59 protein-coding genes and 1 pseudogene (1 of these 60 running past the window's edge) are annotated in these 57,317 nt (G+C 51.4%); 10 read left to right on the plus strand and 50 right to left on the minus strand.

The features are described 5' to 3' along the window. The 10 genes from HMPREF9412_RS27315 to leuC all read right to left on the minus strand — a co-directional run. On the minus strand, positions 1-1,595 hold a 1,595-nt coding region (locus HMPREF9412_RS27315), incomplete at its 3' end, for a dynamin family protein (protein ID WP_009595163.1). 202 nt (positions 1,596-1,797) lie between these two features. Beyond that, positions 1,798-2,079, minus strand: coding sequence for a hypothetical protein (locus HMPREF9412_RS27320; RefSeq protein WP_006209564.1), 282 nt, complete (start codon positions 2,077-2,079; stop codon positions 1,798-1,800). A 258-nt stretch (positions 2,080-2,337) separates the two neighbouring features. Beyond that, a complete protein-coding gene (gene nth / locus HMPREF9412_RS27325; protein WP_009595169.1) occupies positions 2,338-3,009 on the minus strand; it encodes an endonuclease III in 672 nt (223 codons plus the stop codon). A gap of 85 nt (positions 3,010-3,094) precedes the next feature. Further along, positions 3,095-5,824: an S-layer homology domain-containing protein gene (locus HMPREF9412_RS27330; RefSeq protein ID WP_009595113.1), complete on the minus strand. Its 2,730-nt coding sequence runs from the start codon at positions 5,822-5,824 to the stop codon at positions 3,095-3,097. Between the two features lie 78 nt (positions 5,825-5,902). Next, positions 5,903-6,505, minus strand: coding sequence for a GerMN domain-containing protein (locus HMPREF9412_RS27335; RefSeq protein WP_009595167.1), 603 nt, complete (start codon positions 6,503-6,505; stop codon positions 5,903-5,905). A 38-nt stretch (positions 6,506-6,543) separates the two neighbouring features. Beyond that, the gene (locus HMPREF9412_RS27340) at positions 6,544-7,929 is read right to left on the minus strand and encodes an N-acetylmuramoyl-L-alanine amidase family protein (protein WP_009595265.1); all 1,386 of its coding nucleotides are present in this window, start codon (positions 7,927-7,929) and stop codon (positions 6,544-6,546) included. Between the two features lie 201 nt (positions 7,930-8,130). Further along, on the minus strand, positions 8,131-8,826 hold the full coding sequence (locus HMPREF9412_RS27345; RefSeq protein ID WP_009595172.1) for a GerMN domain-containing protein: 696 nt from the start codon (positions 8,824-8,826) through the stop codon (positions 8,131-8,133). Between the two features lie 41 nt (positions 8,827-8,867). Beyond that, complete coding sequence (locus HMPREF9412_RS27350; protein ID WP_009595258.1) at positions 8,868-10,304, minus strand: N-acetylmuramoyl-L-alanine amidase family protein; 1,437 nt, start codon at positions 10,302-10,304, stop codon at positions 8,868-8,870. 235 nt (positions 10,305-10,539) lie between these two features. Then, entirely contained in the window at positions 10,540-11,142 is a 603-nt protein-coding gene (gene leuD, locus HMPREF9412_RS27355; RefSeq protein WP_009595248.1) for a 3-isopropylmalate dehydratase small subunit, read from the minus strand. Between the two features lie 20 nt (positions 11,143-11,162). Next, entirely contained in the window at positions 11,163-12,587 is a 1,425-nt protein-coding gene (gene leuC, locus HMPREF9412_RS27360) for a 3-isopropylmalate dehydratase large subunit (protein WP_036673780.1), read from the minus strand. 186 nt (positions 12,588-12,773) lie between these two features. On the opposite strand from leuC, the gene HMPREF9412_RS27365 reads away from it, so the two are divergent. After that, positions 12,774-13,706 carry a LysR family transcriptional regulator gene (locus HMPREF9412_RS27365; RefSeq protein WP_009595130.1) on the plus strand — a complete coding sequence of 311 codons (933 nt, stop codon included), beginning with the start codon at positions 12,774-12,776 and terminating at the stop codon, positions 13,704-13,706. Positions 13,707-13,832: 126 nt separating this feature from the next. Here HMPREF9412_RS27365 and HMPREF9412_RS27370 read toward each other — a convergent pair whose 3' ends face one another. Together HMPREF9412_RS27370 and HMPREF9412_RS27375 are read right to left on the minus strand one after the other, a co-directional pair. Next, complete coding sequence (locus tag HMPREF9412_RS27370; protein ID WP_009595149.1) at positions 13,833-14,018, minus strand: hypothetical protein; 186 nt, start codon at positions 14,016-14,018, stop codon at positions 13,833-13,835. Positions 14,019-14,110: 92 nt separating this feature from the next. Then, positions 14,111-14,923, minus strand: a complete 813-nt coding sequence (locus HMPREF9412_RS27375; RefSeq protein ID WP_009595107.1) for a carbon-nitrogen family hydrolase — start codon at positions 14,921-14,923, stop codon at positions 14,111-14,113. A 256-nt stretch (positions 14,924-15,179) separates the two neighbouring features. On the opposite strand from HMPREF9412_RS27375, the gene HMPREF9412_RS27380 reads away from it, so the two are divergent. The 8 genes from HMPREF9412_RS27380 (at position 15,180) to HMPREF9412_RS27415 (ending at position 23,023) form a co-directional block, all read left to right on the plus strand. Then, complete coding sequence (locus tag HMPREF9412_RS27380) at positions 15,180-16,373, plus strand: pyridoxal phosphate-dependent aminotransferase (protein ID WP_009595145.1); 1,194 nt, start codon at positions 15,180-15,182, stop codon at positions 16,371-16,373. Positions 16,374-16,744: 371 nt separating this feature from the next. Beyond that, positions 16,745-17,848, plus strand: coding sequence for a glutamate 5-kinase (proB, locus tag HMPREF9412_RS27385; RefSeq protein WP_036673782.1), 1,104 nt, complete (start codon positions 16,745-16,747; stop codon positions 17,846-17,848). 57 nt (positions 17,849-17,905) lie between these two features. After that, on the plus strand, positions 17,906-19,153 hold the full coding sequence (locus HMPREF9412_RS27390) for a glutamate-5-semialdehyde dehydrogenase (protein WP_009595203.1): 1,248 nt from the start codon (positions 17,906-17,908) through the stop codon (positions 19,151-19,153). Between the two features lie 37 nt (positions 19,154-19,190). After that, complete coding sequence (proC, locus tag HMPREF9412_RS27395; protein WP_009595094.1) at positions 19,191-20,060, plus strand: pyrroline-5-carboxylate reductase; 870 nt, start codon at positions 19,191-19,193, stop codon at positions 20,058-20,060. After that, positions 20,057-21,271, plus strand: coding sequence for a 2,3-diketo-5-methylthiopentyl-1-phosphate enolase (locus tag HMPREF9412_RS27400; RefSeq protein ID WP_009595157.1), 1,215 nt, complete (start codon positions 20,057-20,059; stop codon positions 21,269-21,271). Before proC ends, HMPREF9412_RS27400 begins: the two co-directional genes overlap by 4 nt. Next, positions 21,268-21,948, plus strand: a complete 681-nt coding sequence (locus HMPREF9412_RS27405) for a 2-hydroxy-3-keto-5-methylthiopentenyl-1-phosphate phosphatase (RefSeq protein WP_009595240.1) — start codon at positions 21,268-21,270, stop codon at positions 21,946-21,948. The genes HMPREF9412_RS27400 and HMPREF9412_RS27405 overlap by 4 nt, the downstream gene beginning before the upstream one ends. After that, positions 21,949-22,605 (plus strand): methylthioribulose 1-phosphate dehydratase, encoded by a 657-nt coding sequence (locus tag HMPREF9412_RS27410; RefSeq protein WP_009595132.1) that lies wholly within the window; start codon positions 21,949-21,951, stop codon positions 22,603-22,605. Between the two features lie 124 nt (positions 22,606-22,729). Then, positions 22,730-23,023, plus strand: coding sequence for an SdpI family protein (locus HMPREF9412_RS27415; protein WP_009595230.1), 294 nt, complete (start codon positions 22,730-22,732; stop codon positions 23,021-23,023). Between the two features lie 55 nt (positions 23,024-23,078). Here the strand turns inward: HMPREF9412_RS27415 and HMPREF9412_RS33040 are convergent, their stop codons facing one another. From HMPREF9412_RS33040 to HMPREF9412_RS27580, 33 genes and pseudogenes are all read right to left on the minus strand, one after another. Further along, positions 23,079-23,219 (minus strand): hypothetical protein, encoded by a 141-nt coding sequence (locus HMPREF9412_RS33040; protein WP_009595238.1) that lies wholly within the window; start codon positions 23,217-23,219, stop codon positions 23,079-23,081. An 88-nt stretch (positions 23,220-23,307) separates the two neighbouring features. Further along, complete coding sequence (locus HMPREF9412_RS27420; RefSeq protein WP_009595199.1) at positions 23,308-24,423, minus strand: hypothetical protein; 1,116 nt, start codon at positions 24,421-24,423, stop codon at positions 23,308-23,310. Positions 24,424-24,446: 23 nt separating this feature from the next. Further along, positions 24,447-24,905: a hypothetical protein gene (locus HMPREF9412_RS27425; protein ID WP_009595143.1), complete on the minus strand. Its 459-nt coding sequence runs from the start codon at positions 24,903-24,905 to the stop codon at positions 24,447-24,449. Then, the gene (locus HMPREF9412_RS27430; protein ID WP_254664125.1) at positions 24,902-25,456 is read right to left on the minus strand and encodes a sigma-70 family RNA polymerase sigma factor; all 555 of its coding nucleotides are present in this window, start codon (positions 25,454-25,456) and stop codon (positions 24,902-24,904) included. Before HMPREF9412_RS27430 ends, HMPREF9412_RS27425 begins: the two co-directional genes overlap by 4 nt. 168 nt (positions 25,457-25,624) lie before the next feature. Further along, positions 25,625-26,464, minus strand: a complete 840-nt coding sequence (locus HMPREF9412_RS27435; RefSeq protein WP_254664122.1) for a CPBP family intramembrane glutamic endopeptidase — start codon at positions 26,462-26,464, stop codon at positions 25,625-25,627. Between the two features lie 48 nt (positions 26,465-26,512). Further along, positions 26,513-27,547, minus strand: coding sequence for a phosphotransferase enzyme family protein (locus tag HMPREF9412_RS27440; protein WP_009595234.1), 1,035 nt, complete (start codon positions 27,545-27,547; stop codon positions 26,513-26,515). A 146-nt stretch (positions 27,548-27,693) separates the two neighbouring features. Beyond that, positions 27,694-27,963, minus strand: coding sequence for a CD3324 family protein (locus tag HMPREF9412_RS27445; protein ID WP_009595112.1), 270 nt, complete (start codon positions 27,961-27,963; stop codon positions 27,694-27,696). Positions 27,964-28,244: 281 nt separating this feature from the next. Continuing rightward, a complete protein-coding gene (locus tag HMPREF9412_RS27450) occupies positions 28,245-28,910 on the minus strand; it encodes an HAD family hydrolase (RefSeq protein ID WP_441295386.1) in 666 nt (221 codons plus the stop codon). 19 nt (positions 28,911-28,929) lie between these two features. After that, on the minus strand, positions 28,930-29,619 hold the full coding sequence (locus HMPREF9412_RS27455) for an HAD family hydrolase (protein ID WP_254664123.1): 690 nt from the start codon (positions 29,617-29,619) through the stop codon (positions 28,930-28,932). 88 nt (positions 29,620-29,707) lie between these two features. Then, entirely contained in the window at positions 29,708-30,133 is a 426-nt protein-coding gene (locus HMPREF9412_RS27460; protein ID WP_368072396.1) for a DUF4367 domain-containing protein, read from the minus strand. A 187-nt stretch (positions 30,134-30,320) separates the two neighbouring features. Next, complete coding sequence (locus HMPREF9412_RS27470; RefSeq protein ID WP_009595188.1) at positions 30,321-30,620, minus strand: RNA polymerase sigma factor; 300 nt, start codon at positions 30,618-30,620, stop codon at positions 30,321-30,323. A gap of 219 nt (positions 30,621-30,839) precedes the next feature. Then, positions 30,840-31,586: a DnaD domain-containing protein gene (locus tag HMPREF9412_RS27475; RefSeq protein ID WP_009595106.1), complete on the minus strand. Its 747-nt coding sequence runs from the start codon at positions 31,584-31,586 to the stop codon at positions 30,840-30,842. An 18-nt stretch (positions 31,587-31,604) separates the two neighbouring features. Next, on the minus strand, positions 31,605-32,900 hold the full coding sequence (asnS, locus tag HMPREF9412_RS27480; protein ID WP_009595170.1) for an asparagine--tRNA ligase: 1,296 nt from the start codon (positions 32,898-32,900) through the stop codon (positions 31,605-31,607). Positions 32,901-32,930: 30 nt separating this feature from the next. Then, positions 32,931-34,139 carry an acetate/propionate family kinase gene (locus HMPREF9412_RS27485; RefSeq protein WP_009595259.1) on the minus strand — a complete coding sequence of 403 codons (1,209 nt, stop codon included), beginning with the start codon at positions 34,137-34,139 and terminating at the stop codon, positions 32,931-32,933. Then, positions 34,136-35,008, minus strand: a complete 873-nt coding sequence (locus HMPREF9412_RS27490) for a 3-hydroxyacyl-CoA dehydrogenase family protein (RefSeq protein WP_009595114.1) — start codon at positions 35,006-35,008, stop codon at positions 34,136-34,138. Before HMPREF9412_RS27490 ends, HMPREF9412_RS27485 begins: the two co-directional genes overlap by 4 nt. A 133-nt stretch (positions 35,009-35,141) precedes the next feature. Then, positions 35,142-36,644 carry an AAA family ATPase gene (locus tag HMPREF9412_RS27495; protein WP_009595204.1) on the minus strand — a complete coding sequence of 501 codons (1,503 nt, stop codon included), beginning with the start codon at positions 36,642-36,644 and terminating at the stop codon, positions 35,142-35,144. Continuing rightward, positions 36,637-37,170 (minus strand): hypothetical protein, encoded by a 534-nt coding sequence (locus HMPREF9412_RS27500; RefSeq protein WP_009595224.1) that lies wholly within the window; start codon positions 37,168-37,170, stop codon positions 36,637-36,639. Before HMPREF9412_RS27500 ends, HMPREF9412_RS27495 begins: the two co-directional genes overlap by 8 nt. Before the next feature lie 257 nt (positions 37,171-37,427). Next, entirely contained in the window at positions 37,428-37,946 is a 519-nt protein-coding gene (locus tag HMPREF9412_RS27505; RefSeq protein ID WP_009595138.1) for a cell wall elongation regulator TseB-like domain-containing protein, read from the minus strand. Between the two features lie 31 nt (positions 37,947-37,977). Continuing rightward, on the minus strand, positions 37,978-39,279 hold the full coding sequence (locus HMPREF9412_RS27510; RefSeq protein WP_009595105.1) for an amidohydrolase: 1,302 nt from the start codon (positions 39,277-39,279) through the stop codon (positions 37,978-37,980). Next, a complete protein-coding gene (locus tag HMPREF9412_RS27515; protein ID WP_009595150.1) occupies positions 39,254-39,919 on the minus strand; it encodes a redox-sensing transcriptional repressor Rex in 666 nt (221 codons plus the stop codon). The genes HMPREF9412_RS27510 and HMPREF9412_RS27515 overlap by 26 nt, the downstream gene beginning before the upstream one ends. Positions 39,920-39,984: 65 nt before the next feature. Further along, positions 39,985-42,861: an ATP-dependent DNA helicase DinG gene (gene dinG, locus HMPREF9412_RS27520; RefSeq protein WP_036673793.1), complete on the minus strand. Its 2,877-nt coding sequence runs from the start codon at positions 42,859-42,861 to the stop codon at positions 39,985-39,987. Positions 42,862-43,030: 169 nt separating this feature from the next. After that, positions 43,031-43,660 (minus strand): hypothetical protein, encoded by a 630-nt coding sequence (locus HMPREF9412_RS27525; RefSeq protein WP_009595155.1) that lies wholly within the window; start codon positions 43,658-43,660, stop codon positions 43,031-43,033. Positions 43,661-43,770: 110 nt separating this feature from the next. Further along, positions 43,771-44,154 carry an aspartate 1-decarboxylase gene (panD, locus tag HMPREF9412_RS27530; RefSeq protein ID WP_009595228.1) on the minus strand — a complete coding sequence of 128 codons (384 nt, stop codon included), beginning with the start codon at positions 44,152-44,154 and terminating at the stop codon, positions 43,771-43,773. Beyond that, a complete protein-coding gene (gene panC / locus HMPREF9412_RS27535) occupies positions 44,147-45,037 on the minus strand; it encodes a pantoate--beta-alanine ligase (RefSeq protein WP_009595124.1) in 891 nt (296 codons plus the stop codon). Before panC ends, panD begins: the two co-directional genes overlap by 8 nt. Beyond that, positions 45,034-45,921: a 3-methyl-2-oxobutanoate hydroxymethyltransferase gene (panB, locus tag HMPREF9412_RS27540; RefSeq protein WP_009595233.1), complete on the minus strand. Its 888-nt coding sequence runs from the start codon at positions 45,919-45,921 to the stop codon at positions 45,034-45,036. Before panB ends, panC begins: the two co-directional genes overlap by 4 nt. A 281-nt stretch (positions 45,922-46,202) precedes the next feature. Further along, positions 46,203-47,191: pseudogene (locus HMPREF9412_RS27545) on the minus strand (biotin--[acetyl-CoA-carboxylase] ligase). Then, entirely contained in the window at positions 47,178-48,476 is a 1,299-nt protein-coding gene (locus HMPREF9412_RS27550) for a CCA tRNA nucleotidyltransferase (RefSeq protein WP_009595098.1), read from the minus strand. Before HMPREF9412_RS27550 ends, HMPREF9412_RS27545 begins: the two are co-directional and overlap by 14 nt. Positions 48,477-48,520: 44 nt before the next feature. After that, complete coding sequence (gene bshA, locus HMPREF9412_RS27555) at positions 48,521-49,684, minus strand: N-acetyl-alpha-D-glucosaminyl L-malate synthase BshA (protein ID WP_009595219.1); 1,164 nt, start codon at positions 49,682-49,684, stop codon at positions 48,521-48,523. Positions 49,685-49,715: 31 nt separating this feature from the next. After that, on the minus strand, positions 49,716-50,423 hold the full coding sequence (gene bshB1, locus HMPREF9412_RS27560) for a bacillithiol biosynthesis deacetylase BshB1 (protein ID WP_009595102.1): 708 nt from the start codon (positions 50,421-50,423) through the stop codon (positions 49,716-49,718). Then, positions 50,423-50,842 (minus strand): methylglyoxal synthase, encoded by a 420-nt coding sequence (mgsA, locus tag HMPREF9412_RS27565; RefSeq protein ID WP_009595198.1) that lies wholly within the window; start codon positions 50,840-50,842, stop codon positions 50,423-50,425. The genes bshB1 and mgsA overlap by 1 nt, the downstream gene beginning before the upstream one ends. 18 nt (positions 50,843-50,860) lie before the next feature. After that, positions 50,861-51,664 carry a 4-hydroxy-tetrahydrodipicolinate reductase gene (gene dapB / locus HMPREF9412_RS27570; protein ID WP_009595251.1) on the minus strand — a complete coding sequence of 268 codons (804 nt, stop codon included), beginning with the start codon at positions 51,662-51,664 and terminating at the stop codon, positions 50,861-50,863. 11 nt (positions 51,665-51,675) lie between these two features. Continuing rightward, positions 51,676-52,221, minus strand: coding sequence for a tetratricopeptide repeat protein (locus HMPREF9412_RS27575; RefSeq protein WP_009595137.1), 546 nt, complete (start codon positions 52,219-52,221; stop codon positions 51,676-51,678). 49 nt (positions 52,222-52,270) lie between these two features. Beyond that, positions 52,271-52,600, minus strand: coding sequence for a nucleotide pyrophosphohydrolase (locus HMPREF9412_RS27580; RefSeq protein ID WP_009595193.1), 330 nt, complete (start codon positions 52,598-52,600; stop codon positions 52,271-52,273). 223 nt (positions 52,601-52,823) lie between these two features. Between HMPREF9412_RS27580 and HMPREF9412_RS27585 the strand changes: the two genes are divergently transcribed. Next, on the plus strand, positions 52,824-53,693 hold the full coding sequence (locus HMPREF9412_RS27585; RefSeq protein WP_009595097.1) for a YitT family protein: 870 nt from the start codon (positions 52,824-52,826) through the stop codon (positions 53,691-53,693). Positions 53,694-53,735: 42 nt separating this feature from the next. Here the strand turns inward: HMPREF9412_RS27585 and HMPREF9412_RS27590 are convergent, their stop codons facing one another. From HMPREF9412_RS27590 to HMPREF9412_RS27610, 5 genes are all read right to left on the minus strand, one after another. Beyond that, positions 53,736-54,593: a sporulation protein YpjB gene (locus HMPREF9412_RS27590; protein ID WP_009595197.1), complete on the minus strand. Its 858-nt coding sequence runs from the start codon at positions 54,591-54,593 to the stop codon at positions 53,736-53,738. 66 nt (positions 54,594-54,659) lie between these two features. After that, positions 54,660-55,292 (minus strand): DUF1405 domain-containing protein, encoded by a 633-nt coding sequence (locus HMPREF9412_RS27595; protein ID WP_009595245.1) that lies wholly within the window; start codon positions 55,290-55,292, stop codon positions 54,660-54,662. A gap of 132 nt (positions 55,293-55,424) precedes the next feature. Beyond that, positions 55,425-56,312: a menaquinol-cytochrome c reductase cytochrome b/c subunit gene (locus HMPREF9412_RS27600; protein ID WP_009595210.1), complete on the minus strand. Its 888-nt coding sequence runs from the start codon at positions 56,310-56,312 to the stop codon at positions 55,425-55,427. A gap of 21 nt (positions 56,313-56,333) precedes the next feature. Further along, a complete protein-coding gene (gene qcrB / locus HMPREF9412_RS27605) occupies positions 56,334-57,005 on the minus strand; it encodes a menaquinol-cytochrome c reductase cytochrome b subunit (RefSeq protein ID WP_006209500.1) in 672 nt (223 codons plus the stop codon). Positions 57,006-57,020: 15 nt separating this feature from the next. Continuing rightward, on the minus strand, positions 57,021-57,317 hold the 3' portion of the coding sequence (locus HMPREF9412_RS27610) for a ubiquinol-cytochrome c reductase iron-sulfur subunit (RefSeq protein ID WP_015734548.1). It continues 249 nt past the right edge of the window; the window shows 297 of its 546 coding nt (coding positions 250-546); the start codon falls outside the window, past its right edge — the gene reads right to left on this strand; it ends in the stop codon at positions 57,021-57,023.

Genomic DNA, 57,317 nt, shown 5'->3' on the forward strand with positions numbered 1-57,317 from the left:
AGCAGCTCTGCCAGCTCGGCCGCGCGGGCGGCTTCCGCCTGCTGCAGGGCTGCGTAGCTGGCGGAAGCCGCGGATTGCGCCAGGAGCTCGGCGCCCTGGCGCTCCAGCTCCTGCAGACGGACGGCCGCAGCGTCCGTCAATGCCGCCTTCAGCCGATCGGCAAGCACCAACACGGCCATGCGGTAGCTGCCCTTGATTTCCTCGGCCAGCTCCCGGTTATAGTTCAATACATATTCGCCCGACACCGTTGCTTCCGGATTCACGGTTCGCGTAATCATATCTTCCCGCACGCCCGGAAGTTCGGCGTCCATCAAACGTTCCCATTCGGCATTCCATTCCGCATGCTGCTCGACGCTATTGCGGAACAGCGAACGCAGATGCCAGTCAACCTGCGAAGAGGTCTGTTCCTCCAAACGATGATGGAAGGCCTCTAGACGGCGACGGCGCTCTTCCTCCGTCTTGCCGCCCGAGAAGAGGAACCCGACCTTAAAGCCGGATTTTCGGCTCTCCAGGAAGGACAGGCTTAAATCCCGAACATCCGCCGGCGTTAGATTGGCATTGGCCAGCAGCTTATCGGCTTCCTTTCGGAGTTCTGCGCGAATCGATTCCGGCAGCCCCGCTACGGTTCTTTTTTGTTCTTCCAGCTCATGCAAGCGTGCTTGCAGCGCCGCTGCAGCCTCCTCGCCGCCCATTTCCTCCAGCAGCCGTTCCTTCTCATCCTGATGACTGCGGGTATAGGCTTCCACATGCTGATCCGCAGCATGACGAATGGAGCAGGAAACGCTATGGCGCAGCAGCGGCTCCTTCCGGGATATCAGTTCGGCGATCAAAGACTTCAGCGTCTCCCATTGATTATAGGGATGGTCCTGTACTTTAAGCGAGGTGCATAACAACCCTTTGTACGTGATCTTCCACTGGGCGAACGCCTTCTTGACGTCGTTCAGGTAAGAAGACAGCGTCAGCTCGTCATCACGATGCTTGTCGATCTGATTCACGATCAAATAGAGCGGCTTCCCCCAATCCGACAGGCTCTTGGCAAACATCAGATTGCTCTCCGACTGCACATGATTGTAATCCATGACGTAAAACACGATGTCCGCCATATGCAGTGCGGAATGGGTGGCAAGCCGATGCCCGTCGTCGGTCGAATCGACGCCGGGGGTATCCATCAACACTCCGTCCGCGCCAAGCAGCGGCACGTCATCCCACACTTCAATCGCGGAATACTCCCGGCCCTCCTTGCAGTATTCCGCGAGTTCGTCGATCGTTACCTTGATCGGCTCCCCATGGTCCGCGACAGTCCGGTGAATTAATGCCCGGGGCTCCCCGCTTCGAATCGTGACCACATTGGCACTCGTCGGTACCGGACCCGAGGGCAGCACCTTTTTGCCGCAAAGCGCATTGATCATGCTTGACTTCCCAGCTGAAAAATGACCGCAGAAGGCAAGCGTCAGCTCGCCGCCAGTACCCTTGCGTATCAAATCCTCGGTCAATGCGGAGGAAGACTCGTCATTCCAGTCCAAAAAACGGTCCCGGACTCTATTTAATTCCGTCATGCTGTATCCGATTTCATCTGTCATCAACTTCAATGTCATTTCTCGCTCCTGTCCATTGATCTCTCATCTCTGACACCATCTGTTCACATCATTTTATTTTATCACCGCTTGCGCCGTAAAGGAATCATTTCATGTTCGCCGTTTGCCCCGCTCTATGCAAAATGGCAGGTCAAGGAAGAATCGCTTCCTTGCCTGCCATGGGTTCAACATCTCATTTTTTAAAACATCAAATTTGAAGAACTTAAGATACGACGGTGTTCTCTTCGGCCGGAATCAAAATTTCGAACACGTTTCCGTGCTGCAAAATGGTTAAACCGCGAGACTTATCGCGCATCACAACCACTTCCGGCTTCTGAGACATGCGCTCCAAGTAATGCTCGGGAGCATCCCCGGAGTGGCTGAACGTCACGCCTTCCACTTCCTGCTCTTCATTCTCGCTCAGTTGGCTCTGGCTCTCCACCACATGTTCAAAAATATCCGAGAACAATTCAAAATTGTCGGTGTAAACAGAGATGCATTTCATGTGTAATCCCATCCTCTTTTAAATTTAGCTCCTGCTGATCCGGGGTGCATTCCTTTTTCACCTTGCGAATATCCGGCATTTCAATTCGGTCACAATTGTTTCCAGATTTCCATTCGCCCATGCGGCCGAAATAGAAATCCGGAGACAAAGGCAAGCGCGCTGGCTTGCTTGCAATAATGCCCATTCGCCGGCTGTCAAAGTCCGGTGTTCTCCCGAATCAGATGAACCGTTTCTTTTTTTGTCTGTTTCTTGCTGGTGTTACGGTTGTTCCTTATTCTTCCTGACTGCTAAGGTTTTCATACGTTTCTTTCCTTCGCGGCAAACATCCAGCAGCGGGCATACCGGGCATTGCGGATTTTGAGCTTTACAGTGGTACCTTCCGAAAAAAATGATCCGATGATGCGTCATCGTCCATTCTTCACGCGGCACCCGCTTCATCAGCTTTTTCTCCACTTCCAGCACGGAATCTTTCCAAGCAGCCAGTCCGAGCCGTTTGGATACCCGCTCCACATGCGTATCCACCGCAATGGCAGGCACGCCAAAGGCGTTGGAAACGACGACATTGGCCGTCTTGCGTCCAACCCCGGGTAATTTGACGAGCTCGTCATGAGCTTCCGGTACTTCCCCGCCATACTGTTCGATCAGAATCCTGCACAAGTTCTGAATATGCTTGGCCTTGTTCCGGTATAACCCGATCCGTCTGATATCCTGCTCAAGCTCCTCGATCGGTACCGATACGTAATCCAAAGGCGTTTTGTATTTCTGAAACAGATCCTTTGTTACTTTATTAACCGTTTCATCCGTGCACTGGGCAGACAGCAGCACGGCGATGGTCAGCTCAAACGCATTGCTGTGATTCAGTTCGCAATGTGCATCCGGAAACATGCTCTCCATCGTGTCCAAAATATGCCGTACCGTTGCCGCATTCATATGAATTCCCTCCCGCAAAAAAAAATCTTGATGCGGAAATCCCCGCATCAAGACGGTGTTTCTCGAGCAATCCCAGGTCGATAATTTACTGTTTTACGATCTCAACAACGACACCGTTGTTTAAGTACAGTACAATATTATCATTTTCCTTAAGGGATTGCACGGACAAAGTAGTGTCACCTTGATGAACAAATACTTTATCGGATAACGTAAATCGGTAATTATCGTTAATCGATTTGCGTTTCACTTGAATTTCGGTGTTGTTCGCCTGCCAGAACGCACGCTCGATCTTCTCCAGCACTTGGATGATCGTTACGCCTTGAATGTCTTTTCGAATCTCAACGCGATCTCCCTGCGTCAACGTGCTTAAGTTCGAAGCCGTCGAACCATTCTTGACGACCTTGACGCCGCTGCTTACGCCTAGGGTCTGGCTGTTGCCCGAATGATCTTTCACGGTCAATACATTGCCCGAAGCATCCAAGCTGGTGACTTCGCCAAGCGTCAATTTGACTTCGGCAACCGAAACAGCCGTTAAGCCTTGAAGCGTAATATTAACGAGAGTTCCGGGACGCAGGTCTGCAAGCAGGATCGCTTGTCCGCTATCGCCGGTCAATGTTGCTTTGTCCGTATAAATATCGCTTGTAGCGCCATTCGCTTTCACTCGAATGCGGTTTTTCGTCGGTTCGGTGAATACGACTTCGAACTGCGCGGATGTCTTAAGCTTCAGGCTCTGCAAGTAGTCCTGGTTGGTCGACAGCTGCGCCGAAACCTCGTCGCCGGCACGCACATCCGCCAGGGAAGCGTTCGATTTGCCGAAGATTTCTACAAGCAGCGTGCTGTTGTATGGAATTTCCTCTACTTTTCCGTTGGCGGCCACAATCGATATCACTTTCTTGGCTGTGTTAATGCTGCTGATTTTACCTTCAACTTTATAAACCACTTCCAGTGAAAGTGCTCGGGTACCAATGAGCGATACGCTGACCTTGCGTCCTGCTCCAAGCAGCGGCTCCACTTTATCCAGCGTTGTTCCGTTGCTCGATTCCAGCTTCGTCTTATCATCCAGGATGATGACGCGAGGCTGATTGTTAACATCCTTGACGGTCAGCCAGTGCGTCTTCGCATCGTAATTGACAATAGTGACGGCATCCAGCTGTTCCATTTGACGGCCCGTTACTTCGATCTTCGTGATTTTTTCCTCGCCATTGATGGTCAGCGTCACTTGATCGCCGGATACGGCGTCCGCGAGCAAATCGGACAAGACGGGCTTCGCCACGCCACTCATAATAATTTCCGGCTTCTCCGCCAGAAACTTCGTTTCGAGCTGCGTGCTTCCGCTGCGCTTATACGTGATGGTTTTTCCGTTTTCTTCAACTGAATACAGCATCGCCTGTACCGTACGGTCGACGCTTTGCGTGACTTCCACCGATTGAAGAATGCTGTTTTTTACCGTGAAATTCACGGTATAACCATTCTTCAGCTCCGCCGGAGACAGAATTTGATTCTGATAGCGAATGACGGTAGCATCATCCCACGTGTACGTGTCCTCATAACCGGTGCTGTCCTTAAGGGTTACTCTTTTGTTCGCCGTATCCACGTTTTGGACGACGCCCGCTCCGGTCTTGTTCACCAAGCCGCTCTTCACGCGGATCGACACGATTTTCTTCTGCGGGCTGTAGGTTTCGCGCTCAATGGTAAGCAAGCTGCCCGCAGCAAGCGTCTTCGGATCGATTTGGATGCCGTTCTGGTCGAGGAAAACCGTGCTTGGCTCGTAACTCAGCTCTTCAAATGTACTGCCTGTATCAAGCCAAATCACGTTGTTCGGAGACAAACGGGCATACGTGCGGTCAAACCGCTCCACCTGCTGGGATGGATCCGTAATTTCCACGTAAGCAGCCGTTCCGTTATTCGCGACGACCACCGCTTGCGTGTATGGATTGATGTCCGAAAACTGCAATCTTTTCTCCGAATCGGACGCAAAATAAGCTGTGGAAGAATCCAGCTTGAATGAATTCAGCTTGCCGTCGGCATACAGCTCCAGTTTGCCGTTCTCAATCGAAGCGATGGAGCCTTTGTATTGGTTCTCGTAATTCGTGGTAATGTACGCTTGAGCCCGGCTGAAGAACGTTGCAAGCTGGGCACGGGTAACCGCCCCTTGCGGATCGAATTTGTTTCCGTTCACGCCTTTGGCAAGGCCCAGCTCAACCGCCACATTAACGTATCCCAAACGTTCCGGGGATATCTTGGCGTTGTCCGCAAAGCCTGTCGCTTTATTTTTGGCGGCATTGGCCTCCGCGGTACGTCCAATGGAACGGACAAGCACTTCGGTTATCCATTCCCGGGATGCTTTCTGCGCGCCCCAAATGACTTTCTCGTCCGTGTATCCGGATTCTTTTTGCTTGTCGAGCAGGTTTTGCTGAAAAGCCAGTTCAACATACTTCGTAAAATAATCGTTCACTTTAACATTTGTCGGTAATGTCGCAGCGCCGCTGCTTAATTGATCCTGCATGCTTAAGAACCGGATCGCCATCGTTACAGCTTCCTGCTGCGTTACAGGATCGTTCGGACGAAACTTTCCGTTATTCCCGGTCACGATCCCCTGTGCTGCTAATTGATAAATGTACTTTTCTCCCCAATAACCGGCATTCACGTCGCTGAATACGTTAATGGCCGTTTGGGGTGCATTTGCCGTTGTCGCATTTGCTGCTTCTTCATCTGCCGAGACGATCGAAGCTCCGCCTCCGAATGCTATAAGTCCGGCCATGACGGCGGAGACCACTTTTTTGGAATGAACATGTTTGCTGTGTCTAAGTACCATTTTCTTTCCCCTCTCAATTACTACTGCTTCATCATATACTAATATTCGACAGCAGATCGTGATCTCCTTCAACCATCATTACCGAGTCATTGGATTTTCCAAATCGACATGCCCCATCAACGATTCGGTCTGCTGACCATCGACCAGAATTTGAAGTGATTTTACTTCGTCAAACTGGAAGAACGTTTTCTTGATGGCATCGACGGCAAACGACTCGCCGCCTGCACCCAAGTTGGCTTCGTCAGGGACCGTCACGTCGAGCGTCAGAGCGCCGTTTTCGAACTTTAACGAATTCAGCCCGATTTTCTCCCACAGGGGAACCATATCGGCCTTATCGCTCTTTTGCAATGCTTGATATGCAGCTTCGTATTTTTCCTGATCATCCTTATACGAAATCTCTGCTGAGCCTTCAACCAGCTCCATCAAATCCGGGTCCGTATAATAGGCTTTGATGCTCTCCGTTTTGGCTTCCGGCGCTGTCGCTTCATTGCCGCCGTTCCCTGTTGACGTGCCACCGGATCCGTTCGATGTTCCCCCATTGCTCTGTCCTGTCTGATCATCAGGTGCAGGTGTCTCTTGCCCCGGCGTATCGTCCGGTGCTGCTCCGGGTTTCTGCCCGCAACCGGCACCAATCAGCATAACGGCTGCCAATAGTCCGACTGCCCAAATTTTTTTATTCAAAATAGCCACCTCCTGCAATCACGATCACTGTCGTATCGTTAATCAACCTTCAAATAATTTTTGATGCCTCTGACAATTGCCTCGGCTACCCGATCCTGCGTTGCCGGATCAAACAGCTTGCTCTCATCGGTCTTGTTGCTCAGGAACCCGACTTCCAGCAGGGCGCCAGGCATCTTGGTCTCGCGAATGACATGGAAATTGCCGTATCTCACGCCGCGGTCTTTTAAGCCCATAGCCTTCACAATCTCTTTATGAAGGGCATTCGCCAGCGCCTTGTCAGATTCATTGTAATAATACGTTTCGGTTCCGCTTGCAGTGGAAGGGCCGCTATTAGCATGTATCGATATGAAAACATCAGCCTTCAGATCATTCGCAATCTTCGCGCGATCCTTCAGCTCGAGAAAAGTATCGTTACTGCGAGTCAAAACGACTTCGATATTTTTTTCTTTGGCCAACAACTTCTCAACTTTCAGCGCCATCGCGAGGTTGAAATCCTTCTCCCTCTTCTTCGTTACCCCGATTGCTCCCGGATCATGATCTCCATGACCCGCATCAATGACCACGAGTTTCTTTCCGCCCGTACCGGGTTCCGGCGCAGGGTTAGAGGTCGTGTTCAGATCCACAATGAACAGGCCCGATCCGTTCTCAAGGCCTGATACGGTGTAGTTCTTGGCATAGTTCAGATCAATGACGATCCGCACGGTCATCGGGTTGCTGTTATACAGGGAGTAACGGACGGCTTTGACGTCCGGGTAACCCGACACCGTCATCTGGCCGCTCTTCGTCACGTCATCGAAATCGGCGTTGCTGCTGAACGTCTCGGAGAAATTCGTGTTCGCCATATCAATGACGATACGGTCCGGACTGCTGAGCTTCGACACCTTCGGCTTCGCATTGCCCGTAACGGCGACCATCAGCCTGTTTTCGCTGAAGCTGAGACCGTCCACGGTCGACGTAGCGACGCCGGATTCTTCGCCAGGGTTACTACCATCGTAAGACGAGGTAAGATAGACTGCCTTCTGCGTGTTATCCCATCTTACTTGAAGGCCCATCTGCTCACTTACAAAGCGAATCGGAACGAGGGTCGTTCCGCCTCGAAGAACAGGCGCCTTCGTCATTAGAACACGCTGGCCGTTTATGTCGGCATACTGACTTCCGATCACCATCGTCACTTTCTGCCAGGCGTCTTCAACCGTTACCGTCTTTGCTGCCTTGTTCCAATTCACGTTAAAACCGAGATTTTCGGAAATGACACGAATCGGGACCATGACGGTACCGTTGTTGTTCTCCACCTTCACGCCAGATGACAGATTGATTTGTTGACCATCCAGGTAAATCCTTGCGCTGTACGAACTCGCATCCGCCATTTTAGGAAACGCAATCATGATGACAACCAGAAACATTAAAAAACCGAACTTCTTCATCCTTCACCCCTACCATCCTATTATTTTGCCATAGATTGGCGTTTCTGCACTCGGCCTGTCCGACATTACCTGACAACCTATAGACGCTTAGACTCACTGAAAGTTGCGAAATTGTTCCCTATTTACCAAAAAAACACCTATTTCGACAAACGAAATAGGTGTTTAGTCCTTCATATGAAATTCAAAAGTAGTTCTTTTGTTCTATTTCCGAGTCATAGGATGCTCCAGCTCAACATGCCCCATTAAACTCTCAATCTGATTGCCGTCTACAAGCAATTCCAAGGACTGCACTTCCTCGAACTGGAAGAATGTTTTTTGCAATGCGTCAATCGCAAACATTTCCCCTCCAGCTCCAAGATTCGCCTCTGCCGGCTTGGTGATATCCAGCGTTAATGCTCCGTTATCGAACTTAAGTGACTTGAGCGTGATTTTATCCGACCATAATGGATTCAACTCGGCATCTCCGCTCTTTTGAAGACCTTCAAAAGCCTTCTTATATTTATCCTCTTCGCCCGAGTACGTGATCTCTTTGCTGACTTCTTTCAAATCCATGATCTCCGGGTCCGTATAATAGAGTTTAATATTCGCTTTCTTCGCTTGATCCTCCGCAGCGTTCACGTCCTTCGTATCCACTGGCGTACCTGTACTTCCAGCGGCTGTTTTCTCCGGCGGCGTGCTTGTTCCTTCGCTCGCGTTCACGGTAGTCGCTTCGGCTTCGCCTTGCTTCTGATCATCCGCCGCCTTGTCATCGCCCGGTTCGTCCTGCGGCGTCTGTACTTGTCCTGCTTCTGTATCCGGACCCGTCTCGGCGGGGGCTGCAGTCGGCTTCTGTCCACAGCCGGCACTAAATGCAAGCAGAAGCGCCAGCAATCCGGTCATCCAATATTTTTTGTTCATGGCTTGTGTCCCCCTCTAAGTTACATCAAATCTTGTACACATTATTGTACTTTAAGATATTCTTTAATACCCTCTACAATACCTTGTGCAACACGATTTTGGAAATCGTCTTTAAACAACTGGGCTTCGTCACCCTTGTTGCTCAAAAAGCCAATCTCGAGCAGGACAGCCGGCATCGTCGTTTCCCTCGTAACATGAAGGCTACCGTATTTAACTCCACGATCTTTGAGACCTGTCGCTTTTGCAAGATGTTTATGGATCACATCCGCCAATGACTTGCTGGAATCTCTCGTATAATACGTTTCCGTACCGCTGGGACTGCTGGACGCGTTGCTGTTTCCATGAATGGACACAAAAATATCTGCTTTTAAATTATTTGCGATTTTCACGCGATCGCTGAGCTCAAGATGTGAATCATCGCTGCGAGTCATCACTACATTGATATTCTTTTCATTTTTGAGCAGTGCTTCAACCTTAAGGGAAATATCCAAATTAAAAGATTTCTCCGTTTTTCCCGTAAGGCTGATCGACCCCGGCTTGATACCACCGTGACCGGGATCAATGACAACCGTTTTCTTGCCATTCCCGGTAACCGGCGGCACCGGCGGTACGAGAATTTCGCCCTCTGCGTTCAGATCAACGATGATGATGCCCGATTCCTGGGCCACCGCATAATTCTTAGGTCCAGTCAAATCCAATACGATCCGCACGGTTGGCGGGTTGTCGCTGAACACGGCATATCTAATATTCGTAACGTCGGAATAATCCGCAGCTTCCATATTGCCGCCATTCTGCGCGTTCACGGCATGTCCGCTCAGGAAGGAAGCAGAGTAGACGGTGTCCGGAAGGTCGATAACAATCCGGTCAGGCCCCGTCATGCTGAACACTTTCGGCGTCACGGCGCCTTCCGTTGCAATCATGAGACGGTTATCGCTAAAGCTGAGCCCCGTCAATGAACCCTTATTTCCAGATTCCGCAGGCGGGGGCGTCTGACTGCCCGGATTGCTTCCTTCACCTGGATCAATCTCGGCTCCGGTGGTAGGCAGCGCGCCGCTTGTAAGGTACACAGCCTTCGATTGGTTATCCCATTTCACGTCAAGCCCCATCTGCTCGCTCACAAACCGGAGCGGCACAAGCGTGGTAGGCCCGTTCAAGACAGGCGCCAAATTCAAATCTACCTGTGCCCCGTTCAGCTCTGCCTGCTGGCTGCCGACCACCATGCGGACCGTCTTCTCGCTATTTTCAACCGTTACGGTTTGGCTGGCCTTCTCCCAGCCTACCTTGAAACCGAGATTCTCGGATACCACGCGTATCGGAATCATTACATTGCCCTTCATGTTGGCTACCTGGACGCCCGAAGACAAATTCAATGGTTCCCCGTCAAGAAATATGGCCGCACTTGAAGAACTGGCCTCGCCGCTCTTCGGAAACGCCAGCAAGAAGACTATCAACACCATTACAAACCCTAACTTCTTCATGAATCCACCTCGATCATCCCATGATTGAATTTGAAAAGCAAATCTAGCAAAAAAACTTAAACTATGTAAATCAGTATTCCCGTATGCATGCTTCCGGACAAATACTGACATCAAACGTTGATCCATCGTGGCTGCCGCTGCATATTAATTCCATAATACCAAAAAAAACTTCCATTTCCTACACAGGAAATGGAAGTTTAATAATCTTGTAACCATTTGAAGCCTGATTGCGAAATTAGGCGAACAAGCGCTCCCCATGTTTTTTCTCGTAAGCATCGATTGCACTTTCATGCTGCAGCGTCAACCCGATATCGTCCAATCCTTGAAGCAGGAATTGACGACGGTGCTCGTCGAGGTCGAAGTCGATGTGCAATCCCTGATCATCGGTAATCGTTTTGTTCTCCAGATCCACGTTCAGTTTATAGCCTTCGTTCGCTTCCGTCCGCTGGAACAGCTCTTCGACCTGCTCCTCCGACAATTTGATCGGCAGAATTCCGTTCTTGAAGCAGTTATTGTAGAAAATATCAGCAAACGATGGAGCGATGACCACGCGGAATCCGTAGTCGAGAATCGCCCAAGGCGCATGCTCGCGGGAAGATCCGCAGCCAAAGTTGGCACGGGAGATCAGGATGGTCGAACCCTGGTAGCGGGGCTGGTTCAACGAGAAGCTGTCGATATTGCCTCCCTCTTCATCAAACCGCCACTCGTAAAACAGAAACTGTCCAAATCCCGTGCGTTCAATCCGTTTCAAAAACTGTTTAGGAATAATTGCGTCCGTATCTACATTCACCCGGTCGACAGGTGCGACAATACCGTTTAATTTCGTAAATGCTTGCATAAACTTCTCCTCCGTCCTTCTTAGCTCACAACTTCTTCGGCTGCAAAGTTCCAATCACGTACATCCACGAAGCGTCCTTTAACCGCAGCTGCCGCTGCCATTGCCGGCGATACGAGATGCGTTCTGCCCCCGCGGCCCTGGCGACCTTCGAAGTTCCGGTTGGATGTGGAAGCGCAGCGCTGTCCAGGCTTCAGTACATCCGGATTCATCGCAAGGCACATACTGCAGCCTGCTTCGCGCCATTCGAAACCTGCCTCAACGAAAATTTTGTCGAGCCCTTCTTTTTCGGCCTGAATCTTCACTCGGCCCGATCCCGGAACGACGATGGCGGTCACATTGCTGGACACTTTATGTCCCTTCGCTACAGCGGCTGCTGCCCGCAAATCCTCGATCCGTCCATTCGTGCAAGAACCGATGAAGACATAATCGATCGGAATCTCGGATATTGGAGTCCCTGGCACAAGCGCCATATATTCCAGCGCCTTCTCCGCTGCCTTGCGCTCGTTCTCGGTCTTGAAGTCTGCAGGGTTAGGAACCGTCGAGGAAATGTCGGTGCCCATTCCCGGGCTCGTTCCCCAGGTTACTTGAGGGATCAGCGTTTCCACGTCGAATTCAACGACCACGTCGAACTCGGCGCCTTCGTCTGTCACAAGCTCTTTCCAAGCTGCTACAGCGGCATCAAAAGCTTCGCCCTGCGGAACATATTGACGTCCGCGCAAATATTCAAACGTCGTTTCATCCGGAGCGATCATGCCCGCTCTGGCTCCGCCTTCAATGGACATGTTGCACACCGTCATGCGCTCTTCCATCGACAACTCGCGGATGGCTTCGCCCGTATATTCGATAACATAGCCTGTTGCAAAATCGGTTCCGTACTTCGCAATAACGCCAAGGATCATGTCCTTCGCCGTTACGCCGGGATTGCGGCGGCCGACAAAACGAACTTCCATGGTTTTCGCTTTAGCCTGCTGCAAACATTGGGTTGCCAGGACGTGCTCAACCTCGCTCGTACCGATACCGAACGCCAGCGCACCGAATGCGCCGTGAGTGGATGTGTGGCTGTCGCCGCACACAATCGTTTTGCCGGGATGCGTCAAGCCAAGCTCAGGACCCATAACGTGCACTACGCCTTGGTCAATCGTGTCCAGATCATACAGGGTAACGCCAAAATCCTGACAGTTCTTGGTCAGGGTGTCGATTTGCTGCTTCGAAATCGGATCCGTGATGTTATAACGGTCTTTCGTTGGTACGTTGTGATCCATCGTGGCGAAGGTAAGTTCCGGGCGGCGCACTTTGCGGCCGCTGAGACGCAGACCTTCGAAGGCTTGAGGGGAAGTCACCTCGTGGACCAAATGCAGGTCGATATACAGAATACCCGGCTTGCCTTCTTCCTGATGAATCACGTGGTTATCCCAAATTTTTTCGAACATTGTCTTCTTACTCATCATAATCACCCCATTGTTCTTTACGTCCATGAGAAGATAATTGCTTGTGTGTCCCTTATCCCTATAGGGAAGGCCTACAACGCATCATCTTTACGTTGATAGTAATATATCATTTCCTTCTTCATTGTTCCAAGATATAATATCTATAGATGTAATAGGATTCAGCTATAACGGAGTGATGCTTACATGGAACTGAGACAACTGCAATATACGCTGCAAATCGCGGCGGACAAAAACTTTTCGCGCGCCGCGGAGAAGCTTCATATCGCCCAGCCTTCCCTGAGCCAGCAGCTCTCCAAACTCGAGAAAGAACTCGGGGTGCTGCTGTTCCAGCGCAATACGAGCAACGTCGAGCTTACCCATGCCGGTGCCAGCTTTGTCGAGCATGCGCAGAAGATCATGGACGCCGTCGAGCAGCTGAAACAGGAGATGTCGGACATCTCCCAGCTACGGAAGGGGAAAGTCGTCGTGGGCAGCATGCCGATAACCGGCTCTCATCTGCTGCCCCGAGTTTTGCCTGCTTTCAAAAAAGGATATCCGGATATCGAAATCACCCTTTTGGAGGACTCCTCCATGAATCTGGAGAAGCTGACGGCCAGCGGCAAGGCGGATCTTAGCCTGCTTGCGCTGCCCTTGGCGGAGCCGTCCTTGTCCTGGATTCCGATCGGCGAGGAAATGATCGATTTGGCAGTTCCTCCCCAGCACCCGCTTGCGCTGCGGGCGGCCTCCGATCCCATACGCCCCATTACGATCGACGAAATCCGAAACGAAGCGTTTGTCGTGCTCAAGAAGGGTCAGGGCTTCCGGAAGCTTACCTTCGATATATGCCGGGAGGCCGGCTTCGAGCCGAACGTTGTATTCGAGAGCAGCAACATCGAGACCCTCCAGTCTTTGGTCGCTACCGGGATGGGGATCACGCTGGTTCCCCGGTTCATTGCCCGTGCGAAACGCAGCGAGTTTATTCCGGTGTATCTGCCGCTCGCGGATCCGGTGCCGAGCCGCACGCTGGTCGTCGCTTACCGAAACGGCCGGTATTTGTCCAAAGCGGCGGATGCGTTCATCGACACGTTCAAGCAGGTCATGGACAAGCTTGTGGTAGAAGGCGTTCAGGATAAATAAACGCAAATGAATGCCGTTTAATACGAATAAAGAGCAAAGAGGCACAGCCATCGTCGAATGACAACGGCTGTGCCTCTTTTTCACCTGGAAGCCAAAATATTACCCATGTTCATCATAAACCGAACCCTATTTGCGCAAATTATGCTGGTCGATCATTCGGTTCTGTTCGTCCGCGGTACGGGACTGATCCTGAATCGATTCGTTTTTCCCGTTCCCGCCTCCGGCTACGCTCTCAACAAAATTGCGGAACTGCTCTTTCTGTTCTTGTTCCTGTTCATTGTTTCGGCTGTCGAATTGGTTGTTCTCTGCCATGATTCAAAGCCTCCTCTCAGACGGATTACCCATAGTATACCCGCCGCTGCCCAGATGAAACTTCATATTTGGAGGTTTGGATCCTACGCGTTCTATTGGAAATACAAATGTGGCCGACGGTCCTCAAAAACCGGTATGCGTCCTCTCACTTCATCCGTGAGCTTGCAATCCAGCGTGCCTGTCACGATCGTTTCCCGCTCATCCCCTTCGGCGATGATCTCGCCCCATGGGTCAATGATCATGGAATGGCCGAAAAAGTCCGTTTCGCCGCTGGTTCCTACGCGATTGCAGGCTACGACATACATTTGGTTCTCGATCGCCCTGGCGAGGAGCAGCGTTCTCCAATGATGCAGCCTCGGATGGGGCCATTCCGCAGGCACGAACAGCACTTGAGCGCCGCCAAGCGCGAGGGTGCGGGACAATTCCGGGAACCGGATATCGTAACAGATCGACGCGCCCGCCTTCATTTCTTCCAGATCAAAGGTTACGGTCTGCTGTCCGGCTTCCAGGAACTTCTCTTCGTCCATCAGGCGGAACAAATGGATTTTGGAATATTTGGCGATCTGCTCCCCGTTCCGGTTAAAGACGTACATGCTGTTATAAATCCGGTCTTCGATCCGTTCGGCTACGGAACCGCCAACGACTTGGATGCGGTGCTTTCGAGCAAACTCGCTCAGCATCGAAGAGGTTTCTTGTCCCATAGGGTCGGCGAGCTCATGGATCCGGTCCAGCGCATATCCGGTGTTCCACATCTCCGGCAGCACGATCACGTCCGGCTTATGGTTCGCCGCTGCCGCCTTCTCCATCATGCCGAGCATGTTATCCACGTTGGCCTGGACGTTGCCTATTTCAATATCAGCTTGAATAAGTGCGATATGAAGCTGAGCCTTTGCTTCTCCAGTCATCTTGCAGCCTCCCGTTGTTTGAGTTGAATCCAGGGGCGGTCTCCATGCGATCATGAAATGCATGTGCCTGCTTCTTCTTCCGGGGTTCAACCTTCTCTTATATGTCATCATCATAGCCTCTCCAGCGCCGCTGCTGCAACACCCTAGCCCCATTTCCCTCTATACACCCCTGATAAATCGTGTTAAATTAATCCTAATTGTTTTCCATTATAGACGTATTTAGAGTGTAATCAGATAACGGAGTGATGAACCTGCAATGAACAAAAAGCCAGACGTTTTCCACATAGAGCCGGCCGAGATCATGGCCCAGCTGCCTACGCAATTTTTCGCGACCCTGGTCTCCAAGGTAAACCGCCAAGTGTCTCAAGGGCATGATGTAATCAATCTCGGGCAGGGAAATCCCGATCAGCCCACGCCGCCTCATATCGTATCGAGCCTGAAGGAGGCGGCCGACAATCCGCAGTTTCACAAATATTCGCCTTTTACCGGCTTTTCCTTCCTGAAGGAAGCCATCGCGCATCGATACAAGGAGGACTATAACGTCGATCTGGATCCGGAAACGGAAGTCGCCATTCTGTTCGGGGGAAAAACCGGGCTGGTGCAGCTGCCGCAAATCCTCCTGAACCCAGGGGATGTCTGTCTTGTCCCGGACCCGGGTTACCCGGATTACTGGTCAGGCGTTGCTCTCGCCCGCGCGCAAATGAAGTTCATGCCGTTAACCGCAGATAACCGCTTCCTCCCCGACTATACTGCTATATCGCCTGCAGACCGGGAAAAAGCGAAGCTGATGTTCCTGAATTACCCGAACAACCCGACATCCGCCGTCGCTCCTTTATCCTTCTACGAGGATACGGTGGCATTCGCCGCCGAACACGGGATCGTGGTAGCCAGTGACTTTGCATACGGGGCGATCGGTTTTGACGGAGACCGTCCGGTCAGCTTCCTGCAAGCGGAAGGCGCCAAGGAGGTGGGCGTGGAATTCTACACCCTCTCCAAAACCTACAATATGGCAGGATGGCGCGTCGGCTTCGCCTTGGGGAACCCAAACATCATCTCGCTGATCAATATGCTGCAGGACCATATCTATGTCAGCCTGTTCGGCGGCATCCAAGCGGCTGCGGCAGCGGCTCTCACCTCGTCGCAGGACTGCGTCGACCAACTGGTGTCGCGCTACCAGTCGAGAAGGGATGCCTTCTACGGTGCCCTGTCCGAAATCGGGTGGCAGGCCCCGAAACCGGCCGGCTCCTTCTTTAGCTGGCTGCCCGTGCCGAAGGGATACACCTCGGTAACCTTTGCCGACCTGCTGCTGGAGGAGGCCAAGGTGGCCGTCGCACCTGGCGTAGGCTTTGGGGATCACGGCGAGGGGTATGTCCGCGTCGGCCTGTTAAGCAGCGAGGAACGAATGCGGGAAGCCGCCTACCGGATTGGCAAGCTGAACCTGTTCGGCTAACCGAATTCCTTTTGAAAAATCAAAAACGATGTGCTATTCTTGCAATAACAATCGAATGCAGTTTCCAAAAACAAACGCAAAGACGGGACCAGTACGAAAGCATGCGGCACGATGATCAGAGAGCAAATTCCATGGGCTGAAAGAATTTGCCGTGACCCCTTTCCGAATCCTACCCCCGAGCGGCCTGGCTTGCCAGGACAGCGCCTTCTGTTACAGGGCCAAAGCCGGATGAGCTGCGCTCATCAATAAAGGTGGTACCGCGGAAGTCCAACTTTCGTCCTTTCTCATACAGGACGAAAGTTTTTTTATTTTCAGGGAAATGGATTCGTAACAGCCATTCCTACCATCATAAATACAAGGAAGTGATCACGATGCTCTCGCGCATCGTCGTAAAGATTGGAAGCAGCTCCCTAACGACAGACGAAGGCGGACTTAATCTGGATTCGGTCGCGTTTTTTGCCGGGGAACTTGCCGGGCTCCGCGAGGCCGGCCATGAAGTTCTCCTCGTGACCTCCGGAGCCGTCGCTGCAGGGTTTAGGGAGATCGGGTACGAGACGAGACCCAAGCTGCTCCATGAGAAGCAAGCATCCGCTGCATTGGGCCAAGCGCTGCTCATGCGGGCCTACCAGAATGCGCTGGCCTCCCATCAATTGAAAGCGGCCCAGATTCTGTTGACGAGAATGGACTTTGCGAACCGCAAACGCATGAACAACGCCAACATGACGATTACGGAGCTTCTGAAGCAAGGCGTCATCCCCATCATTAACGAGAACGACACGGTTTCGATTGACGAGCTGAAATTCGGCGATAACGATACGTTATCCGCACTAGTCGCCAACCTTGTCCGCGCTCAGCAATTAATCATACTGACCGATACGGACGGCTTATACACGGCCGATCCGCGCAAGTCGCCGGATGCCAAAAAATACGAGGAAATTCATGACATTACCGATGAAATTTACAGCATGGCGGGAGGGGCCGGCTCCAGCGTCGGAACCGGCGGCATGCGCTCGAAAATCGATGCCGCCAAAATCGCCACCCGCGGCGGCGTTCCCGTTTTCATCGGCAAAGCCAACGAGGCCGGCGATCTGGTGAAAGCATTGGAGCGCAGCGGCAAAGGTACGTATTTTGCCACTCACCTGTCAGCCCTGCCTGTGAAGAAGCAATGGCTCGGCTTTATGTCCTCGCCTCTGGGTCGGATCGTAGTCGATCCCGGTGCCGAGAAGGCGCTGATCCACGGAGGTCACAGCCTCCTTCCCGTTGGCGTTAAACGGATCGAAGGCAGTTTCCATGCAGGCGATGTGGTGGAAGTCGTCAATATGGACAACGAAAGGCTCGGCAGAGGCATCGTCAATTACGACGAGGACCAGCTGCAGGCCGTGCTCGGATTGCCGAGCAGCCAAGTCATCGGGATTATCGGCGAGATCCATCGGCTCGAGGTTATTCACCGCGATGAATGGATTACGTTAAAATAGTCCGTATCGCATCCCGAAGTTATATCTTTTAATCACCTATACGAAGGAGGAATCATCATGAGTGAGGTACGCAATAAAGCTCAGCTCGCCAAGCAGGCTGCATTTCGTCTTGGCAGATTGAGCACGGAAGAGAAAAATCAGGCGCTGCTGATCATGGCCGACGCACTAATCCAGCGGACGGCAGATATCATGGAAGCCAACGAAGAGGATCTTCGGCGCGGGAAAGAGCTTGGCACCTCTGCTTCCCTGCTGGATCGGCTGGCATTGAACGAAGCCAGAATCGAGGGCATTGCCGAAGGGTTGCGCCAAATCGTGGAGCTACCCGACCCGATCGGCGACACCTTGGAAACGATCGATCGTCCGAACGGACTGAACATCGTGAAGAAACGCGTTCCCCTGGGCGTGATCGGCATCATATATGAAGCACGTCCCAATGTGACGGTCGATGCCGCAGGACTATGCTTGAAGACGGGCAATGCGGTCGTCCTGCGGGGCGGATCATCCGCCCTCTCCTCCAACCGCAAAATCATCGAAGTGCTTCACGAAGCTATGGAACGCACTGCGCTGCTTAAAGAAGCGCTTCAGCTTATCGAGGACCCGAACCGCTCCTCCGTGGATGAAATGCTGAAACTGAACGGACTGCTGGATGTCATCATCCCGCGCGGCGGCAGCTCCCTGATCCAGAACGTCGTGATGAACGCCACCGTGCCGGTCATCGAAACCGGGGCGGGCATATGCCATACGTACCTGGACGCATCGGCACGGCCGGACATGGCCGCCGCTATCAGCATCAATGCCAAGGTGCAGCGCCCTTCGGTCTGCAATTCCATGGAAACCCTGCTCGTCCATGCGGATTATGCCAAATCGCACCTGACTTCGCTGGCCGAAGCATTCCGTGAGCGTAATGTCGAGCTGCGCGGATGCCAGCGAACCCTGGAATATATTCCTTGGGCTGCCGTCGCAACGTCCGAGGATTACGCGACAGAGTATAACGACTACATTTTGAACATTAAAATCGTGGACCGCCTGGATGAGGCCATCGAGCATATTTCGGTATATGGCACGAAGCATTCCGAATGCATCGTAACGGAGAACGAGGATCATGCGGAGCGTTTCCTGCAGGAAGTAGACGCAGCGGCTGTCTATCATAACGCTTCGACCCGCTTCACCGACGGCTTTGAATTCGGCTTCGGCGCCGAGATCGGGATCAGCACCCAGAAGCTGCATGCCCGGGGACCTATGGGGTTACCCGCGCTTACTTCCTCCAAATATGTTATTATCGGTAGTGGTCAAATACGCGAATAAATCATTCATCCAAAAGCCATGAAGGAGGAACAAAACGATGTGCCAATCCCCGCAGAACCGACCTTTAATAGATAAAGCAATCACCTTCTACGGCGCAGGCTCGATGGCCGAAGCGATCGTACGAGGATTAGTGAGCCGTTCTGTCGTGCTTCCCGAGAATATTACGATGCTGAACCGTAGCAACGCCCAGCGCCTTCTGGAACTGAGCGAACGGTACGGCGTCCAGATCAACAACGACGAGGCCGCCAAAATCGAAATTTTGAAAACCTCGCCGGTGATCGTGCTGGCCATGAAACCGAAGGATGCCGCCAAAGCGCTGAAAGAACTGGGACCCAAGCTTTCCAGCGACCAATTGATCATCTCCGTGATCGCCGGACTTTCGATTTATACGACGCAGACGCTGCTAGGAAACCAGCAGCCCATTGCTAGAACGATGCCGAATACATCCGCTTCGATCGGGCTTGGTTCCACGGGCATTGCGTTCTCGAAGAATATCAGCGAAGAACAGCGTCAGCTCGTGCTGACTTTGTTCGAAGCAGTTGGCCACGTGACGGTCATCGAAGAAGAGAAGATGGACATCCTGACCGGGATATCCGGCAGCGGCCCGGCTTACTTCTATTACATGATGGAGGCCATGACCGCAGCGGGAATCCGCGGTGGCCTGACGCCGGAGCAAAGCCGTGAGCTGACGCTTCAAACCATTCTGGGTGCCGCCCGCATGGTCCAGCAGACCGGGGAACAGCCGTCGTCGCTGCGCGCGAAGATTACATCGCCGAACGGTTCGACGCAAGCTGCCCTGGAAACGCTCGACAAAGGCGATTTTTTCGAAACGGTCATTGCCGCCGTAAACCGCTGCGCTGAGCGCTCCAAAGAAATGGGCGCGATGCTGAAGGAGCAGATCTCATGAGCCGCTGTATTGCAACGTACCGAATTTATGACGACCAGGCGGATTTCCGTAAGAAAGCGACCTCCATCGCCGTTGGCATGACGGTTGGCAGCTGGACCGAGCTGCCGCAGGCCAAACGCGAAGCCATGCAGAAACATCTTGGCGAGGTCGTTGACATTCAGGTTCACGAGGGCTGGGAGCCCGGCAGCCGTTATGCGGATGTCAGCATCGCTTATCCGGACATCAATTTTAGCCGGGATATTCCTGCCCTGCTGGTGACCGTGTTCGGCAAAATTTCCATGGACGGGCGCATCAAGCTGACGTCCCTGGATCTGTCTCCCGACTTCCTGAGTGCATTTCCCGGACCGAAGCATGGCATCGACGGAATCAGAGGCCTTCTAGGCGTCCATGACCGTCCGCTGCTCATGAGCATCTTCAAATCGGTGATCGGACTGAATGCGGACGAGCTTAGAGCCCAATTTATCCGCCAGGCGCTCGGTGGCGTGGATCTGATCAAGGATGATGAAATCCTGTTTGAGAACGACCTCACCCCGATTGAAAAACGGGTCAGCATGTGCATTCAAGCCGCTGCGGACGTTGAACAGCAGACGGGCAAAAAACTGCTGTACGCGGCCAATTTGACCGGCCGTACATCGCAGCTGCGCGAGCAGGCATTGCGCGCGATCGATGCAGGCGCCAATGCCCTGCTCTTCAATGTGCTGTCATACGGGTATGACGTCCTGCACGAGCTGAGCAGCGATCCGGAGATTACGGTGCCCATCGCGGCTCACCCAGCGCTTGCCGGCGCCATCTATCCTTCTCCGCACTATGGGATTGCGGCACCTGTGCTGCTCGGCCAGCTGATGCGGATCGCCGGAGCCGATCTGGTGCTCTTCCCTTCTCCTTACGGCTCCGTCACGATGCCGAGGGAAGAGAATCTCGCCATTCGCGACGAGCTGCATAGCGCTAAGCTTGGCGTGAAGCGAAGCATGCCGGTACCGTCCGCGGGAATTCATCCGGGACTCGTTCCGCGCATCATCCGGGATTTCGGCACCGATGTGGTCGTTAACGCAGGCGGCGGAATCCACGGTCATCCGATGGGGACCGAAGCGGGCGGCAAAGCCTTTGTACAGGCGATTGAGGCAACGATGAAATCCGTGCCGCTTGCCCACTATGCCGAAGAGCACGAAGAACTGAAAGCCGCACTGGACATCTGGGGAGGAGAAGCATGACATCAGGAGCAAAACAGCCAATTATTTTTTGCGATTTTGACGGAACTATCACGAACAACGATAACATCGTTGCCATCATGAAACACTTCAAACCGGAAGGCTTCGAGCCGATTATGCAGGATACGGTTGACCGCACCATTTCAATTCGGGAAGGCGTTGGCCGCATGTTCGCGCTCTTCCCTTCCTCCATGAGAGAAGAAATTACCGAGTATGTGCTGAGCCATGCCGGGATACGGGAAGGCTTCGCAGCGTTCCTTGACTATTTGAAATCCGAGCAGATCGAGTTCTATGTCACAAGCGGCGGCATCGATTTCTTTGTCGATCCTCTGCTGAAGCCCTTTGGCATTCCGGCGGACCATATCTTCTGCAACGGTGCCGATTTCGAAGGGGATCGCATTGAGATTACCTGGCCGCATCCTTGCATGGAATCCTGCCATAACGACTGCGGCATGTGCAAGGTTACGGTGATGGACCGTTTTCCAGCCGACCGATATTACCGGATTCTCATCGGTGACAGCCTTACCGATTTTGAAGGCGCCAAGCAGGCCGACCTGGTCTATTCCCGCTCCACGCTCACCGAGCAGTGCAAGAAGCTTGGCGTGTTTCATGTACCATTCGAGACATTTACCGATATTCAGAACGACATGAAAGACAAGTTTACGCAGGAGGTGCTGTAAGTGGCATTTTCAGATATCCAGCTCGAACAGAAGCAGGCTGCGCTGCAGGAACTTAGAGGAATCAAGGAACTGTTTGCATCCAGAAACTGGTTCCCGGGTACCAGCGGCAATCTTTCCGTCCGTGTTGGCGAATTCCATCCGGAGCAGTTTTATTTTGCCGTCACGGCCAGCGGAAAAGACAAATCCGTACATACGCCGGAGGATTATCTCTTTGTGGACCAGAACGGCGTCCCTTGCGAAGCAACCGGCTTAAAGCCCAGCGCGGAAACTTTAATCCACTGTGAAATCTACCGGAAAACCGGCTGCGGCGCCATTTTCCATGTGCACACCATCGACAACAACCTGATCAGCGATTGGTATGGTGAACAAGGTTACGTGCCTGCCCAAGGAATCGAGCTGATCAAAGCCTTTAACATTTGGGAAGAGGACGCGGCGATCCGCATTCCGATCCTGCCGAACTATGCGGACATCCCGCGGATTGCAGAGCTCGTTCCCGGCGCGCTCGATCCGGCGGTACCCGGCATTTTGCTGCGCAACCACGGCATCTACGCCTGGGGCAAAAATGCGTTCGAAGCCAAAAAACATCTGGAGGCTTTTGAGTTTATATTCGAATACTCCTACCGCCGTTTGCTTCTGAATGCAGCCGGTTCCAAGTAATTTTAGCCTTGCGGGGATTGAGCTTAATCAGCCGGATATCCCGCGTGACAGGTCCAGGCACCCTGAAATCCGACCGCTTCGGTTCGGGGTGCATCCAGCTTATCCTTCCAGAGGAGTGTATAGGGTGATTGAAAGCTTAGCCATCGGCGTCGTGTTTATTTTGTACGGGTTGGTCCTCTTTTTGATTCCGCCTAAAAGCTCCAACAGTTTTTATGCTTACAAAACGACGTCTTCACTCAAAAATGAACGGAATTTTAAAGTTGCCAATGCCTACGTCAGCTTGCTGCTGATGATTTTCGGAGTCATCCTGCTGCTGATCGCCAGGCTTACCGGCCACTTCATGACGACCGTGATTTCGACCGTCATCGTTTTTATCCTGATTTATATTCTCGTTGAACGAAAGCTAAAAAACCTGTAAAACGATCACAATCGTTTTACAGGTTTTTTCTTTGGAACGCTAAACGCTAGGTGAATCATAGCCGATTCTGATCCTGCTCCGATAAAGAGATCGAAGGCGACGGTACCGGATCCGGCGAGGAGTAGGCATTGACGACAAACAAACAGGTCCCAACAAACAGAGCAATGTACAACAAATAATACAGATTCTTGGCCATAATATCTCCCCCCATGACTCGTTCATCATTACTGGTTGATTTGAGCACGCTTGATCATCGGTTGGAATCTTTCAGATGATCAGATATTTCAATCGTTGTCGGAATCATAAAATGGACGATTTCCACTCCGTGAATCCTTCTTCGAGCCTGTCATCAGCTTGATTCCTCCTCCGATGAGAAGCACCGCTACGATTACGGTTTTCATGTAGGTTCGAATCCGGTAATCCAGGTGCAAATCCGGAAACAGCGTTTCAACATAAGGCATCACAACACTCGTAAATACGAAATAGATGCCAAGAATGAGCAGGCCAAGCCCGAGCCAGCGCTGCTGATTTCCAAGGCCCGAGATGATCGGCCGATCCCGGAGCGGCTCCCGTCCATAGCGGCTGACTTGCTGCAAACCATCGAAAAAGGCATAAAACCAGATCAACGGGATCAAAAACAGAAATACCGAGAGCTTAAGCACATCCAGTACATAGATGCTGCCAAGAAATAGAACCATGAGCTGCAGTCCGCGTTTTTGCAAACCCAAATACATTTGACCCGCTCCGGGAAACGCCGACAGCAAGGTGGCAAACACTTTGCTGCGGCGTCCGCTCTCCCGGCCGCTCTCCAGCTCATCAAACAGCGTGCGGTCTATGAGCAGATCCCCGGCTTGCTTGCGGTGAACCAGCTGTACCACGTCAAACATGCAATAAAGCCATATGATCGGCAGCATGCCCAAAAACAGCAGGAACACCGATTCATGAGTCAACCCCGTCAGGAACACCAGAATCGTTCCAAGTCCGAAAAAGGCGATCAGGAATGACAGCCCGCGCTGCATCAAGCCCAGTTGAAAATGGCCAAGGCCGGGAATAAAGGACAGCAGGATGGTATAAAAGCGCTCGGACTCATCGCTCTTGTCCTGGCGAATCTCCATCGGCCGCCCGAATTCATCATGAATAATCGTGACGGGGGTATAACGGATCAACGCAATGAGCAGATCGAGCATGCTGATCCCCCAGATCATTAAAGCACCGAGAAGTCCCAGCGCAAATACTGCGTCGGAAGCCGACATGATCCCAAACAAAATCCCGCCGAACAGGCTTCCGAAGAACAGCAGCGGATATAACAGCGCCCGTCCCTTCCTCCCCCAGTAATAATGGCCGAGACCCGGAAGGATATTGAGTATAAAGGCAAAACCTTTACTTCGTTGCGGTTGCACTAAGCATCTTCCTTTCATTTTTCTTATCTGGATAATAGCCGGTCCAGCCAGCCCGTTGTTTTTTCCACCCATTGCTCACTATAGGAAGGCGTATCGGATAAAGGGACCTGACCGCTAATCTCACTGGGAAGCAGCCGGTCGAATGCCCCGGTGAAGAGGAACAGCATCGTAATGGACGCCGCTATGGCATAATGGACGATGGCGCGTTCGTACCAGCGCTTGGGCCGTTCCTGAATCCGCAGCGGTGCTTTCGGGGTGTAAGGCTTAATCTGTTCATGTTCCACCACCTGCTCGGCAAATGCTTCCGGATCTGCCATACCGGGAAGTTCGACATCAAGCTCCGACAGAACCTGCATATAGATCTCCAGCACGTCGTCATCCGTTAGCATGAGCTCTTCATATGAAGTTCGTTCTTCGGGCGAGCCTTCCCCTCTAACATAACGTTTGGTCAGCAGCTTGAGCTCGTGATCCTTGGCGTTCATTTCCACTCCTCCTCCTTCCACGATTTCCGAATCCATTGTCTGGCCCGGTATAATTTCGATTCAACCGTCTTGACCGTGACATTCAGCTCGGCTGCGATTTGTTCGTAGTTTTTCTCTTCCAAATAAAAAGCCGTAATAATGACGCGGTGATTGTCCGGCAATGCTTCAATTTTCTCTCGAAGTTCCTCTCTTCTCTCCTTATGTATGAGCAGAGAAACCACATCCTCGTCCCGGGAAGGGAGTTTATCCAGCACTTCTTCATGTTCGCCGGGCAGCTGCTCCGGCGGTTTACGGGAAAGCTTCCTCTTCATGTCAATCGCTTTGTTCAAGGCGATGCGGGTAATCCAGGTCTTAAAACCTTCAGATCTGTACTGGGGGAGAGCTTTGTATACTTGTATAAACACTTCCTGCGACGCATCCTCCGCTTCCTTGGCATCCCGCAGGACCGAGTATGCCGTATGGAACACGTGCTGGCTGTATTGGTTCACCAGTTCCCGAAAGGCTTCTTGCTCACCTTGCAGGATGCGCGCGATTAACGTTTCTGCATCAATAACTCTCCCCTCCTTCCCAAATACATAGACGTCAGCTTTATAAGCTACCCCTGCACTTTTTTCAAAAAAAATTAGGATGAATCTAAAAACAAGACCAACACAGCTTGTCCCCTAGTTTGCCCGTACCGGCCAAAACAAAAAAAACGTCTATCGACGCCCTTAGGAAGGTTACAGAATCATACCGCTAAGGACGAATAGAACGTTCATCGCAAAATGCATGACCATGACGGGTGCCAATCCTTTCGAACGAATAGCCACGCCGCCCATCATGATGCCAAAGATTGAAAACAACAGGCAAACTGGCCACGAAAAACCTAGGTGGTAATGGTATAAACCAAAGGTAGCTCCGGCGATGACAAGCCCTTTCAGCTCCCCAAATCCACTTACAAAATGACTAAGTATGTATCCCCGCCACAACAGCTCCTCAAGGACGGCATTGATCAGCGCAAATGATAGTGCATAACCGATAAGAACGAGAAATTGCGGCTGTCCCCAGTCAATAAAAAATGAAAATATGGCACAGACGATAACCAGGAAAATAAGCATGAAACGCCAGATCGGATCCTTGAGCGGGCCCTTGAATATCCATGGAAAATAAATTGTTTTCCCCCATGAACCTGTGGCAAGGTATAACGGTTTTTCCTTCGTTAAAATGGCCGCCAGTGCAAAGGGGAATACAAATAATATCAGACTTAGCCTCGATAGGATGATCGCCCAGGCATCGTGCCCCGCTAATCCATTTTTAATGATTTCACCAGAAGAATGATAGAGCATATAACCTATCACCATGATAAGCGCCACGATGGCCGTGTCATTTATCTGAATCGATATCTTGCGTACGCTTCTAAGCTTGAACATCGTATATATTATCAGGATCAGTCCGATTCCCCACGCCACGGATAGAAGGAATGATGACCATTGAACCCATACGATGGTGGCGATCATGATGATCAAGCAGGTATTAAATTCACCTGGTTGGTTCGTTACTTGCAAGCTTTTCTCTCCCATTCTGTAACGCGTATGATGATAACATGATACCCTTCTATCATGACTGGATCAACTAGAGATTGGTACATCGTCTATTTCTATGGGCTCTACCACATTCAGCAGAAACGGACGTCCGCGCAAATATTCATGGATATAGGCTAGCGCATAGATTTGCTCACTCTTCAGACTTTCTGTCTCTCTTGGATTGGAGGCATGGTGACTATAATTCTCCATCATGATCATGATGAAAAAGCATTCCAGAGAATGAATATAATTCGAGCCCAACTTCCGCACGCTTTCATATCCTTGAAGCACTTTTAAACGTTGGTTCGGAACGAGTGACAACATTACCGCTGCCAAATCGTAAAGAAAATAACCATAGCCACATCTACCGAAATCAATCGGATGAGGAAATCCCCCTTCAAATACCAGATTCCCCAAATGCAAATCGGCATGAATGAGACCGTAGTTGAAATCGTCAGCGTTCATATGATCAAGCTGGGATATAACCTTTTCAGCTGCGAGTTGGTATAGTATAAATGAGGCTTCCGACAAAAAAGTCCCCGCATATCGTTCCAACTTGGCGAGCGCTTCTCTATAAGAGTTTATCCCCCATACCGGCCCCCGGCAATCAGAAGGTCTTTCGAAGCCAAGTGCCGCTTCATGCAGTTGAGCAATCAAGACACCTACCTGATAAGCCTGGTCTTCTGTAAGTCTTTCATGCGCATGCACTCCATCCACCCATTTCATAACGGTGACAAGAGGTGCTTTGAATCCATGATCTGTATCGATTGTCAACCATCTTAACCCACTTGGAGTGGTTATACCTGTCGGCACTTTGATACCTGCGGTAATAAGGGCATCCAGAAATTGAAGCTCCAGGTCGATTTCATTGCTGCACCGCCGATCCGAATGAATTCTTAACAAGCAGGTTTCATCTATGTTCGTCCTAACTTGATATGTAATCGTGTCCGAAATACCGATAAATTCAATCTCAACCCATCTCAGGTTATATTGCTGAAGTGCCGATACCGCAACCCTTTTGGCTCTTTCGAGCAGCGCACATCTTTGTTCTTCTGTTTCAAATTGAAAAAACTCATTCATGAACTCACCTCTGCTCTATGGATTTGAACGTTCTTGAATGATTATAATTGCTCAGCAGCTGCATTTCCTATATAACGATTAGTTTAAAATGACTTTTAAACACAAGAAAAAAGCCACATCAGAATCAGTTCCAATGTGACTTGCTTTTACTTGTTTTTGGTATACACGATTTTTTTGATGGAATCGCAGGATAAACAATACTGAGAAGAAAGCTGGTCAATCGTGGCGCCTGAAGCAAATAGCTGCCGGATTTCCAGGTTTCTTTTTTTCAAATACACCCGGCTGCCCGAGTTTTCTCCCCATTTCTTGCGCAAACCTTCGGGTTTCGGGATGTATACCATCCCGCCCTGTACATATTTTTGCACTTCCTTCAGCAATTCCTCGGGAAGTATAATATCCGCGTTTATATATTTCATGGTAGCTCTGCTCCTTAAAATTAAAATAAAGGTTTTAAGGATGCAAAGTCCAATAGATAAACGGCCCTCTCTACGCGAGGTAATCAGGCGGTAACTTTCTCATCGCTCCATGCAAACAACCGCCGTTGTTCATCATATAGACTTTGCATAGAGCTCATCGTCAATCTTCCCATCATGATCATGCCCCTCCCTTCACAAATTATGACATTCCGACTGGTTAAGACCATTATAACCGATGTTAGGCGAAAAATCGAAGCCTCCGTCTCATCGGCAGGCCGATCCTAAACCGCTAAGCTTGCAAACGACCGGAGCATCTCCTCCACCGTTTTGAAGAAATAGGTCGGCTGGCATGCCTTCAGCTCTTCCTCCGAACCATAGCCGTAACCTGCAGCCATGCTGTGTATCCCGCAATTCCGTGCTCCTATTAAATCATGCATCCGATCTCCGATCATGACGGCTTCCGAAGCATGAATACGGCAGTTATCCAGAACATGCTGAATGATTTCGGTTTTGGCGGACCGGGTGCCGTCCAGTTCGCTTCCGCACACCATGGTAAAATAGGTGGACAGCTTGAAATGCTCAAGTATCGTTTCCGCAAAAACCGCAGGCTTGGAGGTAGCGACATACAACTGTCGCCCTTGCGATAACAATAGATCCAATACATCGCGAATGCCGACATATACTTCATTTTCATACAGGCCGGTGTCCTTGAAATATTCACGATAGCTCAGAATTGCTTCCCAAGCCTCGGCCTCGCTGAAATGGTACTTTTCGGTGAAGGTCTCCTGGAGCGGGGGACCGATAAAGCATTCCAGCTCGGAAAGATCGTTGACGATAATCCCATGCTGACCGAGTGCGTGCCTCACAGCTTTCGTGATGCCTTCGCGCGGATCGGTCAGGGTTCCGTCCAAATCAAATAGAATATGCTTGTATTTCAATTCGATCATTCTCCTTCTTTCATGATTCCTAAGTCAGATCCTTGAGCTCCATAAGATCCTTGATCATATAAGCAGGCCGATGACGGTCGCTTAAAGGGGTGCCCCTGCGATTATAATAACAAAAATCAATTCCTGCATTCGCTGCTCCTTCATAATCATCCGTAAGCGAATCCCCTATGTACAGCACCTCGCTTGAGTCAACCGCTAATTCCTGCAAAGCAAGCTTAAAGATATGCGGATCCGGCTTCCAGTACTTTACTTCATCCGAAATGATGAAGGAATCAAAATAATGAAACAAGCCTCCTGCCGCAAGACGTTTGCGCTGTGCTTCACCAATGCCGTTGGAAATCACACCGAGCGCAAAATTGCCGTGCAGGTGCTCCAGTATAAGATCGGCATGCGGCTCCAAATGGGGGGAACTGCAAAATAACCCCCAGTATGTTTCCGAGATCTCCCGGCACTGGTTAAATTCCCGCTTCAATCCAAGGAACGTGTCCGTGAAGGAGTGCTCCAACACCTGCCTAATGTCGTGATTATGCTGAATTCGGTTCATCCAGTAATTAAAATTGATCGGTCCGAATGTCCCCCAGAACTCATCCCACGTCAAATCCTCATGCAGACGGTATAACTCCAGCGCCTGCTGCATGCATTTCTTTTCGCTCTGACTGTAGTCTAGCAACGTGTTGTCCAGATCAAAAATAATGGCCTTGTATCTCATCTCCATCTCCCCCTCCGGCCGAAGCTGCAACTATATGCATTCGATAATCCGGAAAGGTTCTCCTGCTAATCAGGATCTGAAACGGTCGTTAGTTAATAAAGCGCTCTGCGATTTCTATCATGTTCTCTTTTGTTAGCTTCGCTTTGCTGTTCAATGCGATATGGTAATAAAGATCTTGAGCCTCATCCACCCAAGCCAGGCCTTGATTAAAATAGGCGTCTGCGTATCGAACGTATATCATCTCGTGTCCACCTGCCAGAACCTTTTCGACATGGTCCTTATCGGCATAATGAATCTCCTGCTTGGAGTTCATGGCGCTTCGCTTGGTTGCTATTACGCTGATCGAGGTTTCCATGTCGCTGCCTTTTACGTAGGATAGCGAAATTGAGCCCGCGCTGGGCGGTTTTATCTCCTTAACGAAAATTCTTTTGCTTCCCGTCGATTCTTCCGCCTTCCGAATCAACTCATTTTGAATATCGTAATAAGCTTTTGTCGGCTCTCCCCCCTGAAACAAATCGGAAAGATCGGGGGTAAAGGAAAGGGTTCCTTCATGAAACGATACTCTTTTAATATCCGGGAGGGAATATGGATGTCAGGCATTCCGCGCTTGCCCGCTTCCTCTCGAAATACACCCAGATCCCCCATATGTAACGAACCTTCGTGAAATTCAAGTAAGGTTTCCTTTCCATGAATCTCTCTCTTCAAATCATTGATCTCTTGGTGTTCAGACAATGATGATAAGCCATCTTATACAGCCAAGCAGAAAATGAGGTCTCTGGCTTATACGTCTCGAGTTTCTGGTAAGCCTTCACCATGATTTCCTGTACGGCATCCTCCGCATCCTGCCGCTGGTTCTGCAGTCTCCAGCAATACATGAAAATCTGCTGTTGAAATGCTTCAACGATATGTACAAAAGCTTGCCGATCCCCTTTTAACACCCGTTCTATGGTTACCTCGATGTCCAATTCCTTCATCTCTGGCTTCGTCGGTTGAATGCTCACTTTCGTCACTCCCCCCTCTCATCAGCAAATCATCCACTGAAGATGCCTTCATGATTTATAACACATGACAGCGAAAAAAAGGGACTGCTAGTTTCTGTATTTTGCAAGTTTTATTCGTATAAGACCGCATTTTCCATCATGAGTCAGATCGCTTGGAAACGGAATATTTCCATCCATCACATACAAAAAAAGCACGTCCTTCATGGACGTGCTTCTGAGCTATCTTCCGATATTTCTGAATTTCTGCGTATAGGCTTTGGCATCCTGTGCGGTACGCACCCGGTTGCGGCTCCATTCGAGCAGGATCCGGTCAATGTAGCGGAAATGCAGTTTGCCCGCGAATACCGCCTCTTTTAGCGCTAACAGGATCAACTCGTCCGGGTAGCGGTCCGCGTCGACCCAGCCGGAGATTGTCTCCAGCTCCATCGGCGATAGCGGACGTCCGAATTCCTTTTCGAAAATGGTGAACAAATTCCGCTCTTCCTTCTCAGGAGCGGGTTTCTCCGATGCAGCTGTTTTGCCGGAAGCTGGACGGGCATTCAACAGAGGTGAAGCAAACTTGGCTGCTTCAGGGCTTTTGTCCCTGCCCTCTTGGGCCAGGCACGCAGCAAGCTTCTCATACAATCCGTTCAGATTGTACCGCTCATAATGAATTCCCTGGCCCTCGTCGACATATTCATCAATGCCGATCAGTCCTACCTTCATTAGGCGCTGCAGGCTTGCAGCGATAAAGGCGGCTGGAGAGCCCGTTACCTCCGCAAGCTCCTCCAGCGAAGGAAACGTCTTAAACTCCACCTGCTGATACCCGATCAAATGGATGACCAGCATCGCTTCGCGATCGCTTAAACCAAGTGACCGGTAATGCCGGAGCAGGGCATATGGAATGATCGCCATCCCTTGGCTCATGCCGGCAGCGGCGCCGGCCGTCCAACCGTTCATGCCGGTATCCGCGTTGCCGTGGTCCATGGACTCACCTCTCACGGCTTACGGGTACATCCGGTACAGGGTCCGTGGGAACGGAATCGTTTCACGAACATGATCCAAGCCGCAAATCCACGCAACGGTACGCTCAAGGCCTAAGCCGAATCCGGAATGAGGCACGGTGCCGTATTTACGCAAATCCATATACCATTGATAAGTTTCCATCGAAAGATCATGCTCTTTGAAGCGCTCTTCGAGCAGCTGTGGATCGTCAATCCGCTGCGATCCTCCGATAATCTCGCCGTAACCTTCCGGCGCGATCATATCCGCGCACAGCACGACCTCTGGACGATTCGGATCCGGTTTCATGTAGAAAGCCTTGATGCCCGCCGGATAATGGGTAATGAAGACCGGCTTGTCATACTTCTCGGCAATGGCCGTTTCGTGCGGCGCGCCGAAATCCTCGCCCCAAGGAATATCAAAATCCTGCGTGTGCAGGAATTCAATCGCCTCATCGTACGTAATACGCGGGAACGGCGCCTGGATTGCCTCCAGCTTCGATATGTCGCGACCGATCGTTTCAAGCTCCTGACGGCAGTTTTTAACGACGGATTGCACCACATGGCTGATGAACTGCTCCTGCACCTGAAGGCTCTCCTCATGGTCCGTGAAGGCCATCTCAGGCTCAATCATCCAGAACTCGATGAGGTGACGGCGGGTTTTGGACTTCTCGGCGCGGAATGTCGGCCCGAAGGAGTATACCTTGCCGAGTGCCATGGCAGCAGCTTCCATGTACAGCTGTCCGCTCTGGGTCAAATAGGCATCTTCATCAAAATATTTCGTGTGGAACAGATTGGTTGTGCCTTCCGCAGAAGTCGGGGTCAAAATCGGCGGATCCACCAGCGTAAAGCCGTTGGTATCAAAGTACTCTTGAACGGCACGGATAATTTCTGCACGGATCACCATAATCGCACGTTGTTTCTGCGTACGAAGCCACAGATGACGATGGTCCATCAAATAATCGACACCGTGCTCTTTAGGCGTAATCGGATAGTTTTCCGTAAGATGTATAATTTCAATGCCGGTAACCGTCATCTCATAACCCGATTGGCTCCGCGGCTCTTCACGTATAACACCCGTCACATACAAAGAGCTTTCTTGTGTCAGGCTTTTCGCGTCTTCCCATACCTGTTCGGATACTTCGCTCTTCACTACAACGCCCTGGATATAGCCGGAGCCGTCGCGAAGCTGCAGGAATTGAATCTTCCCGCTGGAACGCTTGTTGTTGATCCAGGCGCCGATCGTGACGGTCTCGCCGACATGCTGGTTGACGTTACGAATCACACTTTTGGTGGCCATGCATAAATCTCTCCCTTATATCACTACTATTTAACGGTTGGAAGTTTGAACGATACGATGCGTATCCCGAGCAATAACCAATTCTTCATTGGTAGGGACCACGAGTACCTCAACCTTCGAGTTCGCCGCGGAAATACGGCGCGGCTCGCCGGATCGAATGCTGTTCAGCTCCTCATCCAATTCTACTCCGAGATAGGTAAGCTGCTCAAGCACTCTTTGACGAAGAACGATCGAATTCTCGCCGACGCCCGCCGTAAATACGATGACATCCACGCCATTCATGGCGGCAGCATAAGAACCGATGTATTTACGGACACGATACTCGTACATTTCAAAAGCTAATGTGGAGTTCGGATCGCCTTTTTCCATGCCTTCCGTGATCTCGCGCATATCGCTGCTGATTCCGGAAATCGCCAGCAATCCGCTGTGCTTGTTCAGCATGGAGTTCACTTCGTTGACGGTCAGCTCTTCCTTGTTCATGACAAACGGCACGATCGCAGGATCCAAATCACCGCTGCGCGTACCCATCATGAGCCCTTCCAGCGGCGTCATGCCCATGGAGGTATCGATGGACTTGCCGCCCTTTACCGCTGTGAGGGAAGCCCCGTTGCCGATATGGCAGGTGATGATCTTCAGATCCTCCAGCGGACGGTTCAGGAATTCTGCCGCTGCCTGGCTGACATAGGCATGGGAAGTACCGTGCGCACCGTAACGACGTACTTTATACTTATTATAAAGTACTCTCGGAATAGCGTACAGGTACGATTTCTCAGGCATGGTCTGATGGAACGCCGTATCAAACACAACGACCTGCGGAACGCCAGGCATATTGGTTTCTGCGGCTTTGATCCCCATCATCGAGGCCGGATTGTGAAGCGGAGCCAGATCGAACAAGCGGCGGATTTCCGCTTTGGCGTCACTGTCTACGAGAGCGGATTCTTTAAAAGATTCCCCGCCATGCACCACGCGATGCCCTACGGCCTGAATGCTTTCGATTGAATCGATCACACCGTGCTCCTCGTTCGTCAGCATCCCAAGCACTTTGCGGATCGCGGTAGTATGCTCCAGAATTTCGCTGACTTCCGTTACGTCCTGTTTTCCCGTCGGTTTATGCGTCAGAATCGAGGAATCCATGCCGATCCGCTCAACCAATCCTTTAGCCAGCACGGATTCATCCGTCATGTCGTACAGTTGATACTTCAGCGAAGAACTGCCTGCATTAATTACGAGAATATTCATACCCGGTCACCATCCTTGTCGTACTTGAAAAAGCCTTCTCCGGTTTTAACGCCCAGTTGTCCTGCGCGAACCAATTTCTTTAAGACAATCGATGGACGGTATTTCAGTTCGCCGTACTCGCGGAACATGCGCTCCAGCGCGGCGAGAATGGAATCCAGGCCGAAACGGTCGGCCATCTCCAGCGGTCCGTGCTGGAAGTTATATCCGATTCTCATGGCGTCGTCGATATCTTCCGCCGAGGCTACGCCTTCTTGCAGGAGATGCATCGCTTCGTTGATCATGAGCGTGATCATGCGGGTGGTGACGAAACCTGGAGATTCATAGACCATGATCCCCTTTTTATCCGAAACTTCCTCTACAAAGCGTTTGGTTTCGTTAAACGTATGATCTGAAGTCTTCAGGCCGCGAATGATTTCAACGAGGTCGACCTTGGAAACGGGATGTATGAAGTGCATGCCAATAACACGCTCAGGATATTTGGTGGAGCTGGCGAGCTCCGTCAAACTAAGCGTGGATGTATTACTTGCTAATATTACGTGGCTCGGACAAACTTGATCCAACTGTGTAAATACTTCTTTCTTTGCATCCAAGTCCTCTATGATCGTCTCAATCACCATATCGCAGGTGCTAAGCTCCGCAAAATGAGTTACTTTTTGAATCCGGGTCAGGATCAGTTTCTTCTCTGCCTGGGTAATTCCCCATTTCTCCAGTTGTTTATCTAGACTGGTCTCGATCATTCGGTATGAATAGTCCAGTTTCTCTGGAGTTTTCTCTACGAGCAGTACGTCAAGGCCCTTGGCTGCCAGCATCTCCGCAATGCCCTGCCCCATGGTCCCGCCGCCTACAACGCCGATTTTTTTGAAGTACATGGTTTCTACTCCACCCTTTCCTTATCTCTATACTTTAATTGTACCCCATTTGTCGAAAAATACATTTTAGAGCACAAAGTATAATAATATCTTAGCACGACAAAAAAGTAAAAAAAATAACCAGCATAACAATTTATGCTGGTAAAAGCGCGTTTTCACGAAATTGACAACGAAATTGTTCTCCCGAGAGAATTTCTTCCTTCAACAGGATGTCAAGAGAATTGTCGAATATCGGCCGTTTCTGTTCCAAGAGCGTCTTGGTGCGGTTCATTAGCTCTTCCAATATCACATTGTTCTCTTTCATCAGCTCTTCGGTAGTAACCATGTTCATGTTAACGATACCCAGCGACGTCAGACCCGACTTCATCATCGTCTCCACGATGTTCAGGGACTGCTCGAAATCATTGCTGGAGCCCGTGCTTCGGCCCCCGTAATAGATCTCTTCGGCGGCCGCGCCGCCAAGAGCGATCATAATCTGCTCTTCCAGGAAGGTTTTTGTGTACAAATACTGTTCCTGCTGCGGATTATGGCGAACATAGCCAAGCGCCTTGCCGCGCGGGCTGAGCGCGACTTGCTTCACGCTGCCTGGGCGCACCAGCTCTGCCATGATAGCATGTCCCAATTCATGGATGGCAACACGTTTCTTCTCTTCCAAATTCGATTCACGGTCGGAACGCTCGCCCATCATTACCTTGTCAATCGCCATGGACAGATGACGCTGATGGATAAATTGTTCGTTCTCGCGCATCGTATAGATGGCGGCTTCGTTCATGACGCTCTCCAGCTGTGCACCCGAGAAGCCGTAAGCTTCCTCTGCTATTTTCTCCAAGTCGACATCTTGATGCAGCGGCTTATTGCCCGCATGCAGGTTCAAGATATGCGTCCGGCCCTTCTTATCAGGCAGATCCACTTGAATATGGCGGTCGAATCGTCCTGGACGCAGCAGCGCGCTGTCCAGCATCTCTTTACGGTTCGTTGCGGCGATCACCAGAATGCGAGGCGTTTCCTGCGAATAGATGCCGTCCATTTCGGTCAGCAGCTGATTCAGCGTCTGGTCGTACTCTCGCTGTTGGCCGCCTTCACGTTTACCGCCGATGACGTCGATCTCATCGATGAAGATGATGGCATTTTGCTTGTTTTCTTTGGCCGCGCGGTTGCGGGCATCCTTGAACAAATCCCGGATACGCCCTGCACCGACGCCGACATACATCTCCACGAATTCACTGCCTGAAGCAGCGACAAAGATAGAATCGGTATAATGGGCAGCGGCCTTGGCCATCAAGGTCTTCCCTGTTCCCGGAGGCCCTGTGAGAAGAATCCCCTTCAATGGACGAATGCCGAATTTCTTAATATCTTCGTGACGAATCAGAAAATCCAATGCTTCCCGCAGCTCCTGTTTAGCGTTATCCTGCCCGCCGATTTCCTCGAACGTCAGCTTGGCCGGGCCGCTCTTCTTCCGCTTTCGCTCATTTCCGGCACCAACCGCGATGCCGCCCTTCATCTTGGCTATAAACAGCAAGCCGCCTACGAGTCCTGCCGCTATTAAGAGAGGCACGATGTTCACGCCGACAAACACAAGGAATACCAACAAAACCGGAATGAAGCCTAAGATGATTTCTTTTGCTAATTTAGGCATGATTCCACACCTCCATTTTGCCAGGTTGACGCGGCAAGATTATAAATTTACCAGACTTGCCGTCCGACAAGCTGACATAGACATTGGTGTCGTCGATCGTTGCTTTTGCTTTCAAATTCGGTGACTGGGCAGCCAGCTGCTCGAGCGATGATTGAATATCGGTATACTGCTTATTGTCCATCGCTTCGGCAACCGACAGCATCGCTTGCTCCCACCATTGATCCAATGCTTCCGAGGAATGGTCCTCCACCTGGATTCTCAATTCCCGCTTGCCGATCACGGACTTGCCTTCCTGCTTAATATGCTGAACCAAACCTTGTAAATTCGCATCCGGAGCCAAATCAAGATTCAAAGTCACGGTATCCTGTTTAATATCTATATGAGAACTTTTCACGCCATCGTATTGTGACACAACAGTTGCGAGCGGATTCTGCAAAGCCATCTGCCGATACAGAAACCAACCGCCAAAGAGGACCGATGCTGAGATCACGACAGTCAGCATGATAGGTACAATGCGCAGTTTCATGAAGTTCCTCCTTCAATTTCGATATGAAATTTTGTATAGCAATTGCAGCACAATAATACATATAACAACGATATATAGTGACGCATGTAATTGATCTGCTTAATTCGTACAAGTACGAGTATATCACATCTTATATACTTTTTCATGCTTGTCTGTGAAAATATTTAGAACAGTTTTACCAATTTATTTCTGTATGCGCTTACATCTTTATGTGCCAAAGAGGCATCCCTATAAGGGGACGCCTTTCATTTGTTTTCTTATTGATTAGGAAGAATAATATCATTTCCGATGGCGTTTCCGTCTTGAAAACGATAGAATCTGTAGCCGCGCTGACCGTTGTTTTCATACTGCAGCTGCCAGGCATACTCGCCTTCATACATTCCCGGCAGCAATCGCTTGATGACCGCACCCGGCATTTCGTTACGGATCTGGTCCCGCATCACAGCCTCTGACATGCCCGTATTCAATAACACGGACTGAACGGCATCTGCCCCTTCAACAGGAACGTTATCGTCCGTAAACTTCACCCAGACCATGCGGTCTTGGTTGTCTTTATCTTTCCCGCTGACCACCCAATAGTTATTGTCCTCGCCCCATACCGATTTATAGGTCTTGTCGGACGAGACCAATTGGCCATGCTGTTTCGCTGCAAGGATCGCCATTCTTTCTTCATTCCACGTATCTTTCATAACATAGGAATAATAGAGCTGTAGGCCAAGCAATAGTAGCAGGACGCCGGACACGCTCAGCAGTATCCACTTCGTTTTTTTCTTCAAATCCGTCTTCCTCGCTCCCCTTGATTATTCCCTAGAGGGTTGTAAGACGCTCAAATGCACGCTGCGCTTCCCGGCGGATGCGTTCCTCGTCGAGAGTAAGGCTCGCGCCATTCTTCACCACCTGCTTGCCGTCAACCCATACATGCTCTACATCCTTCGCGCTGGCAGAGTAGATCGCGTGAGAAATATAGTCGGTCCGCGGAAGGAAATGCGCCTGATCCGTATTCAATGCGATCATATCGGCTTTCATCCCTACCTCGAGCGTACCGATATCCTCAAGGAAAGCGGACTTGGCTCCGTACTCCGTACCCATTCGAAGCGCTTCGGAGGCCGGAATGGCCGTCGGATCCCCGCTTACTCCTTTATGGATCAGGGCAGCCAGCCGCATCTCTTCGAACATATCCAGGTTATTGTTGCTAGCAGGTCCGTCGGTTCCGAGCGACACCGTTACGCCGGCTTTCAGCAGCGCAGGTACGCGGGCGACTCCGCTGGCAAGCTTCAAATTGCTTCCGGGATTATGCGATACGGCTACTTGATGCTTGGCCAAGACTTCGATTTCTTCATCGGTCAGATGAACGGCATGCGCAAGAAGCGTAGGACGGGAGAACATGCCCAGCTTCTCCAAATGGGCAACGGGGCGAAGTCCGTAATCCTTAACATTCTGAGCCACTTCGGTTTCCGTTTCGGACATATGGGTATGCAAAGGCAGGTTCAAGTCATGGGATGCTTGAACGAATTTTTCGATGAAATCCGGCGGGCAGGTATAAGGCGCGTGCGGCGAGATCATCGTCGTAATTCTGCCGTCAGCCTTGCCATGCCAATCCTTCGCGAATGCCACCGCCTCATCCAGCTTCTGCTGCTGTACCTCGGGCGGGCATAAACCGATTACGCCGCGCGTCAGGACACCGCGCATTCCCGAGTCCTGGACAACCTTCGCGACCTGATCCATATGGTCATACATATCGACAAACGTCGTGGTTCCGCCCTTGATCATCTCCAGCACGGAGAGCGATGTGCCCCAATATACGTCGTCTGACGTGAATTTGGCTTCCATCGGCCACATTTTTTCCTGAAGCCATACCTGCAGGGCCAGATCGTCGCCATAACCGCGGAGAAGCGACATGGCGGCATGTCCATGCGTGTTCACCAATCCAGGCAGGAAGAACAGATGGGTTCCGTCGATAATCTCTGTTCCCTCTTCCACGACGGGCTCCTCTTCGCCCAGGTACGTGATCCTGTCGTTCTCAACCACCATGTATCCGCGAAGCACGGATCGGTCTTCCTCCAGTACAGCAAACGTTCCGTTCTTAACCATCCACTTCGTTGTTGTCATGTGCTGCATCCTCCTTGCCGTTATCCAAATAATAGGCCAAACTTTGCAAATCCGTTGTAAAATCAGCCGTATGAATCCGGATATGGGCTGGGGCTTTCAGGATGGTTGGCGCAAAGTTCAGAATCGCCTCGATCCCTGAGGCGATAAGCTGATTCGCTACGTTCTGCGCTTCGAAATCCGGAACGGTGATAATTCCGATTCGAATGCCGTGCTCATGAACCGTCTTCTCCAGCTCTTCCATCGGCTGTACGACCAAATTGTTAATTTTCATGCCAACTTTGGGAGAATACGAATCGAAAATCGCCACAATCTTCATATTATCCTTCAGGAATGCATTGTAATTCGATAATGCATGTCCAAGATTACCGGCCCCGACCAATGCGACATTGATCTTCTGGTCCAGCTTCAGAATCTGGCGAATCTTCTCGATCAGATAAGAAACATCATATCCGATCCCTTTCCGTCCAAAATCACCGAAATACGCCAGGTCCTTACGAATTTGAGCAGGATTGAGGTCCAGCTTCTGTCCCAGCTCCTGGGAGGAAACCGTGGAAACCTCCCTCTTCTGAAGCTCATTCAAATAGCGCAAGTATACAGGTAATCTGCGGACCACGGCTTCCGAAATTTTTTCCGATTTCATGCATGCTCCCCCTAATAATAGGCTAATAACTACATCTTTTTTTGTTGATCGTGCTTGGTTTCACTTTATTCAGCTTGGTTTCCCGCGCTTGCCTCTTCCTGCAGCCATTCCGAAATTCGGGGAACGATCCCCTCTGTCGGCATGTGCTCCATCTTCGGCCCCGGCAAGGAATATAAGAAATACTTCCCGTAATAGGATTCAATGACCCGGGTATCGTACACGATCACGATCCCTTTATCTTGTGCTGTTCTCACCAGACGCCCAAACCCCTGTTTGAAACGAATGACCGCTTGCGGAACCGAAAGCTTCATGAAGGGATTCTTCTTCTGCTGCTGCAGCAGTTCGCTCTTGGCTTCGACCAAGGGGTGATTCGGCGGCTGGAACGGCAGCCGGACGATGGCTAGACAAGTCAGCGCCTCACCCGGGATGTCTACCCCTTCCCAGAAGGAGCTGGTGCCCAGCAGCACGGAAGCGCTGTTGTCCTGAAATCTTCGGATTAACTTGGTACGGCTGGTTCCGTCCATACCTTGTCCCAATACCGTGATGTCGCTTGATGCCAGCGCTTCTTTCAGCGGCTCGTGCACCTGGCGCAGCATCCGGTACGAAGTGAACAGGACGAGCATGCGGCCATGTGTAGCGACGGCCGTATCGGCCAAAGACTTCACGAGCGTATTCACAAAGAGTGCATCCCCGACCGATCCCTTCACGCTCGGAAAATCGCGCGGCACGACAAGAAGGGCCTGTTCCCTATAATTAAACGGGGACGGGAGCTGAACCGTGTTCAGGTTCCCCGCTTCAGCCGCTTCCTGAAGACCCAGGTTCTCGATCATGAACTGAAACGATTTGTCCACCGACAAGGTCGCCGATGTCAGAATCACGCTTTGTTTCTTGTCAAAAAACAATTCCTTCAAATGAGCGCTCACGTCGACGGGCACGGCATACAGCTGCAGCGATTTGCTGCGGAAATTGCCGTTCGCCTCCATCCAGTATACCGTGCCCTCATCGTTCAGGGCCATGAAGGATCGCAGGTCTTCACGATGCGCGGCAAGGTCCTTAAACAGGCCCGAAAGGTCGGTTAACAGGCTGTCCGCGCTGTAGTCATCCAAATCTTCCTTCATTTCGGCGATCAGCTTATCGCCCTTGCGCACGACATCGCCCAGCGTCAGATGAATTTGATGCTCCAGTTCGGCCATCGAATCCCAATCCTTCGGCTTCTTAAGCGGCGACAGGCGGAGCGAGAATTGGCCGGCATCTCCCGGAGAAGCGTCTCCGCGTTCCGGAAGCAGTCCGAACAATTGATCGCTGAGCCGATCCCAGTTCTCTTTTGCGGTAATCAGGTCCGGATACAAACGGTCGATGACGGAAGACCATTCGACAGCCTTCTCGTGCGGCGAAGCTTGCAGCAGCTGGCGCAGAGCCGGGAGCTGCCCGCTTCGGCTGTCTTTGTACATGCGGGTCAAGGTATGGACCACCGAAAAATACTTCATTTGCAAGCCAAGGTGCTTGCCGGCGACATCCTCAAGATGATGCGCTTCGTCGATGACGAGGCGCTCATAGCTTGGCAGCAGCTGATGATTCGCCTTCACGTCGGTGAACAGCTTCGAATGGTTCGTAATGACGACATCCGCGATGCCTGCTTCATGCTTGGCCCTGTGATAGTAGCATTTGCGGAACCAAGGGCAGGCGCGTCCGAGGCAAGAATCCGAATCGCTGGAGATGGTCTCCCAAAAATCCCCTCCGCGTCCGCCCAGGTTTAGCTCTTCATCATCCCCGTTCTCGGTCTGGGTCAGCCAGACCAGCATCTGGGCCGCAGTGATTACGTCTTCCTTCGGGGAATGAAAATCTCTTCTATTTATTTTATGTTCAAATTTTCTCAAACACAAATAATGTCCCCTGCCCTTGAAAATGGCCGCCTTAAAAGGAAAAGGAACAACCTGGGTGAGCAGGGGAATATCCCGGTCACGCAGCTGTTCTTGAAGGTTGATCGTATGCGTGCTCACCATAACCTTCTGTTCCTGCTTCACGCTTTGATAGATCGACGGCAGCAAATATCCAAGGGATTTGCCGGTTCCTGTGCCTGCTTCGATCAATAGATGTTTATTGTCATCCAGCGCCTGCATCACTTCCTGGAACATCATGTCCTGGGCATCCCTGCTCTCATAATGAGGCAGCGTTTCCTTCAGGCGTTCACGGACATCGTTCATGTATTGCTCGAAGCTTACATCGGCCAAGGGGTTAGGCTCCGTCTCATCCCTGACAGGTGCTATATCGTTCCAATCATCCACCGCCAAGGCAAACTGGCGGTAGTACGTATGGGTGTCTCCCGCTTGTACGGCTTGGAGCTCCCTGTCGGAACGAATGCCGTCAAAGAACCAGGCCAAGTCGCTGTCCTCGTCGGCAAACAGGTCGCTTAAACGCTGAATGGTGAGCAGCGGAAGCTCGTCGATCTCCTCCAAACATTTCAGCAGCGCATAGGCTGTGGCAAGCGCATCGCTGTCCGCCTGGTGCGGACGGTCATGCTCCAGGCCGAAATGAGAAGAGACCATCCCGAGCTGGTAGGACGGGAGCGAGGGAAAGCATATTTTTAAGAAGTGCATCGTATCTAGAATACGGCCGCTGAACGGTAAATAGCCGCAGCGATCGAGCGCGTTTTGCAAAAAGTTAAAATCAAAAGCGACGTTATGTCCAACCAATACGACATCGTCGAGCATGGGCACAAGCTCCATCATCATTTCTTCCAATGACGGAGCATCCGCTACATCACTGTCGGAAATGCCGGTCAAACCGGTAATAAAAGGAGGGATCGGAATCCCGGGATTGACATAGGTGCCGTATACGCGGGATATGCTTCGATCCTCTTCGATGATGGCCAGTCCAACCTGAATGATTTCATCTGCAGACTGGTTGCCCGTGGTTTCAAAATCCAATACGGCAAATTTCATTTCGATAAAATCCCTTTCCTCCAGACTAATTAACAGCATACCAGAAGTTGCGGGTTTTGAACATTCCGGGTAAAAAATCCCCCGGCTTTCTGTACCGCTCCCGTACGCAAAAAGCGATGCCAAAGTCTCAAGGTGAGCTCTGGCATCGCTTCTTGTTGTGGCTTGATTTCTACAGCAAAGAGATCAATTGGCTGCCGTACTGGAGCTCACCGCGATTCTGCTTGCAGACCTCCAGGTTGATCATGGGGTCGGGAAGCGTCGGATCGCTATGAATCGCCAGTGCAAAATGTTCCTCGGCCTTTGCTTGCTGTCCATTCAACACCTCGATGCATCCAAGCGCATTGTAGATCATCGCCCGAAGCTTTCTGTTGTCAGCCAGGGGCAGGATGGAGATCAATACGTCGGATGCTTGGGCGGTTTGCCCCAAATACAGATGGGACATGGCAATGTACAACTTGATCAGAAGGCTGTCCGGAAATACCGCAGCGGCTGCCTCAAACTGCTGTATGGCCGGCTGGAACATCAACAGCTTGTAGTAACCTTGACCGCGAACGAACGCATCCAGCTGCAATTCAGGCGCTTCGGTCGGCGGAAAAACCGGAGGTGACGCTGCACTCTCGCGGAAGATGGCCATTTTTTCTTCAAAATGCAGCCACTCCTCGATAATGCCCTCGCTCATGCTTTTGAGCATGTTCCAGTTTTGTACCAGCGCCTGTTTTTGGGGACCTTGAGCAGAAGGGTAATGCTTCACAATTTCATCTAACATGTTGTTCATTTCGGCGAATACATGTTGAAACATAGCTGCATCCCACCCTTAGCGGAAAAATGAGATCAGTGCGTCGACCTGAACTCATTTTCTGTAGAAGACGGTCTTTTCATCCCTTTAGGGTCCCGACACATTTTGGTTCTTCAGAGAATGGCGGCGTGAACTTCGCGATACTCCGTCGTAACCGGCTTATTCGACTCGTCGACGATCACGACCGTCGGGGTGTGATGGTCGTATTCCTCTTTGGACATCATGGCATAAGAAATGATAATGACGTTGTCGCCGGGCTGTACGAGCCGTGCGGCTGCCCCATTCAAGCAGATGACGCCGCTGCCGCGCTCGCCTTTGATCACGTACGTTTCCAGACGGGCGCCATTGTTATTGTTCACGATTTGAACTTTTTCATTCTCCAGAAGGTCTGCAGCCTCCATTAGATTCTCATCAATGGTAATGCTGCCCACATAGTTCAGATTGGCTTCCGTCACCGTTGCGCGGTGGATTTTGGATTTCATCATCGTTCTAAACATGGGATCCCCCTACTTTTGGTTGAAGTAATGCATTGTCAATGAGACGGGTACGGCCAAAACGCACGGCCAGCGCCATGATGACGGTTCTGTCTTCATCCACAATGCGGTATGAATCTTCCACGGGCGCGAGCTCCGGGAAGGTGAGCAATTCCGCGTAATCAATATCAGCGAGCGGAGAGCGGGATATATAATCCCGAAGATGAGCGCGGATCTCTCCTGCCGTCGTCGCTTGTCCCTGCCGGATTGCCTCCTGAGCCGTCCGCAGCGAGCCCGACAGCACAAGGGCCTGTTCCCGCTCTTCCGGCTTCAGATACACGTTGCGCGAGCTTAGGGCAAGGCCGTCGGATTCGCGAATGATCGGACATGGCACGATGGTCACATCCATATTCAAATCTCGTACCATTTGTTCTATGACGGCCACCTGCTGCGCATCCTTCATCCCGAAGAAGGCATAGTCAGGCTTTACGATATTGAACAATTTATTAACAACCGTGGTGACACCGTCGAAATGTCCGGGGCGGGAGGCCCCGCACAACAATGACGTAATTTCCGCTACGGCAATTTTGGTTTTGGTCGGCTGAGGATACATTTCCTCAACCGCAGGAATGAATACCAAGTCCACCCCTTCGGATTCCGCCAACGCCAGGTCACGCGCTTCATCCCGTGGGTAAGTTTCATAATCCTCGCCCGGTCCGAACTGAATCGGATTGACAAAGATACTGATGACAACCGTACCTGACATTTCCCGCGCCTTCCGCATCAGGCTGGCGTGTCCTTCATGCAAATAACCCATCGTAGGCACGAGGCCTACCGGGCCTCTGCCGGATTCCAGCCGGTCCCGAAGCTCTGATCTTAAATCCGCAATGCTGCGAATCACTTTCATGATGTCGTGCCCACCTTTTCCTTCTGGCTTCCATATAATGCCGTTGTCGTTTCGGAACCGGCATTGTTCTCCGTCTTGAACACATGCTCCTCGGCCGGGAATGCGCGGTCCTTCACTTCCTTCACATACTGCGTGATACCCTCGCGGATAACGGAGCCGACATCGGCGTAGGTTTTCACGAAGCGTTTGTCCCGATAAGGGGATGCGTATTTCAATATATCATGGAATACCAGCACCTGGCCGTCACAATAACGACCGGCGCCGATGCCAATGGTCGGGATGCTCAGCGCTTTGGATATGTCAGCAGCCGCTTCTTCCGTAACCAGTTCCAACACGATAGCAAATGCGCCGGCCGCTTCAAGCGCCTTCGCATCGTTCATGAGCCGCTTGGCATCTTGGGCATCCTTGCCTTGAATCCGGTAGCCGCCGATCTGGTTTACCGACTGAGGCGTCAGCCCGATATGGCCCAGCACCGGGACCCCGGATTGTACGATCCGTTTTACGGTATCGGCGATTTCTTCGCCGCCCTCCATTTTCACGGCATGCGCATGACCTTCCTGCATCAATCGCCGCACGCCGCGCAAGCTTTCATCGATGCCTCCATGATAAGTCATGAACGGCATATCCGCTACGATGAACGTATCCTCGGCTCCGCGAGCGACGGCGCGCGTGTGGTACACCATGTCGTCCAGCGTGACGGGAATCGTGGAGCTATAACCCAGCACAACGTTGCCGAGGGAATCGCCCACCAGTATCATATCAATATCCGCTTCTTCCGCCAGCTTGGCGGAAGGATAATCGTACGCGGTCAGCATCGTGATCGGTACGCCCTTCTTCTTCATGTTCTTCAATTTCACGATGTTCAGTGGTTGTTTGCCTGCCATTGTGACACAGCCTCCCTGTGTGATGTAGTTAGACACAATAAAAAAAACCTTTTAGCACGTACTTGCTAAAAAGTCCGAAAGGCAAAAAAGAGTCACTCGCGATCGTCCCTTCTGTCTCGGTCCTTTCGGCTCAGAGCAGAATCCAACGTAACCGGCATAACAGTTATGAAGGTGTTCTAAATCATAATTCCCACTTGCTGCAGAGTGCAATTCGCTCATGGCGATACCGCCTCTATAGTTGTAGTATATCAAATTCCAGCTCCGATTTCACCATGTTTCATTTACCTGGTATTAAAAAGAATATCGCCTGAATACACGGGAACGAGTTCATCATGCTGGTTGCGGACCAGCAGAGCGCCATCCTGGTTGAGTCCCGTCGCAATCCCGCTAAAACGGTCACGGGCCGTCTGTACTTGAACCTCGCGGCCCACCGTACCGGATAAAGCTTCCCAGAGCGAGGCTACGGGCTCGAAGCCCTCCTCGTTGTACAATTCGTATAAAACCTCCATCTCCGACATGATGGACTGGATCAGCGATGTCCGATTGACGGTTTTCCCGCCGGCGATGCGAATCGACGTCGCAACGTTCCGCAATTCCTCTGGAAAATCCGCTTCTTTCAGATTCGCGCTGATTCCGATGCCGGCAATGCAGTAGCGTACTCTTTCATCTTCGGTTGCAGACTCCAGCAGAATGCCGCAAACCTTTTTGCCCTGATACAGAATATCGTTCGGCCATTTGATGTCGGTTTGCACGCCGGCGGATTTAGCGATGGCGCGGCATACCGCCACGCCTGTCAATAAGGTAAGCTGCTGGGTTAGATGCAGCGGCTGCTTCGGTCTGAGCACCAGGCTCATCCATATGCCTTTGCCTCTCGGGGAATGAAATTTCCTTCCCATTCTGCCCGCCCCCCCGTCTGCTCTTCCGAGATGACAAGCGTGCCTTCGGCTGCCCCTTCTTCTGCCAACTGCCGGGCATCCTCCTGAGTTGACGCCGTTTTGTCCAACAGCTTGATCGATTTGCCGAAGTACCGACTGGTCATGCCCGCTGTCAGTTGATCCCAGCTCAGTCGGTCCGGCTCGTCCAGCATGCGGTAGCCAAGCCGCGGAACGGCCTCGAAATCATACCCTGCATTCCGAAGCTTATTGATCTGCTTCCATACGGCCGTCCGGCTGATGGACAATTTTCGGCTAATCTCTTCCCCGGACAGAAACTGACCGGCATTCTCCTGGAACATTCTCAGAAGTGCGTTGTCTTGATCATGATCCTTCATTATGAATTACCACCCGCTTTGCTTCTTCAATCAACGATTCCTTATCGTTGTTAATCAAACCTGCCGCCGCTTTCCCCAGCAGCAGCCCGAGAAGTTCCCCAAGCCACGGGCCTCCGCGTCTGCCCAGCGTCTCAAGCAATTCGCTGCCGGTGATGGCCAAATCCTTCAAGCTGCGGATCCGGAGATCCTGCAGCCACACGTCAAACTGCCGGATGAAGGTCAGCGGAGCAGAAGACGCTCCCGTGTGATGCAAAGCCGTTTGCATTTCCAGCCATCCTTGGGCTGCCTCGACCCCATGGGCAAGGACTAGGCCGATCCACTTGAGCCTGCTGCTTTCGGCATCGCCCGCATTCGGTTGCTGCAGATAGGATTCATGCAGCGAGAGCAGTTTCACGATGGATTCCCGCTGCTTATTGGAAAACGTCCATGACCGCAGGAGCTCCTCTGCTTCCTGAGCTGTAATGCCGCATGCGAGCAGGAGCAAAGACCAACGGATCATCGCGTGATCCGGTTCAATCCGCTCCATGGCTTCGATCGTCTTCCTATCATGCGTGGTATAGGGAAAGGGCGCTTTCATCCGGGAATGAAGTCCGCTGCGGACAAACATCTCCAATCCGCGCAGCGGGGACGGCCCAGCCAGAATTTTCTCGAATTCACTGCGGATGCGTTCCATCGCAATCCATCCTAAGGTGTCTCTCTCTGAGAGGATCCCTCTCCATGTACGGAGTGCGATGGAGAAACCGAACACAGAGGCAAAGCGGATGCAGCGCACCATGCGCAGGGCGTCTTCGCGAAATCGAAGACGGGCATCGCCCACGCAGCGAATCACCTTCCGGTCAATATCCTCTCGTCCGCCGAACGGGTCAACCCAGGAACCGTCAATTCCTCTGGCCATTGCGTTCATGGTGAAGTCGCGCCGCCTCAAATCTTCCTTCACTTCCCCCACGAAAGCGACCTCCGTCGGATGACGATGGTCCTCATAACCGCTCTCCACCCGATATGTCGTCACTTCAAAAGACTGGCCTTCCATCAGCACCGTCACGGTTCCGTGCTTGATTCCCGTAGGAATTACTTTGGGGAAGACGGAACAGGTGACTTCCGGCAAGGCGGAGGTGGTAATATCCATGTCGCTGACCCTGCGCCCCATGTATTCATCACGGACACAGCCTCCGACCCAATACGCTTCATGCCCATGCCGAAGCAGAGTGCGGATCACATCCGCACTCCGCTCGGCCATGTCCGGGTCCGCGTTGCGCCATCGAATCGAATTATACTTATCTGCCATAGTTTCCCGTTCCTTTTATCCGAAAAACAACGAGAGGGTCGAGCTTAGCCGCAAACCGGCTTCAGCTCGCTAACCTCCCGTCCCAATACTCGGTAATAGATTTCCTCGTACTTGCCCCGTATCAATTCATTGCAGAACATCGTTTTGGAACGCTGCAGGCATGCCTTGCGCAGCCGTTCGCTGAGGGCTTCATCCTTACATATATCCAGCACATGCTGAGCCATCGAATGCGTGTCTCCGATTGGAGCCAGATACCCGGTTTCCCCATGGGTAACCAGCTCGGGAATGCCGCCTGCCGTGGATCCTACCGTTGGCACTCCGCACGCCATTGCTTCCAGGGCGACCAAGCCAAAGCTTTCTTTCTCGGATGGGAGCAGAAGCACGTCCGCCATCGAGATCACATGGGCAATCTCGTCTTGTTTGCCGAGAAAATGCACCTTGCTGCCAAGCCCCAGCTCATTGATCCGGCATTGGATCTTCGGAAGCTCCGGCCCTTCCCCGACTAATAGCAGTTTCGAGGGTACCTGCTCCTGCACCTGGGCGAATATTTCCAATACGTCGCCTACCCGTTTCACGGGACGGAAGTTGGAAATATGCATCATGATTTTTTCGTTCGGATCGGCATAATCCTTACGCAGCGATCTCGAATCCCGCGGATAATACACCCGCGGATCCACGAAATTATAGGTAAGGTCGATGTCACGGCTTATATCCAGCAGCTCCCGCGTCTCACGAATAAGATCCTGAGAAACGGCGGTAACGGCATCACTTTCATTAATGGCTAGCCGAATCAAATCCTTCAGCGACTCGTCCTGCGCCAGCACCGTAATATCGGTTCCGTGGAGCGTCGTAACGACTTTCAGCTGATCTCCGACCATCTGCTTGGCCAAGAAGGCACATACGGCATGCGGCACGGCATAGTGCACATGAAGCACGTCAAGCTGCTGCATTTTTGCCACCTGAGCCATTTTGGTCGCCAGCGACAGGTCATATGGGGGATAACGAAACACATAATAGTCGTTTACTTCAACTTCATGATAAAAAATATTTTTATGGAAAGTTCCCAATCGGAACGGAATGCTGTGAGCGATAAAATGAACCTGGTGGCCTTGCTCCGCGAGGAGTTTGCCCAGCTCGGTCGCCACGACTCCTGACCCGCCGAGCGATGGGTAACAGGTAATGCCGATTTTTAATGGTTGCTGATTCATGTCAGGCCTCCTTTATGTACGCCTCTATATATTATGCCTGCTTGGGGCCGAATAGATGAACAACATACGGACTTTTACAAGCAAAGCCCTCTGCATAAGGAATAAGCCTGCGCGCTCCAAGCAGTGAATCCCTGGCCCGCACACGCTCGATGTACCCCTCGGTCAACGGGGTTGAGACTGCATCTTCTTCAGCCTTCTCGAACTGGGAACGGTAACAAGACAAGGCCTGCTCCTTAACGCCGTATTGCTCCGTAACGTCAACGACCAAATCCGTTCTTCCGATATCGTTTATGAAATAAAAATAAAGCTCGTCCACCTTAACCGGCGGCTGCTCGGGCATGTATCGGCGAAGCTTGGCATTGAATACCGCTTCCTCAACCAACCGGCTGCAAGCGACATGGTCCGGATGGCGGTCCTCCCAGTAGGGAGCAAATACAATAGAAGGAGAAAACTTGCGAATCTCGGCCGTGACCCTTTCAATATGCTCCGGCGTCACGAACAAACCGCGATCCGGCAGCCCCAGATTCGTTCGGGCCTTGAGATCCAAAATACCGGCAGCTTGCTCTGCCTCCTGCTTGCGAAGATCGACGGTGCCGTTCGACGACATTTCCGCCTGCGTGAGATCGCAGATCCCGACCGACAGTCCAGCTGCCGTATGCTTTGCAATCGTTCCTGCCATTCCGATCTCGGCATCGTCTGCATGAGCTCCGAAGATTAATATGTCCAGTTTGGTGTTCATCAGCTATCCACACCCGGTTTATATTTATGAACGAGTTCGCGCCATGCAAAATCGCCGCGGTCCAGCGCCTTGACGAGAATCTCAGCCGTCGCCACATTGGTAGCAAGCGGTATTCCCTGCACGTCGCACAAACGGAGGAGTGCATTGATGTCCGGTTCATGAGGCTGTGCCATCAACGGATCCCGAAGAAAAATAATCAGGTCCATCTCATTGTCCGCCACAAGAGCTCCGATCTGCTGATCGCCGCCCAGCGGTCCCGAAGCAAAACGGTGAATGCTGAGTTGGGTTTGCTCCATAATCCGGGTTCCCGTCGTTCCAGTCGAGTATAATTTATGATCTTCGAATACATTTTCATAAGCGATAACGAAATTGACCATTTCCTCTTTTTTGCGGTCATGCGCGATAAATGCAATATTCATAGTAATTTCTCCCCTATGTTAGTCAATAAAATGATCAAATCCGTAGACCAAACCGGTGTAGCCCATTACCTTCTCTATAGCCATTTTCACGCCCGGCATATAAGCTGCACGTTCATACGAATCATGTCGGATCTTCAGGCTTTGACCGTAACCGCCAAATATGACCTCCTGCTGGGCAAAGACGCCCGGCAGACGAACGCTGTGAATTCGGAAGCCGTTGTAATATCCGCCCCTTGCACCTTCAATGACTTCCTCTTCCTTCGGATTGCCTTGACGAATCTCCTCGCGGTTCGCAGCAATCATTTCCGCTGTTTTGATCGATGTTCCGGACGGAGCATCCAGCTTCTGGTCGCCATGGGTTTCGATAATTTCAACGTGAGGCAAATATTTGGCGGCCTGGGCAGCAAATTTCATCATCAGAATGGCTCCGATGGAAAAGTTCGGCGCGATCAATCCGCCGATGTTCTGTTCCGTACATTGCTTGTCCAGCTCTTCGATTTGCTCCGGCGTAAAGCCGGTCGTGCCCATGATCGGGCGAACGCCGTGCTTGATGGCCAACGCCGTATTGCTGTATGCAAATTGAGGCGCCGTAAAATCAACCATGACGTCCGGTTTGGATTCGACAAGCGCCATCTCCAGATCCGATGTCACCGTAATGCCGCAGGCAGGCAGACCTACCAGCGTTCCTGCATCGGCTCCCGCATCCGACAAGCCGACGGCAGCAACCAGTTCCAGTTCCTCGTCGCCCAATACAAGCTTCACTACTTCTTTACCCATACGGCCGCCGGCACCGACGACCGCAACTGTCCATTTGTTTGCCATGTTACATATCCTCACTTTCCATCCGATGCTGTATCCTGCATATATGATTTCAAGCGCTGTTTGAGTTCCTCCATAATATGCTGCAGCCCGCTCTCCTGCGGGTACAACGAAATTACCTCTTTAAGCGTGGTAATGGCGAGCGCATGCTCATCGAGTTCACTGTAAACAAGAGCAAGCCATACATAAGCCTGAGCGTACAAAGGGTCCATGGCTACGGCTGATTTGAGATGTCCCACGGCTTGATACAATTCAGCCTTGGTCACATCCTTGCGGTTTTCCACCATTTTTCTTGCTCGCTGCACCAGCTCCGCAGCCTTGATATGCTGTAAATGAAGAGCATATTCCGGTTTGTCCGGCTGCAGCCTGACGGCTTCCTCCGCATGCGTAATCGCCATCTCCAGCTTGTTGCTTCTGCCGTAGGTAATGGAGCACCGATAATGCACTTCGGCATCTCCCGGATTCGCGATGATCGCTTGCTCAAACCAACGCAACGCTTCTTCGAAATCATTTTGAAGTATGCATCGATATGCTTTTTGTATATAACTTTCAGGTTTCACGGGCTGTCCCTCCCCACAGCGGGTTTGGTACAGCATATGTAGCAGCTGCCTAATCGGTGTTTATTTTCGTCCAACGATCGGCATCGCGCGTAGAAAATTTATGCATCACTTTATCATGCGCTTCCGCGAGATCGATGCCGAGGGAATTGGCAAAACAGATCGTAATAAACAATATATCTCCAAGCTCCATTTCGATGGAATTTTCCGCTTCATCCATTTTTTTCGGCTTCTCGCCGAACTGATGATTAACTTCTCGGGCGAGTTCCCCCACCTCTTCCGACATTCGGGCCATCATGGATAAAGGACTGAAATAACCTTCCTTGAATTGTGATATGTATCGATCGACTTCCTGCTGCATTTCAGCCATTGATTTTCCCAAGACTCTTAACTCCCTTCACTGCACACTCAGCCTCAGCTTGCAACCTTCAAGCTGGGGCAGTCTTCTCTCATACGAGCGATTGGTTTTAAACCTATGTTATCGTAAAGCGGATTTGAAAACAAATAATTTTTTATTGCTGAAACCATATCGGCGCATACTAGACAGGTGTGAAGCAATCTGCAGACATTCCGAAATATCCACTATTGGAAATGCGAGGGGTCTTATGAAAACGTCCAAGTTGCTCCATCAGTTGCAAACGATCATTCCGATCATCGCCGGTTCTGCCATATACGCATTCGGACTGCTGTATTTCATCATTCCGAATGAACTCATGGAGGGTGGGGTCACCGGCATTACCGTACTGCTAAATTACGCCTTTAACATATCGCCGTCCCTTTCAACCATGGCATTGAATATCCCGCTGTTCCTGGTCGGAATGAAAATACTCGGAAAACGCCAGTCTGTCTATACAGGTCTCGGCATCGCATCCTTAACCCTGTTTCTGTGGCTGTTCGAATTACTGATCGACCGCGGATATGTCGTGCCTTTTCACACCGAGCATGATTATATTCTGGCTGCGCTTTATGCAGGGGTGACATTGGGGGCCGGGCTCGGCATCGTTTTCCGGTTCGGCGGGACGACTGGCGGCTCCGACATCATTGCCAGAATCATCAACCGGAAATTCGGGTTCAGCATGGGCCAGATCATTTTATCCCTCGATATTTTGATTATCGGTCTATCCTTATTCTTTATCCCGCTCGAGCGCATATTGTATACCCTGGTCGCCGTATTCATCGCTTCCAAGGTGATCGATTTCATACAGGAAGGGGCTTATGCCGCCAAAGCCTTCACCATCATCAGTGACCGGGCGCCTGATATCGCAAATCGCATATCTACCGAGATGGATCGCGGGGTCACGCTGATCCCGGCTATCGGCGCTTACTCCATGCAAGCCAAGCATATGGTATACTGCGTCGTATCGAGGCAGGAGATTCGCCGCCTTACGGGAATCGCCAAATCCTTGGACCCCCGGGCGTTTATTATCATTAATGATGTCAATGACGTGCACGGGGAAGGTTTTAAAGAGGAATAGCCCGGTTTGCACCGGGCTATTCGGACCATGATGGATATTCGACTACTTTCGGGGGAACATCGGTTTTGCGCTGTACAGCTGGCCGCGGTATTTGCGGTACCCTGCAAACGTTAATGCCGCCAAAATAAAAGCGGCAATGACCAGCTGCCAAGTCCATGGCTCTTTAACCTCTCCCAGCGGAGCAAGCGCAGGCTCGTCTTTTTTCTTGCCGAATAACATATTCATCATTTCCTCGCCCTGCGGAACCACTTTCCCCACTTGCGCCGTGTCTCCGGATGCCACCAGTCCCCCTGCATAGGAAATCCAGGATTCCATCATGTTGACATCCTCGGGCTTGCGCTGGATGACAACGGAAGGACGGATGAGCTCATAATGCTCGCTCAGGCTGTCGTAGGCTCGTCTCATGCCAGCCTGATCCTGCTGCTGCGCATACTGTCCCATGACTCTCAGGTCTTCGCGTATGACCTTGTAATATTGAAGCCATAACGCATCCCTGGCATGGATCAGGCTATCCGCTGCCATTCGGAGCTTGCCGGCGGACACCATCCAGTGCTGGGGCTCCTGCGTCGCCCTTGCCGTAGCTTCTTTCATCTCCAGAATGCTCTCAGCCAACGCGTGGATCCCCTCAACGCCGGTCAATCCTTGAAATGAGGAAGCCTCAAACAGCCCGGATACCCGGCGAATATCCTCTAACACGGCTTGTACATTGCCTTCCTCCACATGACGGTATAACTGCTCCACTTCCTTGTTCAGCGCTTTGGCCTGAATGGATGCAGCAGGCGAAGACTCCGACTGTCCGTTTGCCGCCGCACTAGCCCATAGGGGATTACCCCAGCCTGCGGTAACCAGCAGAAGCAATGCAGACAGGGACAGAAGGAGCTTCGGAAAGATTCGTAACATGGGACATCCCTCCTACCGTATATGTATGGCAGAAGGGATGCTCATAGAACCGTGCCGGCGAAACGGCTAGCGTTGCTTGGGATTCCCGTATTTCATGAAGATCCAGCCGGCGAAACCGCTGAAGAGCGTCAACAGATAAGTGAACAGCTGGACGGCTGGCAGGTCATCATATAACGGACCGGGCAGCCACGGAAACACGCCATATGTATAATCGACGGTGTCGTTCAGCAGCGTCCAGGCAATGGCCCCGGTTAGGGCTGTCCAGCGGTAATGAAACAATCGGACGAACAGCAAGGCTTCTACTGCCATCGCCGTGTGCGAAGCGACAAGCATCCAATCCTGCCATGCCAGCACATCTCCTTGGGCTTGTCCGGCAAATATCATCGCAACCGCCCATATGCCATACTTCACGGATGTGACGACTGCCAGTGCCTCTATGAGATGCTGAAACAACGCGCCGCCGAGGCTCCGAGGCGGGTAGAGAAGCAGCAAAAGCGCCAAGCTGAAGAACAAACTGGCCGTCGGGCTGTCCGGCACGAATACGACCTGCCATATGTAGCCATGTTCCACCGTATCGGCCATTTGAGCGCCGTACCATATGTATCCATAGATTGTTCCAAGTACGTTGCAGACGAGCAGCAGCCAAAGAATCGATCGCTTGCTTAGAAATTCCCGGCTCCATAAAAACGAAATTGACAAACTCGGTCCTCCAATCCTGTTCCTGTATTCTTTAGACTAATGCCGATTATACCTAAACCAGGGACATATTTCATCTATGTACGCATTTAAAAAAGAACCTGACCGTAATACGGTCAGGTTCTTTAATGCATGTTACTCTGCAGCCGCTTCTGCCTTCTGGCTTGCGAGCCAATCAGCCAGCTGGTCGAGTTGTTCTTCGGTAACTCCAGCAGAGAGTGCAGTTTCCTTCATAGCCGGCATGCTGCCTTGGCCATTTTCGATGATAGCCACAATCTCTTCTTTGGTATGGGTATCCCCGACACCGCGCAGCGACGGTCCGGATGCCCCTTTCAAATCTGCAGCGTGACAGGAGATACAAGTAGCCGTCTTAAAGGTCTCCATTGCAGGATTATCCTTATCCACAATCGCTACGATGCTGTCTTCAGGCTGCTTGCCGCTGGTCGTTGGCAGACCAGCTGCACGTTTCTCGTGAGCTTCTTCTTCCCGCTGAATATGCTCCGGCTTCTGGCCCGTCGCTTCCAGCTCATGCTGATAGTGCGTCCATGCAGCATTGGTCAGATAGATGACGGCAAACAACGACAGAATCATCAGCGCCGAAGTGATAGGTCTCTTATAGAACCTGCGTTCCTTCCCTGTATCCAGGAACGGAACGAGGAGCAATGAGCCAAAGGCTACGCCGGAAACGCCAATCGTACCGAGTACCACATAATCACCGGATGCGTACGGAAGCTTCAAATATTCATACAGGAACAGGAAGTACCAGTCCGGCATCGGAATGACCGAAGCCCCCGGATCCGCCGGATAACCAAGCGGTGCCGGTTCCGAGATGGTCAGTACAAGGAAACCGACCAATACAACTACACCAACCATCCATTCCTTCAACAAGAAGTTAGGAATGAACGCTTCTGATTTGCCGGGGTATGCGGTGTAATCCGGCGGCGTAACCCAACCGCTGCCTTTTTTCACACGCGAATCGCCGACATAAACTACTTTTTCATCAGATTTATGACCATGTGCCATAAATATGCGCCTCCCTTCTTCTTATAGTGGACCGGAAATACCTTGTCTGCGGATCATGATAAAGTGTCCTACCAATAAGGCAAGAAGGACAGCCGGAAGGAAGAATACGTGAATAGCGAAGAAACGCGTCAGCGTTTCGGCACCTACGATCGTACCGCCTTGCAGCAATTCTTTAATGATAGGTCCAAGCCAAGGTACGGAGTTCGCAATCTCCAGTGTAACTTTTGTAGCGAAGTAAGCTTTGTTATCCCATGGCAGCAGGTAACCTGTCAAACCAAGGCCGAGCATAACAAAGAAAATGAGCATACCAACGACCCAGTTCATTTCACGCGGCGCTTTGTAAGAGCCGGTGAAGAACACGCGCATCGTATGCAGGAACATCATAACGATTACCAAGCTTGCGCCCCAGTGGTGCATGCCGCGGACAATCTGTCCGAAGGCAACCTGTGTTTGCAGGTACTCGACACTGTTGTAAGCGTTTATGATATCCGGTACGTAATACATCGTCAGGAACATTCCCGACAGAATCTGGATGACTGTGATAAAAAACGTCAAGCCGCCGAAACAGTACACAAACGCGGAGAAATGATGCGCCGGGTTTACGTGTTCCGGTACCTCGTGGTCTGCAACGTCTCTCCAAATCGGCGTGATATCGAGACGTTCATCAATCCAGTTGTAGACATTCTTCAACATCTGAATCTACGCCTCCTATTTAACTACGGTATTTGGCACGATGGCGCCGAGGTAAATCCAGCCGTTCTCGATTTTCGTCTCGTACTGGTCAAGCGGCTTCGGCGCGACTGCCAGGTTCTTACCGTCCGGTGTATAACGCGCACCGTGGCAAGGGCAGTGGTATTCATCCGGGAAATTCTTGTTGTTATTCCATCCAACAAGGCATCCCAAATGCTTACAAATCGGTGAAAGCGCTACAATTTCACCTTGATCGTTCTTACGAATCCACGCCGTCAAAGTAGCCGTACTGTTGTACCAGCCGTCCTGCTGTTT

The sequence above is a fragment of the Paenibacillus sp. HGF5 genome (genome assembly GCF_000204455.1).
Taxonomy (GTDB): Bacteria; Bacillota; Bacilli; order Paenibacillales; family Paenibacillaceae; genus Paenibacillus_AQ; species Paenibacillus_AQ lautus_A.

What these genes read in the sequence shown, in the direction of transcription:
- HMPREF9412_RS27525 (WP_009595155.1), bottom strand. Translation starts at nt 43,660, where the DNA reads ATGTTTCAACATGTATTCGCCGAAATGAACAACATGTTAGATGAAATT.
- HMPREF9412_RS27495 (WP_009595204.1), bottom strand. Translation starts at nt 36,644, where the DNA reads ATGCCTAAATTAGCAAAAGAAATCATCTTAGGCTTCATTCCGGTTTTG.
- HMPREF9412_RS27510 (WP_009595105.1), bottom strand. Translation starts at nt 39,279, where the DNA reads ATGACAACAACGAAGTGGATGGTTAAGAACGGAACGTTTGCTGTACTG.
- proC (WP_009595094.1), top strand. Translation starts at nt 19,191, where the DNA reads ATGTGCCAATCCCCGCAGAACCGACCTTTAATAGATAAAGCAATCACC.
- HMPREF9412_RS27455 (WP_254664123.1), bottom strand. Translation starts at nt 29,619, where the DNA reads ATGAGATACAAGGCCATTATTTTTGATCTGGACAACACGTTGCTAGAC.
- HMPREF9412_RS27485 (WP_009595259.1), bottom strand. Translation starts at nt 34,139, where the DNA reads ATGAATATTCTCGTAATTAATGCAGGCAGTTCTTCGCTGAAGTATCAA.
- dapB (WP_009595251.1), bottom strand. Translation starts at nt 51,664, where the DNA reads ATGGCAAACAAATGGACAGTTGCGGTCGTCGGTGCCGGCGGCCGTATG.
- HMPREF9412_RS27375 (WP_009595107.1), bottom strand. Translation starts at nt 14,923, where the DNA reads ATGACTGGAGAAGCAAAGGCTCAGCTTCATATCGCACTTATTCAAGCT.
- HMPREF9412_RS27585 (WP_009595097.1), top strand. Translation starts at nt 52,824, where the DNA reads ATGAAAACGTCCAAGTTGCTCCATCAGTTGCAAACGATCATTCCGATC.
- panD (WP_009595228.1), bottom strand. Translation starts at nt 44,154, where the DNA reads ATGTTTAGAACGATGATGAAATCCAAAATCCACCGCGCAACGGTGACG.
- panC (WP_009595124.1), bottom strand. Translation starts at nt 45,037, where the DNA reads ATGAAAGTGATTCGCAGCATTGCGGATTTAAGATCAGAGCTTCGGGAC.
- qcrB (WP_006209500.1), bottom strand. Translation starts at nt 57,005, where the DNA reads ATGTTGAAGAATGTCTACAACTGGATTGATGAACGTCTCGATATCACG.
- HMPREF9412_RS27405 (WP_009595240.1), top strand. Translation starts at nt 21,268, where the DNA reads ATGACATCAGGAGCAAAACAGCCAATTATTTTTTGCGATTTTGACGGA.
- HMPREF9412_RS27320 (WP_006209564.1), bottom strand. Translation starts at nt 2,079, where the DNA reads ATGAAATGCATCTCTGTTTACACCGACAATTTTGAATTGTTCTCGGAT.
- dinG (WP_036673793.1), bottom strand. Translation starts at nt 42,861, where the DNA reads ATGAAATTTGCCGTATTGGATTTTGAAACCACGGGCAACCAGTCTGCA.
- HMPREF9412_RS27345 (WP_009595172.1), bottom strand. Translation starts at nt 8,826, where the DNA reads ATGAACAAAAAATATTGGATGACCGGATTGCTGGCGCTTCTGCTTGCA.
- HMPREF9412_RS27435 (WP_254664122.1), bottom strand. Translation starts at nt 26,464, where the DNA reads ATGGGAGAGAAAAGCTTGCAAGTAACGAACCAACCAGGTGAATTTAAT.
- HMPREF9412_RS27350 (WP_009595258.1), bottom strand. Translation starts at nt 10,304, where the DNA reads ATGAAGAAGTTAGGGTTTGTAATGGTGTTGATAGTCTTCTTGCTGGCG.
- mgsA (WP_009595198.1), bottom strand. Translation starts at nt 50,842, where the DNA reads ATGAATATTGCATTTATCGCGCATGACCGCAAAAAAGAGGAAATGGTC.
- bshA (WP_009595219.1), bottom strand. Translation starts at nt 49,684, where the DNA reads ATGAATCAGCAACCATTAAAAATCGGCATTACCTGTTACCCATCGCTC.
- HMPREF9412_RS27425 (WP_009595143.1), bottom strand. Translation starts at nt 24,905, where the DNA reads ATGAACGCCAAGGATCACGAGCTCAAGCTGCTGACCAAACGTTATGTT.
- HMPREF9412_RS27475 (WP_009595106.1), bottom strand. Translation starts at nt 31,586, where the DNA reads ATGGACCACGGCAACGCGGATACCGGCATGAACGGTTGGACGGCCGGC.
- HMPREF9412_RS27390 (WP_009595203.1), top strand. Translation starts at nt 17,906, where the DNA reads ATGAGTGAGGTACGCAATAAAGCTCAGCTCGCCAAGCAGGCTGCATTT.
- HMPREF9412_RS27600 (WP_009595210.1), bottom strand. Translation starts at nt 56,312, where the DNA reads ATGGCACATGGTCATAAATCTGATGAAAAAGTAGTTTATGTCGGCGAT.
- leuC (WP_036673780.1), bottom strand. Translation starts at nt 12,587, where the DNA reads ATGAGTAAGAAGACAATGTTCGAAAAAATTTGGGATAACCACGTGATT.
- HMPREF9412_RS27450 (WP_441295386.1), bottom strand. Translation starts at nt 28,910, where the DNA reads ATGATCGAATTGAAATACAAGCATATTCTATTTGATTTGGACGGAACC.
- leuD (WP_009595248.1), bottom strand. Translation starts at nt 11,142, where the DNA reads ATGCAAGCATTTACGAAATTAAACGGTATTGTCGCACCTGTCGACCGG.
- bshB1 (WP_009595102.1), bottom strand. Translation starts at nt 50,423, where the DNA reads ATGAACACCAAACTGGACATATTAATCTTCGGAGCTCATGCAGACGAT.
- HMPREF9412_RS27500 (WP_009595224.1), bottom strand. Translation starts at nt 37,170, where the DNA reads ATGAAACTGCGCATTGTACCTATCATGCTGACTGTCGTGATCTCAGCA.
- nth (WP_009595169.1), bottom strand. Translation starts at nt 3,009, where the DNA reads ATGAATGCGGCAACGGTACGGCATATTTTGGACACGATGGAGAGCATG.
- HMPREF9412_RS27365 (WP_009595130.1), top strand. Translation starts at nt 12,774, where the DNA reads ATGGAACTGAGACAACTGCAATATACGCTGCAAATCGCGGCGGACAAA.
- HMPREF9412_RS27490 (WP_009595114.1), bottom strand. Translation starts at nt 35,008, where the DNA reads ATGTACTTCAAAAAAATCGGCGTTGTAGGCGGCGGGACCATGGGGCAG.
- HMPREF9412_RS27400 (WP_009595157.1), top strand. Translation starts at nt 20,057, where the DNA reads ATGAGCCGCTGTATTGCAACGTACCGAATTTATGACGACCAGGCGGAT.
- HMPREF9412_RS27590 (WP_009595197.1), bottom strand. Translation starts at nt 54,593, where the DNA reads ATGTTACGAATCTTTCCGAAGCTCCTTCTGTCCCTGTCTGCATTGCTT.
- HMPREF9412_RS27440 (WP_009595234.1), bottom strand. Translation starts at nt 27,547, where the DNA reads ATGAATGAGTTTTTTCAATTTGAAACAGAAGAACAAAGATGTGCGCTG.
- HMPREF9412_RS27515 (WP_009595150.1), bottom strand. Translation starts at nt 39,919, where the DNA reads ATGAAATCGGAAAAAATTTCGGAAGCCGTGGTCCGCAGATTACCTGTA.
- HMPREF9412_RS27340 (WP_009595265.1), bottom strand. Translation starts at nt 7,929, where the DNA reads ATGAAGAAGTTCGGTTTTTTAATGTTTCTGGTTGTCATCATGATTGCG.
- HMPREF9412_RS27370 (WP_009595149.1), bottom strand. Translation starts at nt 14,018, where the DNA reads ATGGCAGAGAACAACCAATTCGACAGCCGAAACAATGAACAGGAACAA.
- HMPREF9412_RS33040 (WP_009595238.1), bottom strand. Translation starts at nt 23,219, where the DNA reads ATGGCCAAGAATCTGTATTATTTGTTGTACATTGCTCTGTTTGTTGGG.
- HMPREF9412_RS27380 (WP_009595145.1), top strand. Translation starts at nt 15,180, where the DNA reads ATGAACAAAAAGCCAGACGTTTTCCACATAGAGCCGGCCGAGATCATG.
- panB (WP_009595233.1), bottom strand. Translation starts at nt 45,921, where the DNA reads ATGGCAGGCAAACAACCACTGAACATCGTGAAATTGAAGAACATGAAG.
- HMPREF9412_RS27330 (WP_009595113.1), bottom strand. Translation starts at nt 5,824, where the DNA reads ATGGTACTTAGACACAGCAAACATGTTCATTCCAAAAAAGTGGTCTCC.
- HMPREF9412_RS27550 (WP_009595098.1), bottom strand. Translation starts at nt 48,476, where the DNA reads ATGGCAGATAAGTATAATTCGATTCGATGGCGCAACGCGGACCCGGAC.
- HMPREF9412_RS27445 (WP_009595112.1), bottom strand. Translation starts at nt 27,963, where the DNA reads ATGAAATATATAAACGCGGATATTATACTTCCCGAGGAATTGCTGAAG.
- proB (WP_036673782.1), top strand. Translation starts at nt 16,745, where the DNA reads ATGCTCTCGCGCATCGTCGTAAAGATTGGAAGCAGCTCCCTAACGACA.
- asnS (WP_009595170.1), bottom strand. Translation starts at nt 32,900, where the DNA reads ATGGCCACCAAAAGTGTGATTCGTAACGTCAACCAGCATGTCGGCGAG.